The sequence below is a fragment of the Curtobacterium sp. MCSS17_006 genome, assembly GCF_003234215.1.
Lineage (GTDB): Bacteria > Actinomycetota > Actinomycetes > Actinomycetales > Microbacteriaceae > Curtobacterium > Curtobacterium flaccumfaciens.
Window position 1 is genome coordinate 1 of the sequence record NZ_QKSO01000018.1, and the last position, 56,103, is coordinate 56,103.

57 protein-coding genes and 2 pseudogenes (1 of these 59 only partly in view) are annotated in these 56,103 nt (G+C 67.4%); 33 read left to right on the forward strand and 26 right to left on the reverse strand.

The genetic code is table 11. The features are described from left to right. Window positions 1-531: 531 nt before the first annotated feature. Complete coding sequence (locus DEJ21_RS15520; RefSeq protein WP_111225187.1) at window positions 532-1,122, reverse strand: DUF1992 domain-containing protein; 591 nt, start codon at window positions 1,120-1,122, stop codon at window positions 532-534. A gap of 59 nt (window positions 1,123-1,181) precedes the next feature. Then, window positions 1,182-3,002: a glycoside hydrolase family 15 protein gene (locus tag DEJ21_RS15525; protein ID WP_111225188.1), complete on the reverse strand. Its 1,821-nt coding sequence runs from the start codon at window positions 3,000-3,002 to the stop codon at window positions 1,182-1,184. A gap of 481 nt (window positions 3,003-3,483) precedes the next feature. Here DEJ21_RS15525 and DEJ21_RS15530 point away from each other — a divergent pair. The 6 genes and pseudogenes from DEJ21_RS15530 to DEJ21_RS15555 form a co-directional block, all read left to right on the forward strand. Next, window positions 3,484-3,942 (forward strand): annotated as a pseudogene (locus DEJ21_RS15530) (RtcB family protein); the annotation flags it as partial. A 51-nt stretch (window positions 3,943-3,993) separates the two neighbouring features. Then, complete coding sequence (locus DEJ21_RS15535; RefSeq protein ID WP_111234729.1) at window positions 3,994-5,424, forward strand: site-specific integrase; 1,431 nt, start codon at window positions 3,994-3,996, stop codon at window positions 5,422-5,424. Next, window positions 5,421-7,193, forward strand: coding sequence for a hypothetical protein (locus tag DEJ21_RS15540; RefSeq protein ID WP_146247813.1), 1,773 nt, complete (start codon window positions 5,421-5,423; stop codon window positions 7,191-7,193). Before DEJ21_RS15535 ends, DEJ21_RS15540 begins: the two co-directional genes overlap by 4 nt. After that, window positions 7,190-9,103, forward strand: a complete 1,914-nt coding sequence (locus tag DEJ21_RS15545) for a hypothetical protein (RefSeq protein WP_111225191.1) — start codon at window positions 7,190-7,192, stop codon at window positions 9,101-9,103. Before DEJ21_RS15540 ends, DEJ21_RS15545 begins: the two co-directional genes overlap by 4 nt. Further along, the gene (locus tag DEJ21_RS15550) at window positions 9,100-9,522 is read left to right on the forward strand and encodes a hypothetical protein (protein ID WP_111225192.1); all 423 of its coding nucleotides are present in this window, start codon (window positions 9,100-9,102) and stop codon (window positions 9,520-9,522) included. Before DEJ21_RS15545 ends, DEJ21_RS15550 begins: the two co-directional genes overlap by 4 nt. Window positions 9,523-9,623: 101 nt before the next feature. Next, window positions 9,624-10,547 carry a hypothetical protein gene (locus DEJ21_RS15555; protein ID WP_146245363.1) on the forward strand — a complete coding sequence of 308 codons (924 nt, stop codon included), beginning with the start codon at window positions 9,624-9,626 and terminating at the stop codon, window positions 10,545-10,547. Between the two features lie 344 nt (window positions 10,548-10,891). Here DEJ21_RS15555 and DEJ21_RS15560 read toward each other — a convergent pair whose 3' ends face one another. From DEJ21_RS15560 to DEJ21_RS15585, 7 genes are all read right to left on the reverse strand, one after another. After that, a complete protein-coding gene (locus DEJ21_RS15560) occupies window positions 10,892-11,107 on the reverse strand; it encodes a hypothetical protein (RefSeq protein WP_111225194.1) in 216 nt (71 codons plus the stop codon). A 786-nt stretch (window positions 11,108-11,893) separates the two neighbouring features. Continuing rightward, window positions 11,894-12,052, reverse strand: a complete 159-nt coding sequence (locus tag DEJ21_RS18375; protein ID WP_181431471.1) for a hypothetical protein — start codon at window positions 12,050-12,052, stop codon at window positions 11,894-11,896. Between the two features lie 89 nt (window positions 12,053-12,141). Continuing rightward, window positions 12,142-12,627: a hypothetical protein gene (locus DEJ21_RS15565; RefSeq protein WP_220036584.1), complete on the reverse strand. Its 486-nt coding sequence runs from the start codon at window positions 12,625-12,627 to the stop codon at window positions 12,142-12,144. Window positions 12,628-12,850: 223 nt separating this feature from the next. Next, window positions 12,851-14,827 (reverse strand): hypothetical protein, encoded by a 1,977-nt coding sequence (locus DEJ21_RS15570; RefSeq protein ID WP_146245364.1) that lies wholly within the window; start codon window positions 14,825-14,827, stop codon window positions 12,851-12,853. Next, the gene (locus tag DEJ21_RS15575; protein WP_111225196.1) at window positions 14,824-16,932 is read right to left on the reverse strand and encodes a hypothetical protein; all 2,109 of its coding nucleotides are present in this window, start codon (window positions 16,930-16,932) and stop codon (window positions 14,824-14,826) included. Before DEJ21_RS15575 ends, DEJ21_RS15570 begins: the two co-directional genes overlap by 4 nt. After that, window positions 16,929-17,543: a hypothetical protein gene (locus DEJ21_RS15580; RefSeq protein ID WP_111225197.1), complete on the reverse strand. Its 615-nt coding sequence runs from the start codon at window positions 17,541-17,543 to the stop codon at window positions 16,929-16,931. Before DEJ21_RS15580 ends, DEJ21_RS15575 begins: the two co-directional genes overlap by 4 nt. 398 nt (window positions 17,544-17,941) lie before the next feature. After that, window positions 17,942-18,331, reverse strand: a complete 390-nt coding sequence (locus tag DEJ21_RS15585; protein WP_111225198.1) for a MerR family transcriptional regulator — start codon at window positions 18,329-18,331, stop codon at window positions 17,942-17,944. 294 nt (window positions 18,332-18,625) lie between these two features. Between DEJ21_RS15585 and DEJ21_RS15590 the strand changes: the two genes are divergently transcribed. Further along, window positions 18,626-19,777 (forward strand): MFS transporter, encoded by a 1,152-nt coding sequence (locus DEJ21_RS15590; RefSeq protein WP_111225259.1) that lies wholly within the window; start codon window positions 18,626-18,628, stop codon window positions 19,775-19,777. Window positions 19,778-19,813: 36 nt separating this feature from the next. On the opposite strand, the gene DEJ21_RS15595 is transcribed toward DEJ21_RS15590, so the two are convergent. Continuing rightward, entirely contained in the window at window positions 19,814-20,215 is a 402-nt protein-coding gene (locus DEJ21_RS15595; protein ID WP_309146992.1) for a MerR family transcriptional regulator, read from the reverse strand. Between the two features lie 104 nt (window positions 20,216-20,319). On the opposite strand from DEJ21_RS15595, the gene DEJ21_RS15600 reads away from it, so the two are divergent. Together DEJ21_RS15600 and DEJ21_RS15605 are read left to right on the forward strand one after the other, a co-directional pair. Next, window positions 20,320-21,903, forward strand: coding sequence for a SulP family inorganic anion transporter (locus tag DEJ21_RS15600; protein WP_111225199.1), 1,584 nt, complete (start codon window positions 20,320-20,322; stop codon window positions 21,901-21,903). A gap of 151 nt (window positions 21,904-22,054) precedes the next feature. Then, window positions 22,055-22,258 carry a LacI family DNA-binding transcriptional regulator gene (locus DEJ21_RS15605; RefSeq protein ID WP_111225200.1) on the forward strand — a complete coding sequence of 68 codons (204 nt, stop codon included), beginning with the start codon at window positions 22,055-22,057 and terminating at the stop codon, window positions 22,256-22,258. Between the two features lie 118 nt (window positions 22,259-22,376). On the opposite strand, the gene DEJ21_RS15610 is transcribed toward DEJ21_RS15605, so the two are convergent. From DEJ21_RS15610 to DEJ21_RS15650, 9 genes are all read right to left on the reverse strand, one after another. Further along, a complete protein-coding gene (locus DEJ21_RS15610; protein ID WP_111225201.1) occupies window positions 22,377-23,030 on the reverse strand; it encodes an HAD family phosphatase in 654 nt (217 codons plus the stop codon). Window positions 23,031-23,173: 143 nt separating this feature from the next. Beyond that, window positions 23,174-23,524 (reverse strand): DUF202 domain-containing protein, encoded by a 351-nt coding sequence (locus DEJ21_RS15615; protein WP_111225202.1) that lies wholly within the window; start codon window positions 23,522-23,524, stop codon window positions 23,174-23,176. Next, window positions 23,521-23,907 (reverse strand): YidH family protein, encoded by a 387-nt coding sequence (locus DEJ21_RS15620; RefSeq protein WP_111225203.1) that lies wholly within the window; start codon window positions 23,905-23,907, stop codon window positions 23,521-23,523. The genes DEJ21_RS15615 and DEJ21_RS15620 overlap by 4 nt, the downstream gene beginning before the upstream one ends. After that, a complete protein-coding gene (locus tag DEJ21_RS15625) occupies window positions 23,904-24,959 on the reverse strand; it encodes a formylglycine-generating enzyme family protein (protein WP_111225204.1) in 1,056 nt (351 codons plus the stop codon). The genes DEJ21_RS15620 and DEJ21_RS15625 overlap by 4 nt, the downstream gene beginning before the upstream one ends. A 37-nt stretch (window positions 24,960-24,996) precedes the next feature. Further along, window positions 24,997-25,413, reverse strand: coding sequence for a TetR family transcriptional regulator (locus DEJ21_RS15630; RefSeq protein WP_181431472.1), 417 nt, complete (start codon window positions 25,411-25,413; stop codon window positions 24,997-24,999). Then, on the reverse strand, window positions 25,413-27,116 hold the full coding sequence (locus DEJ21_RS15635) for a sulfatase (RefSeq protein ID WP_111225206.1): 1,704 nt from the start codon (window positions 27,114-27,116) through the stop codon (window positions 25,413-25,415). The genes DEJ21_RS15630 and DEJ21_RS15635 overlap by 1 nt, the downstream gene beginning before the upstream one ends. After that, on the reverse strand, window positions 27,113-28,465 hold the full coding sequence (locus tag DEJ21_RS15640) for an MFS transporter (protein ID WP_111225207.1): 1,353 nt from the start codon (window positions 28,463-28,465) through the stop codon (window positions 27,113-27,115). The genes DEJ21_RS15635 and DEJ21_RS15640 overlap by 4 nt, the downstream gene beginning before the upstream one ends. 124 nt (window positions 28,466-28,589) lie before the next feature. Next, window positions 28,590-30,335 carry a sulfatase gene (locus DEJ21_RS15645; RefSeq protein ID WP_258375101.1) on the reverse strand — a complete coding sequence of 582 codons (1,746 nt, stop codon included), beginning with the start codon at window positions 30,333-30,335 and terminating at the stop codon, window positions 28,590-28,592. Between the two features lie 14 nt (window positions 30,336-30,349). Next, window positions 30,350-30,964, reverse strand: coding sequence for a PadR family transcriptional regulator (locus DEJ21_RS15650; RefSeq protein ID WP_111225261.1), 615 nt, complete (start codon window positions 30,962-30,964; stop codon window positions 30,350-30,352). Between the two features lie 519 nt (window positions 30,965-31,483). Here DEJ21_RS15650 and DEJ21_RS15655 point away from each other — a divergent pair. The 14 genes from DEJ21_RS15655 (at window position 31,484) to DEJ21_RS15710 (ending at window position 44,339) form a co-directional block, all read left to right on the forward strand. Then, on the forward strand, window positions 31,484-33,961 hold the full coding sequence (locus DEJ21_RS15655; RefSeq protein WP_111225209.1) for a molybdopterin oxidoreductase family protein: 2,478 nt from the start codon (window positions 31,484-31,486) through the stop codon (window positions 33,959-33,961). After that, window positions 33,958-34,422, forward strand: coding sequence for a hypothetical protein (locus DEJ21_RS15660; protein WP_258375102.1), 465 nt, complete (start codon window positions 33,958-33,960; stop codon window positions 34,420-34,422). Before DEJ21_RS15655 ends, DEJ21_RS15660 begins: the two co-directional genes overlap by 4 nt. Then, a complete protein-coding gene (locus tag DEJ21_RS15665) occupies window positions 34,419-34,943 on the forward strand; it encodes an HPP family protein (RefSeq protein WP_220034970.1) in 525 nt (174 codons plus the stop codon). The genes DEJ21_RS15660 and DEJ21_RS15665 overlap by 4 nt, the downstream gene beginning before the upstream one ends. Next, entirely contained in the window at window positions 34,907-35,623 is a 717-nt protein-coding gene (locus tag DEJ21_RS15670; RefSeq protein WP_111225210.1) for a molybdenum cofactor guanylyltransferase, read from the forward strand. The genes DEJ21_RS15665 and DEJ21_RS15670 overlap by 37 nt, the downstream gene beginning before the upstream one ends. Continuing rightward, entirely contained in the window at window positions 35,620-35,856 is a 237-nt protein-coding gene (locus tag DEJ21_RS18380; protein ID WP_181431473.1) for a DUF6457 domain-containing protein, read from the forward strand. The genes DEJ21_RS15670 and DEJ21_RS18380 overlap by 4 nt, the downstream gene beginning before the upstream one ends. 2 nt (window positions 35,857-35,858) lie before the next feature. Further along, complete coding sequence (locus DEJ21_RS15675; RefSeq protein WP_181435929.1) at window positions 35,859-37,019, forward strand: molybdopterin molybdotransferase MoeA; 1,161 nt, start codon at window positions 35,859-35,861, stop codon at window positions 37,017-37,019. 3 nt (window positions 37,020-37,022) lie between these two features. Continuing rightward, on the forward strand, window positions 37,023-38,216 hold the full coding sequence (locus DEJ21_RS15680; protein ID WP_111225212.1) for a sodium:proton antiporter: 1,194 nt from the start codon (window positions 37,023-37,025) through the stop codon (window positions 38,214-38,216). A gap of 35 nt (window positions 38,217-38,251) precedes the next feature. Continuing rightward, entirely contained in the window at window positions 38,252-38,983 is a 732-nt protein-coding gene (locus tag DEJ21_RS15685) for a DUF4396 domain-containing protein (protein WP_111225213.1), read from the forward strand. Between the two features lie 165 nt (window positions 38,984-39,148). After that, the gene (locus tag DEJ21_RS15690; RefSeq protein WP_111225214.1) at window positions 39,149-39,433 is read left to right on the forward strand and encodes a YrhK family protein; all 285 of its coding nucleotides are present in this window, start codon (window positions 39,149-39,151) and stop codon (window positions 39,431-39,433) included. Window positions 39,434-39,446: 13 nt separating this feature from the next. Beyond that, window positions 39,447-39,935 (forward strand): CBS domain-containing protein, encoded by a 489-nt coding sequence (locus tag DEJ21_RS18490; protein WP_181431508.1) that lies wholly within the window; start codon window positions 39,447-39,449, stop codon window positions 39,933-39,935. Next, window positions 39,932-41,218, forward strand: a complete 1,287-nt coding sequence (locus DEJ21_RS15695) for an SLC13 family permease (RefSeq protein ID WP_220034971.1) — start codon at window positions 39,932-39,934, stop codon at window positions 41,216-41,218. Before DEJ21_RS18490 ends, DEJ21_RS15695 begins: the two co-directional genes overlap by 4 nt. A gap of 64 nt (window positions 41,219-41,282) precedes the next feature. Next, window positions 41,283-43,124: a BCCT family transporter gene (locus tag DEJ21_RS15700; protein WP_258375104.1), complete on the forward strand. Its 1,842-nt coding sequence runs from the start codon at window positions 41,283-41,285 to the stop codon at window positions 43,122-43,124. A 141-nt stretch (window positions 43,125-43,265) separates the two neighbouring features. Next, window positions 43,266-43,979: a hypothetical protein gene (locus DEJ21_RS18040; protein ID WP_146247814.1), complete on the forward strand. Its 714-nt coding sequence runs from the start codon at window positions 43,266-43,268 to the stop codon at window positions 43,977-43,979. Between the two features lie 78 nt (window positions 43,980-44,057). Next, the gene (locus tag DEJ21_RS15710; RefSeq protein WP_111225217.1) at window positions 44,058-44,339 is read left to right on the forward strand and encodes a hypothetical protein; all 282 of its coding nucleotides are present in this window, start codon (window positions 44,058-44,060) and stop codon (window positions 44,337-44,339) included. Between the two features lie 59 nt (window positions 44,340-44,398). On the opposite strand, the gene DEJ21_RS18725 is transcribed toward DEJ21_RS15710, so the two are convergent. Beyond that, the gene (locus tag DEJ21_RS18725) at window positions 44,399-44,566 is read right to left on the reverse strand and encodes a DUF4396 domain-containing protein (protein WP_349814995.1); all 168 of its coding nucleotides are present in this window, start codon (window positions 44,564-44,566) and stop codon (window positions 44,399-44,401) included. Between DEJ21_RS18725 and DEJ21_RS15720 the strand changes: the two are divergent. Continuing rightward, window positions 44,526-44,771, forward strand: a pseudogene (locus tag DEJ21_RS15720) (integrase core domain-containing protein); the annotation flags it as partial. The gene DEJ21_RS18725 and the pseudogene DEJ21_RS15720 overlap by 41 nt on opposite strands. 698 nt (window positions 44,772-45,469) lie before the next feature. Further along, window positions 45,470-45,748: a YrhK family protein gene (locus DEJ21_RS15725; RefSeq protein WP_111225218.1), complete on the forward strand. Its 279-nt coding sequence runs from the start codon at window positions 45,470-45,472 to the stop codon at window positions 45,746-45,748. Window positions 45,749-45,790: 42 nt separating this feature from the next. Here the strand turns inward: DEJ21_RS15725 and DEJ21_RS15730 are convergent, their stop codons facing one another. Beyond that, window positions 45,791-46,294: a DUF421 domain-containing protein gene (locus tag DEJ21_RS15730; protein WP_111225219.1), complete on the reverse strand. Its 504-nt coding sequence runs from the start codon at window positions 46,292-46,294 to the stop codon at window positions 45,791-45,793. Window positions 46,295-46,329: 35 nt separating this feature from the next. After that, the gene (locus DEJ21_RS18385; RefSeq protein ID WP_181431475.1) at window positions 46,330-46,533 is read right to left on the reverse strand and encodes a hypothetical protein; all 204 of its coding nucleotides are present in this window, start codon (window positions 46,531-46,533) and stop codon (window positions 46,330-46,332) included. A gap of 229 nt (window positions 46,534-46,762) precedes the next feature. On the opposite strand from DEJ21_RS18385, the gene DEJ21_RS15735 reads away from it, so the two are divergent. The 3 genes from DEJ21_RS15735 (at window position 46,763) to DEJ21_RS15745 (ending at window position 50,159) form a co-directional block, all read left to right on the forward strand. Beyond that, complete coding sequence (locus DEJ21_RS15735) at window positions 46,763-47,671, forward strand: bacteriorhodopsin (RefSeq protein WP_181431476.1); 909 nt, start codon at window positions 46,763-46,765, stop codon at window positions 47,669-47,671. Window positions 47,672-47,802: 131 nt separating this feature from the next. Then, the gene (locus tag DEJ21_RS15740; RefSeq protein WP_181435930.1) at window positions 47,803-48,975 is read left to right on the forward strand and encodes a lycopene cyclase family protein; all 1,173 of its coding nucleotides are present in this window, start codon (window positions 47,803-47,805) and stop codon (window positions 48,973-48,975) included. After that, window positions 48,972-50,159: a Brp/Blh family beta-carotene 15,15'-dioxygenase gene (locus DEJ21_RS15745; protein ID WP_111225222.1), complete on the forward strand. Its 1,188-nt coding sequence runs from the start codon at window positions 48,972-48,974 to the stop codon at window positions 50,157-50,159. Before DEJ21_RS15740 ends, DEJ21_RS15745 begins: the two co-directional genes overlap by 4 nt. On the opposite strand, the gene DEJ21_RS15750 is transcribed toward DEJ21_RS15745, so the two are convergent. Next, window positions 50,108-50,650: a DUF421 domain-containing protein gene (locus DEJ21_RS15750; RefSeq protein WP_111225223.1), complete on the reverse strand. Its 543-nt coding sequence runs from the start codon at window positions 50,648-50,650 to the stop codon at window positions 50,108-50,110. The genes DEJ21_RS15745 and DEJ21_RS15750 overlap by 52 nt on opposite strands. A gap of 56 nt (window positions 50,651-50,706) precedes the next feature. Between DEJ21_RS15750 and DEJ21_RS15755 the strand changes: the two genes are divergently transcribed. From DEJ21_RS15755 to DEJ21_RS15775, 5 genes are all read left to right on the forward strand, one after another. Further along, window positions 50,707-51,090 carry a DUF1622 domain-containing protein gene (locus tag DEJ21_RS15755; RefSeq protein ID WP_111225224.1) on the forward strand — a complete coding sequence of 128 codons (384 nt, stop codon included), beginning with the start codon at window positions 50,707-50,709 and terminating at the stop codon, window positions 51,088-51,090. Window positions 51,091-51,150: 60 nt separating this feature from the next. Continuing rightward, window positions 51,151-51,537 carry a four-helix bundle copper-binding protein gene (locus DEJ21_RS15760; RefSeq protein WP_258375107.1) on the forward strand — a complete coding sequence of 129 codons (387 nt, stop codon included), beginning with the start codon at window positions 51,151-51,153 and terminating at the stop codon, window positions 51,535-51,537. A 302-nt stretch (window positions 51,538-51,839) separates the two neighbouring features. Then, window positions 51,840-53,063 (forward strand): cation:proton antiporter, encoded by a 1,224-nt coding sequence (locus tag DEJ21_RS15765; RefSeq protein WP_181431478.1) that lies wholly within the window; start codon window positions 51,840-51,842, stop codon window positions 53,061-53,063. A gap of 66 nt (window positions 53,064-53,129) precedes the next feature. After that, entirely contained in the window at window positions 53,130-53,996 is an 867-nt protein-coding gene (locus tag DEJ21_RS15770) for a potassium channel family protein (RefSeq protein WP_111225227.1), read from the forward strand. A gap of 339 nt (window positions 53,997-54,335) precedes the next feature. Beyond that, on the forward strand, window positions 54,336-55,091 hold the full coding sequence (locus DEJ21_RS15775; protein ID WP_181431479.1) for a sulfite exporter TauE/SafE family protein: 756 nt from the start codon (window positions 54,336-54,338) through the stop codon (window positions 55,089-55,091). Window positions 55,092-55,314: 223 nt separating this feature from the next. On the opposite strand, the gene DEJ21_RS15780 is transcribed toward DEJ21_RS15775, so the two are convergent. The 3 genes in view from DEJ21_RS15780 to DEJ21_RS15790 are tightly spaced (at most 25 nt apart) and all read right to left on the reverse strand, a layout consistent with a single transcriptional unit that may run on beyond the window. Further along, window positions 55,315-55,665, reverse strand: coding sequence for a hypothetical protein (locus tag DEJ21_RS15780; RefSeq protein WP_111225229.1), 351 nt, complete (start codon window positions 55,663-55,665; stop codon window positions 55,315-55,317). A gap of 25 nt (window positions 55,666-55,690) precedes the next feature. Next, entirely contained in the window at window positions 55,691-55,957 is a 267-nt protein-coding gene (locus DEJ21_RS15785) for a hypothetical protein (RefSeq protein WP_111225230.1), read from the reverse strand. Next, window positions 55,954-56,103, reverse strand: the 3' end of a protein-coding gene (locus tag DEJ21_RS15790) for an ATP-dependent DNA ligase (RefSeq protein WP_111225231.1). 165 nt of this gene lie beyond the right edge of the window; 150 of the gene's 315 nt are visible here — the last part of the coding sequence; the start codon falls outside the window, past its right edge; the stop codon is at window positions 55,954-55,956. The genes DEJ21_RS15785 and DEJ21_RS15790 overlap by 4 nt, the downstream gene beginning before the upstream one ends.

The following is a 56,103-nucleotide window of genomic DNA, read 5'->3' on the forward strand; positions in this document are numbered from 1 at the left end:
AGACGCCGCCGGCCTGCTGAACAAGACCTTCGGCACCGACGCCGTCAAGCGCGGCCTCCTCGTCGGCACCGCCACCATCACCGCACAGATCAAGTAACACCCCGCACCACCACAGTCGGCCCGGACCACGCAGCAGCGTGGCCCGGGCCGACTTGCGTCGCGGCTCGTGCGTCGAGCGGTACCGGGCGTACCTGACGGAACCGGGCGTACCTGACGGAAACGGACGTACTTGCTGGAACCGGGTGTACCTGGCGGAAACGGGCGTACCTGGTGGGTTCTTTCGACCAGGTACGCCCGTTCTTGCGAACCAACACGCGCGCGATGGGAAAGAACGGGCGCACACGACGGACGGGAGGCCCAGTGCCAGCTGGCACCGGGCCTCCCGTCCGTCATGTGGGTACGCCGGGTCGGCGGCCGGCGTCGTCACGGGCTGGGCGACACCTCACGTGCTCACGTCCGCGTGGTCTGTCGCTCAGCGCGAAACAGCGCCCGGACCGCACCGCACCGCACCGCACCGCACGGCGGCACCGCTCAGCGGCGCCGCCACCACCGCCGCGGCTTCGCCTCGAGCCGCGCCTGCTCCGCAGCCCGCGCGGCCGAAGCCATGCGCACCTCGCGGCGCTCCCGCCAGGCGAGCACCTCGGCCTCGACGTCGCGCATCGGCGTCACCACCGGCGGCCCGCCGAGCAGTTGCCGTCGGGCCTCCTTCACCCGCGCGTTGAAGTCCACCAGGACGTCCCGCACGTCGGACTCCAGCGACAGCGCGTCGAGTGCGTCGTCGAGTTCGGCGTCCTCGGTCCGGAGTGCCAGGGCCGGCGGCGCGATGCCCCGGATGTCCTCACGCTCGATCTTCGACTTGATCCACCAGTCCGGGTCGTGCTGCCCGTCGAGTCCCGGCAGTGGTTTGCCGTGGTACGGGTTGCCCTCGAAGACCCCGCGCCGCTCAGCCTCAGCGATCTGGGCCCGGGCGTGCGCGGCGACGTCGGCGGCCTTGAGCAGCCGACGTTCCTCACGTTCCGACCGCACCTCGTCGGGGTCGAGCGATCCCCGCTCGATCTCCTGGTCGACGAGCTGCTGGTAGCGGTAGCGCGCGGGCCCTGCGGAGCCGGTCCATCCGTGCATCGACGTCGTTCATCGTCAACCCATGATGCCCCGCGCCCCCGACGGTTCGTCCAGCCCCGTCAGGACTTCTCTGAGACTTCTTCGATGGTCAGCGCGGCCTGGATGAGGGCCAGGTGCGACAGCCCCTGGGGGATGTTGCCCATGAAGTCTCCGTCGACGGCGCTGAGCATCTCGCTGAACAGACCGACGTCGTTCGCCTGCGCGACCATGTCGTCCATCAGCTGCGTCGCGTCGTCGACGTGACCGACGCAGGCCAGGGCCGCAGCGAGCCAGAACGAGCACGCCACGAAGGGGGACTCCTCGTCCTGGATGCCGGAGTACCGGTACACGAGCGGACCGTGCTGCAGCTGCTCCTCGATGGCCCGGATCGTGGACTCCATGCGCGGTCCACGGTCGAACGCCGACATCGCGTGCAGCAGGATCGAGCAGTCGAGCGCGTCGGTGCCCGGGTACATGACGTAGTGGCCGAGCTCCTCGTTCCACCCGTTCTCGGCGACCCAGTCCTCGATGAGCTCGCGGTTCTCGATCCACTTCTCGCGCGGGCCGTCGATCATCCCCGCGTCGTGCAGCTCGACCGCGGCGTCGAGCGCCTGCCAGCAGCCGATCTTGCTCGTCGTGTAGTGCTGCGCCTCCTGCAGCTCCCACATGCCCGAGTCGGGCTCCACCCAGCGGTGGCACGCGTCGTCGGCCAGGTCCTGCAGCACCGCCGCCGTCTTGCGGTCGAGCACGTTGCCGGCCCGGACGTACTGCCGCATGATCTCGAACACGTCGCCCCAGACCCCGAGCTGCAGCTGGTCACCGGCGCGGTTGCCGATCGTGACCGGCCCGATGCCGTTCCAGCCCGGGACGTCGCGCTCCTCGACGGAGTCGCTCTTCGACCCGTCGAGCCCGTAGAAGATCGGCATCGTCTCGTCGTGCTCGGCGATCGTGCGCATCACCCACGACACGGCGGCGTGCGTCTCCTCGCGCAGGCCGAAGCGGGTGAGCGCGTGCACCGTGTACGCCAGGTCGCGCACCCAGGCGAACCGGTAGTCCCAGTTCTTCCCGCCGGTGCGGTCCTCGGGCAGGCTCGTCGTCGGGGCCGCGGCGATGGCGCCGGTGGGGGCGAAGATCAGGAGCTTCAGGGCGAGGGCGCTGCGCTGGACGGCGTCCGACCAGGGGCCGTCGTAGCTGAACTCCTTCGACCAGGTCGACCAGTTCTCGATCGTGCGGTCGACCCCCTCGAGCGTGCGCTCCGGCTCGGGCAGGAAGATCGGCTCGTCGTACGTGCCGACGATGGTCAGGATCGACTTCGACCCCTCGGCCGTCGCGAACCGCCCGGAGAACCGCGGGCCCTCGTCGTGGACGGGCTCGAACCCCTGCTCGACGATCGCGATCGTCACGCCGTCGATGCCGATGACAGTGCCGTTGGCGGTGTCGAGCCGTCGGGGCTCCGCGGTGTTCAGGATCGTGCCCGGCACGACGGCCCACTCCATCTCGACCGTTCCCTCGACCCCCTGCACGCAGCGGCCGATCTCGGCCCAGGGAAGGCGGCCGGCGACCCCGGTGACCATGGCGTCGGTCACGGTGGCGGTGCCGGTCGGGGTCGTCCACGTCGTCACGAGCACGTTCGTGCCCGGCAGGTACGCACGGGACACCTGCGCCTGGTCGTCCACCGGCCGCAGCGCGACGTGTCCGCCGTGCTCGGCGTCGACGATGCTCGCGAACACCGGCGGTGAGTCCATCGACGGGATCGGCAGCCAGTCGATCCGGCCGTCGAGCGCGATGAGGGCGACCGTCCGCCCGTCACCGATCGCGCCGTACGAACGGAGCGGGACGTACCCGTTGGTCCGCTCTTCGTTCTCGGTCGCGTCGGGGGTGTCTCGCGTGCGCTCGGTCATGCGTCCAGCCTGCCCCGGCGCTGGCGCCGACCATCAGGCGGACGTACCCCTCGTGGAGAACGCACGCCGGGCCTCCCGCCTGTGGAGAACCGCCGGCAAACCGCGGGCGGATCCCCGGAGCACCGCCGACACGCCCACGTGACTTGCGCATCCCGGGCGTGTCGCACTAGCGTCGTCCTCCTGCCGATCGGCAGACCGCCCGCCCCGGGCACACCGGAAGGACCGCGCATGCGCGCCGTGCAGCACAACGAGGAACGCGTCGAGCTCCAGCTCGCCGCGGCCGCCGTGCTGCCCGAGCAGCAGTGGTCCCTCCGCTATCCCGCGTAGGCACGCGACGTCCCACGACGCCCCGTGCCCACCCGGCCCGGGGCGTTCGTCAGCACCGCTTCCTTCCGTCCGCCACGTCCGGCGACGACCAGGAGGCCCGGCGTACGACCGTCTCGGACCGTCACCTCGACCGTCACGAAAGCGAGACGACTCCATGAAGAAGATCAACGACCGGCTGCTCAGCTGGGCCTCGATGCTCGAGGACAACACCGAGCAGCAGGCCCGCACGACCGCGCGCATGCCGTTCGTGTTCCCGCACCTGGCCCTCATGCCCGACGCACACCTCGGCCTCGGGGCCACCGTCGGGTCCGTCATCCCGACCCTCGGCGCGATCATGCCGGCGGCCGTCGGCGTGGACATCGGCTGCGGCATGATCGCGGTCCGCACGCAGTTCACCGCCACCGACCTGCCCGCCGACCTGCAGGGGCTGCGCGAGCAGATCGAGCGCGCGATCCCGCTGTCGGCCGGTGCGTCGAACCGGAAGATCGTGGCGACCGCCGCACCCCGGATCGCCGAGCTCGAGGCGATGGCCGAGACCGCCGGGTTCGACCCGGACGGCGTGCACGGCGGCTGGCGGAACCAGCTCGGCACGCTCGGGTCCGGCAACCACTTCTAGCGGGGAAGAGGGCGCTGTCAACTAGAATCCTAGCCTAGGAGGCAGACGATGGCCCTGAGATCGATGACCTGGCGCCCTGCGCTCGCGGCGGATGCCGTAACTCTTCCCAGCGGCGGCTCTTCGGAGTACCCGCCCGGCCTTCTTCTGTGGTTCGACGAGGAGTTGCGCCCGCACCGTCCTCTGCAGCAGTACGTATCCTTCTGTCTCGGTCAGTACACCGTGACCACGCTCAATGACTACAGTCGCGAGATCGCCCGGTTCGAAAGCTTCCTCCAAAAGCGCTACGGCCAGCATTTGTTCGGTTCGTTCGTCATTGAGGACGGAGACGAAGCGCTTCGGAGGTACGCGAGATCGAGGACTGATCCCGACGATGAAGATGACACCGTGGTCGTTGGTGCCACCCGCGAGGCGATCGGAAAAACTCGTGCGGCAGTCTTCAGCTTCTACCAGTTCGCTGTGGCAACGGGATGGTTGCGAGATTTCCCGTTCACGTTAATCAAGAAGAGCACTCGAAAGGGCACGATCGAGACGCTCGCGTTTCTGCAAGGCGGACGCTTGACGGAAGGCGGAGGGCGCCCGATCCTCGCCACACAACTTGATCGATTCCTGCAAGTTGGCCTCCTTGGACAAGTCCCGAGTGGAGCACCGGATCCTGACTTCCAGGGGTACAGCACGATTCAGCGCAACGCGGCGGCCATGGGGCTCGGCGTCGGCATAGGGCTTCGTCACAAGGAGCTCCTGCTCACCACTATCTTCGAGGTGCCGAGTCCGCATCCTGACGGTTTCACCCCGGTTCGAGTTGCGGGGACGATCGCGAAGCGGGGGCGAAGCCGAAGGGTTGTCGCCCTTTCTGACTGGATGGTGTCGATCCAGCGATACATCAAAGGTGATCGGCGCCTTATTCAGAGGCGGGCAACCTGGCAGCCGTCTAGGCCCCTCGAGCTCGACCTTCAGGCCACCGACTCGACCGCCGCAGGTGTCGTTGGAGGCCTCGGAAAAGTCATGCTTGTCCCCTGGAACAAGCTTGAGCGCGAAGATCGGACGCGGCTGGTGATGCCAGGAGGAGGATCAGCGCTCGTGCTGCTTGATCACAAGACTAGGTCTGGGGCGCCGTTGCTCAGCAAAGATGTGATCGGCGACGCAACGCGCAACGCTCGGGAGCGCTGTCGCAGGTTCTGGCCGGAGGAGGGGTGGGATTACACAGTGCACTCGTACCGGCACACCTTCGGCCACACGCTCCTGAACCGGCTCGAGAATCGGGAAAGTCTTTCTCGCAAGTTTGAAGAGGAACACGGGCGAAAGCCGGCCTGGCATCTCCTTGTCGAGCGCAGCGACCCGCTCAGGATAGTGCAGGACTCGATGGGCCATAAGAGCTTTGAAACGACTCTGAAGTACACAGAGGACGCCTTCTGGAGTCTACTCGCATCCGTATCCGCCAACCCGGAACACAATCCGGCTCTTCGAGGTGGCCCCGAATGAGGGATCACCGCAGCGCTATCCGATCAGAACCCGTCGATGTGCCGCTCGGGATTGAGATCCTCCAGGACGGACGTACGTATTTCCTGAACTTCCACAAGATCGGAGAGGCTCCGATCGCAAGGCAGCTCCGGGACGCTGCGCTCGGCGTGATCGGAGATCGTGGAGGGGGCGTAAGAGCAGCCGGAAGCGCCGCCGCCTATCAGGACGCAGCCGATTACGCAGTGAGGCTGCTGCGGCCGCGCCTGTTACCGGAAGAACAGCCGCTGGACATCAAAACTGTGACTCCAGCCACTTTGCACACTGCTTTGTTCGAGGGAAGGAGCTCTCCTGCATCCGTGCGGACCACTTTAGCGCGGCGTCTCCTACTGGATGCGGCGAAGGCCGCGAACGCTGATGCAAGCGTCGCTTATCTCAACCGCCTGACGCTCCATGGCTTCTCGGAACCATCGCGACCCTACACGTCCGAGGAGCTGGAAGCGATCATCGACTGGTGCAAGGGTCGCCTGAATGATCTGTTCCTTCGACGACTGTCCGCCTTCCGGATGCTTGATGAGGACGCGTCCGAGAACTCGACACAACGTGCATTTGAAATCGCACGGCAGATCGTAGCTCTGCGTGATCATGCGGCGACGGTGCATGATTGGGTGGCATGGCTGCTTGTCGTTGGGCTCGAGCCGGATAGGCCTTTGACTGGCCAGTACGGCGAGGCTGTGCGGCTCTTGAGCCCATCGGTTCTGGATGCGCAGGCGGCGGCGCTGCTCATCGTCAATGAATTCGGCGCAGAGACATCCGTGCTGATCAGCATGGACACCGCAGATGTCGAGCGCGCTTCGGACAACTCCTCGCTGACGCGGATCAGGGGCCTCAAATCGCGAGCCGACAAGGCCGTTAGCAGGAAAGGTAATGGCGTCAGCATGTGGAGCGGCGGTCGCGTGATCGAACGATGGATTGCAGCTACGGCGCACCTGCGGCTCTTCACGGGAACCGATCATCTTCTCATTTGGGTGCAATCGGAACAATCCGACAAGACGCTCCGAGGCCCGGTCGCCACTGCCATTCCAGCGAGGCCCATCGTCCTCGAGGGCGATTCAAGCGTGGTTTCGCTGCCTTCGGGAGGGTCCGTGCGCATGAGCACGCGGCGCATGCGAAAGACGTGGGCTGCTCGGGCCGATCGCGTGGTCGGGGGTGGGGTGCGGGGGGCGATCGACCCGAATCACTCTGCACGTGTGAGTTGGACCTTCTATCGAGGTGCCGGTCTCTCCAAGGAGGAGCGACTCGAGATCATTGCAGAGGGGCAAGATGAGTATTACGCGAGCATTCTTGCCACCGGATATGTCATCGCGGACTCAGAGAGCCCTGAAGAGATTCGACATCGCCTACGAGAGGAGGGGCTCTCGAATGCCACGATCGACAAAGTCTTGACTGAGGCGCTGGACGATACCGGTACCGCGGGTTGTGTCGACCCGCGTGCCGCGCCCGGTCAGAAGCGCGGCACTCTGTGCCGCAAGACCCCTTTCGCGTGCCTGCTTTGCCCGAACGCCGTCTTCACCAAAATCCACTTGCCGATCATCCTCGCGCTCGCTGATCGGATCGACCATGATCGCGAGGAACAAGTCGCCGAGGTTTTCATCTCGACCTGGGCGGGAGTCGCCGCACGGGTTGACCAAATCCTCGGGGTCTTTTCGCAAGACGCTATTGATGAGGCCATTCGCGACCTCGAAATCGCGCGAGAACGTCTTCGATCCCTTGAGGAGGCTTACGGCCGATGAGCATGCCGCTGACACTCTCTCCCCCGAGTAGGAGCCGATTCCGAGGGAAGACGCTGTCCGATCTCTTCGGCTACGAGCAGATCCCTGGCCGGTACGAGGACAATCGCTGGGACGTACGGCGGCACCCGGATTCGGCTAGTCCGAATAGCAAAAGCAGCTTCGACTTCACTGACGTGCCGACGTGGCTACGAGACGCCATCAAGGAGTTTGTCCTGGTCGCGTCGCGACCCGCGCTCGGAACCGACGTTGATCCGTCCTTCCTTGGGCTGCGGCGTAAAAATCTCAGTACGCTGCACCGCGCGCTCCCGAACCTCATCGTCGACCTGATCACAGTCACGAGCCTGAGTGCGGGCTTGGGGCTGTCGTCAGTTGACGAGGAAGCGTTCGACACGTTCCGACGGGACCACAAGCCGGACTATCGTAGAGCAGGAGCCCTCAAGCTCTTTGCCACGTACCGGACGGCGATGTCACCCGAGGTTGACAAGCTGTCGATCGAGCCGTGGGAAGGTATGTCAGGCCTCGCGGTCGGCGGAGGGTTGCCGGACAACGACGGCGTAAACACGACCGATCTATTCCTAATCGAGGACCTCGCGCCATGGATATCGGCATGCTCAGCCCTCGTCCGTTCGGGGCGGGAAATCGTTCGTGTGGCGACGCTCGATGAGCCGCCAGAGGCGTTAGCTGATTCGAAGGGGAGGTGGCGCAACGCTCGGACCCGCATCGTCCCTCCTCGTGAGGTAGCGACCCTTTCGACATCTTCCGGGCCCATGGACTTCATCGCTACTGACGATCTGAAGCTTGACCGCCAGCGCGCGATTGGGGACGTCGCCGCAGCATGTGCGTTCATCACGGTTGCGATGAGTGGGATGCGGACCTCTGAATTCGAGGTGATTCCGCGACGTCAGCCTCTTGATGAAATCGCCCTGCGTGGTGCACGGCGCGCGCTTCTGCGGAGCTTTCTCATCAAGAAACGGGAACAGCCGCGACGGGAGAACTGGCTGATCCCACCGATCGTCGCCGAGGCGGTGGGCGTCATGGAGTTCATGCTGCAGCAGACGAACCTCTCCGACGATGCTGTGGACCTGCGCACCGGACAGAGTCCGTTGTTCGACCGGCGGCTCCTCGCGCATCTTCGCCGCCAGAACGGGCCCAGTGCGATGCGATTCGATCGAGTGGTCGACCGTATCGGAGCACACATTGACCGCCTCAGTCGGGCAGGCGTGGGTCCGACACGGGGGGAGGTGGAGCCCAACGACCGCGCCCTGCGACGGAACCTCGCGGTCGTCATCTCGGGCCGTGCGAACGGCGCGATCTCTGCGATGGACCAGTTCAAGTGGATGGACGCCAAGACAGCTGCCGGCTACTTCCGTGTCGACCCAGATGCCGTCGCGACTGGCCAACGAGAACTGTACGCAGAAGTCCGAGGTCTACAAACAGAGGTCGTCATTGACGCCCTTCGAAACGAATACGCAGTCTGGGAACGGGCAATCGAGGCTCACCAGGTGCCGTCACTACCCGCGGGCAACGATGCACGCCGGAAGATAGATGTTTTCGCATCGGTGCGCGCGGAGACTCTCGCGGATCCGCGCATCGAGGAAGATTCCCGACGGCTGCGGGAACTTTTCCGTCCGCATGCAGAGTCCATGTTCATGACCGTCTTCGGCTTCTGTGACTTCGACGAAGACCAGGCCCGCTGCGGGGGCATCGGTGCGCCGAACGTCGAGCAGTGTGACCCGTTGGAGTGCCTGAACCACACAACCACTATCTTTGGTATTCAAGGATTCCAAGTCAGTCATGACCGCCTCATCGAGGGCGCTCGAGACCGAAAGCTACCTGATTTGGGACGAGAGAAGATGCGCGCGCAAGCAGCAGAGATTCGCGAGGCTCTGCCCGGATTGGTCACCGCGTGAGTACCCCACTGCCCAACTTCGACGCCGAGGCCCTCCTCGAGCATCCAACAAGTCTCCGCGCGGCGGCTGCCGCGTTCGCCATGATGTTGAGCGGGCAGCGCCCAAGCGTCGAACGAGTCGCTGAGATCGCAGGCACCACTCGCCAAAACCTCTACGCGCACCACAAGCCGGTCATTGAGCTAGTGCGTCTGCTTCGTGCGTCGTGGGAGCCACCCAAGTCGGGCGAACTCGCCGAAATGACGCGCCAGCGTGACGACGCAAAGCGGAAGTTGGAGAAGGAGCGAGAAAAGAGGAAGCTCGCCGAGAGAGAACGAGACAAGGCGATGCACCATCTAGCGCTCAGCGACGCCGCCGTGAGCGAGCTCAGCCGGGACCGCTCGACTGTGGTGCCGCTGTTCGGGCGGACGTCCAAGTCCTAACGGCCTCGCAAGTGCCCGCGTCTTCACGGAAGGGCGCGCTGAGCTCGACAGGCGGTTCGACCGGGCGCCGCAATGACAGAGTGAGGTGTCAGGCTGTCTCCATGGACCGAAGCCACTCAGCTGGACCGGCGTCACCACCCTTGCAACTGCAGGCCGGCCTGCGGGTTGACGTCCCGACCGCGGCCGACATCCAAGCCATCAGCCAGGCATTACTCCTACTTGTGCGGGCCTCGGAGACGATCACCAACGAGACTGCGGATCGTCAGCCGCCAGCCGGGTCCATTGCGAGCGAGCTTTGGCAGGGCGCTGAACCACAATTCGCCATCGATGGCTTCCTGCTCATGCAGTACGCAAACATGTCCGCCTTCGATCATGTGCGAGGGTTCGTGGCGCTGCTTCGAACCCCGACTGTGCGGTCAACCGCTTTGGCGACCGTGGCTCGCGGCGCCCTGGAGTCACTCGCTCGTACGTGGCATCTTCTCCAGCGCCCGGAGTCGGAACAGTTCCTTCACACAGTGCTGTCTTTTCTACGTTCTGACCTGCGCTACTCGGAGTTGCTCGAGGAACCGATCTGGAACCGCAACGGCGATCCTGTCGATGCCGCCGAGCAGCGACGGTTTTACTTGGCGGAACTCACGAGACTTGGGTTACCAGCGCCGAGCAAGATCGATCTCAGCGACCTGGTCGCCGGCCTCCTCGACGCTGCGACCGGCGAGGATGACGGAAGATTGCGATACTCAGCGCTGTCATCGATCGCGCATGGCCAACGGATCGGCATCAACACGTTCGTTGCGACGAACGAGACCGGCTTGATCGTCGGCCTTCGGGCACCCCGCAACGTCGTCGCTGACATGGTCGGACAGCTTGTCGCTACCCTCCACGAGACGACGGCGGATCTTTGTCGGTTCTTTGGCGATCAACCACGTCACATTGATCTGCTCCGAGCGTCATCCCAGCGAGCGGCGGCCGCGCTCGATCCGCTCAGCGAGGCGATCTGGCCTTCAAAAGACAAAGCAACCCAGTAGCCGACTGTTCGTTGACACTCATGCTCGGGCCCGCCGGTTATCGCGTGACCAGTCAGAGGCGCAGGGCTGGCCGTGGACCGTAGGATTCGTGCCACTTCCTATGGACGCGGAGGAAGCGGAAGTGCGCGGCGGCGTATGTATTGCGAACGTCGTTACGTGACGACCAGCTGAGCGAAAGGCCCATTGAGCAAGGCGCTCGGGTTCGTGGTCAACGTCCAACCGTGAAGGTCGGCGGCGCGAGCAGCGTTTGCAGCACTAGTGCGCCCCGCCCACAGCAGCCGCGTGTGACACCTGGCTCGAAATCCGGACCCGTACCGCATGGCGATCGCGGGTCGGCACGCGGTTCATCCGAGCAGTAGTCCGAATCCGAGCAGGAAGGCGAACGGCGACAGTACGAAGAGGAACACGACGAGGGCGATGATGGCAGCCGTGACCGCGGCAACACTCGTCGTGACGACGGACAGCAGGCTCACGAGGCCGACCGCTTGCCTCAAGGCGCCGCCGGTTGCGATGGTGGTAGTCGGCTCCTCAAGGAGGCCATGCAACGGGTCGTCTGCCATCGCACGAGGGTACGAAGAAGATGACGCAGGGACCACGTCGTGCGGGGGCGAATGTGTCGGAAGGCGTGGTGAGCTCTTGGGGCCGGACGAGTGACCCATCCGCACGCCTTCAGCCACTCCGAACCCTGACCTGCGCGCCCAAGCTTGGCATGAGAGCAGCTCTTGGAATCGTCTCGATAGCCGATCGGCTATAGGGACGTCGAGCGCTTTGGGGGCGCCGAGAACTCCCGCACGTTCTACCGCTTAGCTAGCGTGCTTCCGTGGGCCAGGGATGTGAGAAACGCCTCGCGGCCTTCGCGCTTTTTTGCGGGACTTGTCACAAGCCGGTTGAGCTCCGCGACGGGGTGTACGACGATCACGCACTCGCCGCGGGTGAAGGGAAGTGTCCGGCGTCCGGCAGGAAAGCAGTCGTGCCGCGAGGCAACGACCAGCCAAGGGTGTGTTGCGCCGAATGTCGCGCGGAGACTCAGTTCAGCCTTCGGACAGGACGGCTTCACGCCCACAAGGAACCCGGGCGGACGGAGTGGTGTGCCGGGTCTGCTCGACAAGTAAGTGCCGGAGGCGGCTACTTGCTTCTCGGCGCGCAGGAACCTGCTGCGCGACGTTCGAAACTCAAGCCTCGCATTGCCGGTCCGTATTTGGAGGCACGTCGGCGCAGCGTCCGTGCTCTTCGAGGTGGTCTTCCGGGCCTCGACCGACGTCGCTAATGGTGAACCAACCGGTGGCGATGACGTTCACCGCGTGAGCGCCGACCGACCGTACTGACGGCGCACAGCGTCCGGCCAGTCATTCGTCGTCGTCGTCCCAGCCCACGGCGTTCGCTTCGAATTGCCGCGCCGCCTCGTCGACCTGGACCTTGTGCTTGTCGTCAAGCTTGTCGTAGGTGGCCTCGAACGCTTCCTCGTCGTAGTCGCCGTCCATCGACACGGTGAGGTCGACGACCATGTTGTCCTGCTCTGCCTTACTGAGTCGCGCCACCCTCGGTGTCCCTTCAATGATTTTGGCTCAGCCTACGGTTGCGGGGACTGGCTTCGCTAGCGGTTCCAAATCCCGTACGGCCGTAGCAAGTTGACGACCTGGTCCTCGAGGGTTCTGGCTGTGTCGGCGTCCGAGCAGATCGTCCATCGGAGTTCGACTCTGTGCCATCTGATCGCTTCCTTCGCCCACTCGGTCGTCCGGCGGGGTTCTCCGCCTACGAGAGTGGCGAGCTGCTGCTTGACGAACGCAACGTCAGCGAGAGCGTGATCCAGGGCCGCTTCACCGAACCCCGATGCGGCGGCTTTGCCGCTCGTGTATCTGGCAAGCCGGCCGCGCAACCCGCTGGGCTTGCTCTTGCCACTCCCGGCGCGCTCACCGGCCATGCCCACATAGATGATGCGGTCGCCGCTGCGCATGGAGTACACGCCGGGAAGTCGATCGATCGACCTCGCTCCGTCGAAGAACGGCACCCAATCCGTCCACTGTGCGAGCATGTCGACCTCGGTATAGACCTCTTTCCGCCCGGCTCGGCGTTCCATCATTGCGAGAGCATCTCACGCAGACTGCGGAGATGGGCAACCTAGGGCAAGGGTGTGAGCAGCTTCGCCCGGTGTCGTCCTTTTCGCGGTGCTCTGTGTCGTGGGCGCGTCCCGCAGGGCGATGCATTTCCGGGCGGGTTAGCAGCGCCAGCGGTCTCTACGGCGCTGCTCAGCGTCTCCGCAACCAGTCCTCGTCAGGTTCCCAACCTTCGGCCTCGTGAGGGTGTTACCGGCTGGACTCGCTCGGGGTAGCGACGTTGCCAAGCACTTGGAGAGTGACAAGCGCGTAAGTCCGGGCAGCTCGCGGCAGAGTCCAGGGTCGGACATCGAAGCTGCCAGCCAGATCAGTGCGAATCGTTCTGTGGCCGTAGTCGACGACGGCGAGGAACGCGATCGGCGCATGAGTCGCCTGATACTGCACGGCTTGCGTGCCGTACTTTTTGGTGAGCTGGTCGAACGTTCGCGGCTGCTGCACGCGTTTGGACTCGATGACGAATTGGTGTCCGTCGACCAGGAGAAGTACGTCCGAGCGACCCCCGGCAGTGTCTGGGACCTCCCGCAACGCATTGATTCCTCCGGCGCGGAACCAGTCTCGAAGCGCGTTCGAGAAGCTCGCTTCCGGTTGCGCTTTGCCGTTCTCGCCGAGCCACTGCGGACGGGTCTCACCGGACTGGCTCACGTTGATGTGCGTTGACGCGAAGCGAACCAGGGCCGCGCAGATGGTATACAGCGCGAGGCGACACGGTTCCAGTTGCTCGATGATCGCCTCGATGGCATCCAGCAGCTTCTGCACCTGCTGTTCCTCCGTGACGGTGAGGCCAGCATTTCGTGCTGCGATCTTGTCGAACACGTCGATGAGGTCGGCGTGTCCGGCGGCGGCGGCTTGCATGCGAGCGAAGGTTGGCTCGTCGAGGTTGAGGACGTCCCGCACGTGAGGGGAGATGGGGGCCGTCGAGCCGACTCGCGGGCGGTCAAGCCCGCGTGACGCTTTTGGGTCGCCACCGCCTCGTAGCTCTTCGCGGAGCGCAGCGATCTCCTCGATGAGGGCGGCATCAGTTGCGTCTTGAATCCATCGGTCGAGCTGCCGAGAGACATCTGCAGCTGCTGAGAAACCTGCAACCAGGTGAGGCCGCACCAACTCGACCAGTCCGCGATTCCCGGTCGCAGAGGCGTTCGAGTCTGCGCGTGCAACGATCCGCATCGTGCGGCTCGCCTGCATCACGCGTCCTACGGACGAGATGACGGCACCGGCGTTGAGCCATACGTCGTCGAGGTCGCGCAACCCTTCGAGCTCCTCGATCAGGGAGAGCCATCTGAGGGCGGTGTCCGCGCGCGGCTGGCGCCATGTCGGAACTGTGCCGACGAACCCGGTCAGGTAATCGCCCACCGCCGAGCGCAGAGATGAAGCATCCGATGAGTTAATCGTTCGGCCTCGGGAGAACTCTTGCACGAGCATGCTTGCATGCCGGAAGGCACGCGCATCGGGTCGCTCTTCATCCGCGAGTGCGGTATCGAACCACTCGATGGCGGTCTGCAACGCGCTCGTGGCCGTCTCAGGTTCGGCCGCCTCGACTGCGTTGCGAACACTGCGGAACGCCAACTCAACTGCAGCGTCGGGGGCCTCGCCGGTATCGGCGAGACGTCGCATCGACGACTCGAGGTCGACGTCGTCCCAGACGTCCAATGCCGCACCCAACGCGCGGATCAAATACGGCGATGGTTCGCCGCCGGCTTGCAGCAGATTGCTGACATGAGTGTCGAGGGCTGCACGGACGGCCAACGGTCGGCCCCATCCTCCGATACAGAGTCGAACCCATCCCTCTAGGGCGATTTCGGCTCGGATACCGGGTTCGTTTACGACCGTCTTGAAACGGGCCTCCAACGTGGAGGACACCGCGGGGAGAACGGCAAGCGAACTCAGGGCGATGTCGATGGCGTCGTTCATCAGGAACGGGTCTGTTGTGGTCGCCGCGTTGACGATGAACGTGGATGCGTCACCGCGTACATCGTCAGCAAGCGAGTCCCACTCATCGCAGATGGCGCCGACGACGAGGCGAGCGCGGTCATCGTTGAGGAGATCCTGGTCGCCGACGATCGCGGCGACCCCGCCCAGCTCCGCAACGGTGAGCCCGGCGGAGTTGCCTAACAACTCAGTGACAGCGCCCATGTGAACCTCCCGAATTGCTTCAGATGCGGCGATCACCACATGGCGTCGTCTGCCGCGGTCGCCATCCTGACCGCTCCCGCCGGGAGCACCGTCTGCAGCAGCAACCCATTCGCCGACGACGTGACAACCTGAATGTCAAACTCCTTGGCGACGCTCTGCAGCGCTTGCAGCACGGAGACGGCGTTGTCCGCGCTCATCTCCTCCCTGGCGAACGAGTCGATGAACAGCACTCCAGGATGGCGGCTCACCCCAGCCCGTCCGCCGATACGCATCAGCGCGATGACGACGGCGATTTTGAACCGTAGCTGCTCGCCGGCGTTGACCGCACTGAACGTCGTTCGTTCACCACCCTTGCGGATGACGAGGGTCGCGTTTGAGCGCAGCTCCACCGACTCCAGCTGCAGCACGCCGAGACGACGCGCGATGTCGGTCACCTGCGTACTGACCTGCACGAGCAGCTCCCGCTGGTCATCGAGCTTCCACTCGTTGATGACCTTCTGAGCGGCCTCAAGGACGGCGAAGTCGGTGCGAAGCGCGGTAACTTGCTCGTCCTCAACTGCGTTCGCGTGCCGCTCCGATAGCTGCCCGCGGAGGGTGGCGATCTCCAGTTCAAGGTCCCGGCGGCGCCGTACCGTCTCCGTAGGTATCGGTAGCGCCTGCGCGGCGGCTGAGTAATCCTGTTGCGCTGCATCGCGGCGTTCTTCAGCAACGGTGAGCGCAACTCGCGCGGTCGCCAATTCCAACTCGAGGGTGCGAACCCGGTCCGACGTCGCGGTGAGGCTGTCCGGCTCCTCGTCCTCGTCATCAACGCCCGCCCCGTTTCCAGCATCGTAGGCAGACGTCCCTTCGTCGTCGAGTTCGGAGTTGCAGAGGGAGCAGTGACCCTCCGCTTCGCGAAGCAGCTGCTGCTGGTCGACCTTCGCATCGCACCGAGGGCAGCAGGTTGGGGTGAGGGAGTTCCAAAATCGGCTTGTCTGCGCCGCTTCACGGAGTGCAGCAAGTTCAGCGCCAGCTGCGACAAGTTGCACCTCGTACTCGTCCCGTGAAGCGGCCGCCTCCGCTACGCTCTGCTCCGCCGCGGCAAGCGTCGCACCGAGTGCACGGGTCCGATCAAGGTCCCGTTGGATCTGCTCGATCGAGTCCGCTTCTGGTAGTGCAGCTAAACGATCGGTCAGCACCGTCAACAGCTGTTCCAGTTCAGCGGTGCTGCCAGAGGATGACTCCTCCTGACGGGTACTACGTCGGTTGAAGGGCGCAAGTTGCCCGCGCACGACGCGCATCTGCGCTGCCGCAGCCGAAGCTGACGCACCCCAACCGGTGCCGAGGTACATCGACAGCACAGCCGTCGCTGCAACTGCCGTCTCGCCCAGCACGACGGCTTTCTCTGCGTCGGAGATCACCAGCGCCTGGGACCACAGCGGCCACCCCTGCGACGCGAGGCCACCGTCATCCTCGTCGCGGCCCTTCGGGAAGCGCTGCCAGATCGTCCGCTCGTCAAACCCAACCCGTGGGCCCATGATCTCGCCCATGACTGCCTGAAACTCGTCAGCGCCATCAAAGTGGCTGAGCAGCTCCGCTCCATGAGCAAGAAGCTCCGCCACTTCCGCCGCAACGAAGGTGTCGTCGCCGGCTACGACCGGCAGGGCACGCTCGTCAGCTGTGCCCCAGTCGAAACCATGGTCGTCCGTGACACGTACGACCGCTCCGGACGGTGCACCGCCCCTGACGTTCCAAGCAACTAGAAGCCGTTCGTCGGCGATCCGGAAGCCGACGACCGCCTGACGAATCCAGCCGCGGACGTCCGCCTGCAGACCGCCGCTGTTGCCTCTGAGCCCCCATTCCGTGACGTTCACGACGGACGTCTTCCCTGCATCGTTCCTGCTCGCAGTCGCGAACGCGGTCAGTAGCTGATCAAAGCGGTGCGTGAACGTGAACGGCACGAGCGCCCGATCCAGCGTCTCCTTGGACACGGCGATGTCCTTCACGCCGGCGAAGTGCACTCCTTCCAGCCGGAGTTGCCGCCTCGAAACCGTCGGGCGCCGTCCGGAGATTCCGTACCGGGACAGGGTGTGGCGCACAGTATCGTCGTCGACCGCCGTCTTCGCAGCAATCTCGGCTACCCAGTCATCTTCCGAGGTCATACGGTCTCTCCAATGTCGAAGCCGAGATCTGTTGCACGACGGCGGACCCGTTCTACGATCGATGGGATCGCAGCGCCGAGTGTCGTGGCTTTGTACTCCGGTTGCTGGTATTGCCGCCGCCTCGCGTCTGCCCCAGTTTGCACACCCGTGAGCAGCCCGATCGCGTCACATTGCGCGTCATACCAGGACACGCTTGGGACCGCGGCTCGGAGCGCGGTCACGGCCGCCAATCCGGCCGGGAGCAGGAAGTAATCTCGCCGCGACTTCGAATTCGTCGGATCGACTCGACGATGAGCGAGATGACCATAAGACTTCAAAATCGCCAACGGGTTGTCGACCACCTCATACGCTCCATACAGGTAACGCGACATGGGGTAGGAGTGGAACTCTGGCGCGGTGCCGCCGAGCATACGGTGCAGGTCCGGGGCGACCTCATCGAAACTGCGATCCCCTGCTTCGTATTCAGAAAGCAACTCGTCTGCGAGGTAGTCCGGGTTGCGCACCCAGAAGTCAAGCTTCTCGAGCTTCGTCAACGAGGGAAGCCATCGGACGGTGTCGGGAACGGCGACATGGCCCTGTACGACCTTCCCGAGCCGCTCAACGATGATCAAGAGGCGAGCAGCGCTCTGGCTCGTCGAACCCCCATCGAGCCGCGCACTCAAGCCAAACCTCCCAAGTCAATCCCCCTGCACGAGTTGTAGAACGGTTCCTCAGGATTTCATGTGGACGACTCGCACGCGACCACGGGTTGCCCCCACAACGGGTGACGTGCTCGAATGTCGTTGCGGGATCGGGTCGGTCCCGGCCCCCGGATCAGGCGGCTGCCGCCTTCGGCCTCCCATGCTGCCTCCGCGGGGGACCTGACGGGTGTCAAAACCGAGGCACTACAGACGCCCGTAAACTGACCGCTCCGCGGTCGGCAAGCGGACGTCGGAGAGGGCAGCGGCGAGGGCCGTCCGTGAGTAGCGAATCGTCTCATTGACCGATGGTCTACCGGACTATTGAGCTCCTATCGGTCGCGGAGGATGCCGAGGAACTCGTCGGCCATGCCGAGGTGCTGTTCGAGCTTTGCGCGGCGTTCCTCGGTGTCGCGGATGTATTCGTCCAGCTGCCCGCGGAGCCGCGCGCGGTCTGCGTCGTCGTCGGCAGCTTCGAGGGCGTCGACGACGGCGAGGAGTTCGGCCATCTGCTCGAGCGTGAACCCGAGAGGCTTCATACGTCGGATGATGAGCAGCCGGGTGAGGTCAGTGTCGGTGTAGAGGCGGAAACCGCCCTCGGTCCGGCCTGACGGGTGCAGCAGGCCGACCTCGTCGTAGTGACGGATCGTGCGGTTCGACAGTCCGGTGCGGTCGGCGAGCTCACCGATGTGCATCGTCGTCGGTACCGCGTCGTCCGTCATCCCGAGTGCCCTCCCTGTAGTGCTGCTGCGTCGTGGCGAGCGTAGCGCCGTCCGATCAGCGCTCCCTGCACCTGAACCGCTCAACCTTTCCGCGACGGTAGGGTTCGGTGGGTTCCTAGTGAAAGCGAGCGTGGCATCACGTCCTCCCCGAATACCTCCGAGATCACCCTCCCAACCACCGACGCCGCCCCGCCGGCGGACCTGACACCCACTCCGACCGGGTCGAGTTCGACCCGGGTGCGTGGCTGGCTGCCGTGGGTAGTGGTCGTCTCTGCTGGTGGCGTCCTGTCGGTGATGAGCGCACCAGGGCAGACCGCTGGGCTGTCGGTGTTCACGGACCCGCTGATCCAGGAACTCGGGATCTCACGGACGGAGGTGTCGACGAGCTACCTCATCGGCACGCTGCTCGGTGCGTGCGTTCTGCCGCTGACGGGTCGGGCGCTGGACCGGTGGGGCGTCCGACGGATGACGATCATCATCGGGATCGCGTTCGCCGTGTTCCTCGCCGCGTTGAGCTTCGTCGCCGGGATCGTCGGCCTGACCGCCGGGTTCGTCGGCGTGCGGATGGCCGGGCAGGGCGCGCTCTCGCTCGCCGCGACGACGCTCGTCGCCCGCAGCATCACCAACCGGCGAGGGTTGGCGCTCGGTATCGCGTCCGGGATCGGTTCCGGCGGGATCTCCCTGGTGCCGGTGTTCGTGGAAAGCCTGATCGCCGGTTCGGACATTCATGTCGCGTGGCGGGTCGAGGCGATCGTCGTCGCTGCCGTCGTGGTCCCGATCGGATTCCTCCTGCCCCGCCGAACCGCCACGACCGCGCAGAGCGGAACCTTCGCGAGTGCGGCCGGTGACGGGCCGGTGTGGACCCTCCGAGAAGCGGCGTCGACCGGCATGTTCTGGACCATCGCCGCGGGACTTGCGGTGTCGGGGATGCTCAGCACCGCACTGGCGTTCCACCAGGTCGCCGTCCTTGGCGAGCAAAGCCTCACCCCGGCGGAAGCGGCCGCGAACTTCCTCCCGCAGACCGTCACCGGGATCGCCGCGACCCTCATCACCGGGGCGCTGTCGGACCGGATCCCGCCGAAGTTCGGGGTCACGATCGCGATGACGACCCTCGCCGGTGCGCTCCTGCTCCTGCCGGTCGTGCACCCAGGGTGGACCGCCATCCTCTACGGACTCGTCCTCGGCGCCGCCGGCGGAGCCCTCCGCGGCATCGAAGCCGCCGCATACGTCCGCTACTACGGAACGGCGAACATCGGCGTCATCCGTGGCGTCGCGACCGGCACAAACCTCGCCTCCACCGCGTTCGGCCCCCTGCTCCTCGCGCTCGGCCACGACGTCGCCGGCAACTACACGGCCCCGGTACTGCTCTTCGCAGTCCTGCCGGCCGTCGTCGCGGTGGTGTCCGTGTTCGCCCGGGCACCACGGCACCCATCGCTCCGGCACTGAGCCCGGCAGGGCCTGTCACTGCCGTGATGCAACGGGTCAGTGGGCGCGGAGTTCCTCAAGGAACTCGTCGACCATCCCGAGCTGCTCCCCGAGGACGTCCCGGCGGGTCTCGGCGTCGCGGATGAACGCCGCCACCCGGGACCGGACCGCCGTCAGATCGACGTCGGGCTGGGCTTCGTCGAGCATCTTCACCGCATCAACGAGGATGCCCGCCTCACCGAGGCTGAACCCGAGCGGCTTCATCCGCCGCACCATCAGCAGCCGGGCGACGTCGTCCTCGGAGTACAGCCGGAACCCGCCATCGGTCCGACCCGATGGGTGCAGGACCTCCGCGGCGTCGTAGTCCCGGATCGTCTTCACGCTCAATCCGGTCCGCTCGGCGACCTCGCCGATCTGCATCAGGTACTCCGTCGACGTCGACCGTTCATCCTTGCCCACTTGCGCACCAACCCTTCCGTTGCGTTAGAGTCGAACCATACCAACCCTCCCGCAGCGGAAAGGTTGGAATGTGCCGGTCGCTCTGACGCCGCCGGCCGTGCGCGATGACGCGCCCCACGACAGCTCTCGCGGGCGCAGCGCCCGCACCCGTCCACCGAAGGAGAACCGTGACGACCGTCACGCAGTCCGTGCCCGTCCAGGCGCACCACAGTCCCACCGTCCTGTCCGCAGTGCGGAACCCGAAGATCCTGCTCCGCGAGGTCCTCGCCGGGCTCGTCGTCGCCCTCGCCCTCATCCCCGAGGCGATCTCGTTCTCGATCATCGCCGGTGTCGACCCTCGCGTCGGCCTGTTCTCGGCGTTCGTGATGGCTGTCGTCATCTCGTTCGTCGGCGGCCGCGCGGCGATGATCACCGGCGCCACCGGCGCGATCGCGCTCGTCGTCGCCCCGGTGGTCAAGGAACACGGCCTCGACTACCTCATCGCGACCGTCCTCCTCGGTGGGATCTTCCAGCTCATCCTCGGCGGGCTGGGCGCGGCGAAGCTCATGCGGTTCGTGCCCCGGTCCGTGATGGTCGGGTTCGTGAACGCGCTCGCGATCCTGATCTTCACCGCGCAGCTGCCGAACATCATCGGCGTCGACTGGCTCGTCTGGCCGATCGCTGCCGCCGGCATCGCGATCATCGTCCTGCTGCCCCGCCTCACCAAGGCGATCCCCGCACCGCTGGTCGCGATCGTCGTCTTGACCCTGGTGACCGTGTTCGCGTCGATCGCAATCCCGACCGTCGGCGACGAGGGCAAGCTGCCCGACAGCCTCCCCACCTTGTTCATCCCGAACGTTCCGGTGAACCTCGAGACCCTCACGATCATCGCCCCCTACGCGCTCGCGATGGCCCTCGTCGGGCTGCTCGAGTCGCTGATGACGGCGAAGCTCGTCGACGAGGTCACCGACACCGGCTCCCCGAAGACCCGCGAAGCCCTCGGCCAGGGCGTCGCGAACGTCGCCTCCGGCCTGTTCGGTGGGATGGGTGGCTGCGCGATGATCGGCCAGACGATGATCAACGTCAAGGCCTCCGGTGCCCGCACCCGCATCTCGACGTTCCTGTCCGGCGTGTTCCTGCTGGTCCTCGTGGTCGGGCTCGGCGACATCGTCGCGATCATCCCGATGGCAGCCCTGGTCGCCGTGATGGTGATGGTCTCCGTCGGCACCTTCGACTGGCACAGCATCACGCCCTCCACGCTGAAGCGGATGCCCGTCGGGGAGACGATCGTCATGGTCCTCACCGTCGTGATCGTCGTCGCCACCGACAACCTCGCCATCGGCGTCATCATCGGTGTCATCGCCGCGATGATCGTCTTCGCCCGCCGCGTCTCCCACTTCACCAACGTCGAGCGGTCCATCGAGACGCTGCCGGACGGTGAACAGCACGCGCTCTACACCGTCGAGGGTGAACTGTTCTTCGCCTCGAGCAACGACCTCACTACCCAGTTCGACTACTCCGGCGACCCGGAACTCGTGGTCATCGACATGACGAAGTCGCACGTGTGGGACGCCTCCACCGTCGCAGCGCTCGACGGCATCGAGACGAAGTACCACCAGCACGGCAAGCGCGTCGAGATCCGCGGCATGAACGACGCCAGCCAGGCCTTCCACGGCCGCCTCGCCGGCAACCTCGGCTCCGGTCACTGAGCCCATCCCACCTCCGCCCGGCCCCAACCCGGGGCACCGAGTGAACGGGCGGAGCACCGGGGCCGGCGTCCCCCTTTCCGCCGGCCCTCGCGGGCACCGTCATGTCGTCCATGGACGGTGCCCGCACCTCAGCACCCATGAGGAGCCAGCCGTGACCAAAGCACCCACCATCCACGACGTCGCCGCCGCCGCGCACGTCTCCCACCAGGCCGTCTCCCGCGTCCTCAACGGCGCCACCAACGTCCGCCCCACCACAAGGGCCCGCGTCGAACACGCCATCCACGCACTCGACTACGTCCGCGACGACCAAGCAGCAGCCCTCGCCCGCCGCCCACGGAAACAGAGCATCGATTGACGACGGTCACCTCTGACGCCCGCACGGCCCCGGACAGCAACTCACTGCCCGGGGCCGTGCGCGTTTGTGTCCGATAGCCGGTCCGCTACCGGGCGCCTGTGCCGGTGAGGGCCCGGGGTCAGTGCAGGGTGGCCTTCCATGCCTCGAGCCAGGGGATGACATCTCGCAGGTCATCTGTGTCGATGGCGGCGGACGCGGCCGCCCGAGCCGGGCCGCTGGCGTTCAGAGCGAGCGATGCCGGCAGGGCGTCGAACAGGGGAAGGTCTGACCGACTGTCTCCGATGGCACAGCAGTGATCGATCGAGACACCGCGCTCCGCGGCGAGCTGGAGGGCGCGGTCTCGCTTGTCGTACTCGTTGAAGTGCTCCGCCACGGTGCCGTCGTAGTCAGTCCCGACGACCTGAACTCGCGGGCCGCCATTTGCGGTGAGTCCGTGACGTTTTGCGATCGCTTCCGCGACGGGCTGCCAGGCGAGTGACGCGAGGATCGGCTCGACGTCGTGCTCGACGCACCAGGCAACGACAGCGTCGATTCCGGCGATGAGCGGAAGCTCCTCAAGCCATGCGGCAACGGTTCGCGTCGGGATTTCGCGCCATCCCTCAGCGTCGATGACGCTGACTTCCTCGTTCGTCAGCTCGCCCTCGGCGTACCGCTGCTCAGCTGCATCGAGCGCAGGTGCATGTCCGAAGCGCTTGGCGAGAAAGCTGCTGCTCGACATGGATGGGACCAACGTGCCATCGATATCGAAGAAGACGATCCCCCGCGTACTCATGCTCGGATCGTAGCCACGGACACACCGCTTCCGCTGTGCCGATAGCCGATCCGCTCTCGGACACCCGCGTCAGGGGGCGGATCACCTGCCGACCATATCCACCGCGGCACCACATCACGTCAAGCGGGTCTCTCGACCAGGACTTACCGGCCACTCGCCTTCACAGTGACCACCACTGCGGCTGCCACCCCGCTGGCGACAACGCCAGCGGCGACGGCGAGCGGTAGCCATCCAGATGGCAGCGGGACTCGGTCGGTGTCAGAGCGGGTCAGGGTGCGGTGCACGATGCGGTATCGGCGGTGCGCGGCGACGAGGACCGCGACCGATGCGATCAAGCCGAGCCCGGCGAGCAGGATCGCCCAGGTTCCGAGGAGCTCGGGCAGGATCCGCACCGCGACGAGCGACGCGACCACGAGCGCCAACGCGGTTCGCCGCCACGCCAACGCTGTCCGCTCGGGCTGCAGTCCCGCATCGAACAGCCGCCGTTCCGTCACCGGTACAGCACTCCGAGGAACACGAGCACCCCGACAGCGATCACCGCGATGCCGATCGGCAGCGCGAGCACCGCAGACGGCAACGGATCCCCGTTCCGCAGTGATCGCTCCGACCCGGCCCACCCGAACCACGCCTGGAGCGGCGTGAGGATCCCGGTCGCGATCAGCACCAGCGACGCTGCGAGCCGGAACCCGGGATGGATGCCCAGGCCGAGCGCCTCCAGGGCAACCCCGCCGGCGAGCAGCGCCAGCGCCGTCCGGATCCACGCCAGGAACGTCCGCTCGTTCGCAAGGCTGAACCGGGCATCCGGTTCCGAGCCGTGTCGGTAGACGTGCCGCGGGAAGCGGCGGTCCGCCGGACGCGTGCCGTCGGTGTTCGTCACCCCGCGCCTCCAGATCGGACCGCCGCCATGTCGGCAGCCGCGCCGCTGGCAGGACGCGACACCGTGCGGAAGCCGGCGTTGCCCATCGACGAGTCCGGCGTGTTCTGCGACCGCGCCGCGTTGCGGTACCGGTTGCAGTACGAGTCGTGGCAGAGGTAAGAGCCGCCGCGCATGACCCGGGGCGCGTCAGGGGTGACCACGTTCGGGCCCGTCGGGTCGGTGACGGTGCCCGCCGCGGCGTCGCGGGCGTACGTCCGCACGTCGAACACGTCGGCGCACCACTCCCACACGTTGCCGACGGTCTGCCACACCCCGTACCCGTTCGGCTCGAAGGTGCGCACCGGCGCCGTGGTGAGGAAGCCGTCCTCCGTGGTGTTCTCCGTCGGGAACGTGCCCTGGAAGATGTTCACCCGCCAGGGCCGGCCGTCGCCGTCGGCAGCGCCGAGGTCGTCGCCCCACGGGTACCGGGCCTGCTCGAGCCCACCACGGGACGCTGCCTCCCACTGGGCCTCGGTCGGGAGCGCTCGGCCCGCCCAGTCGCAGTACGCCTGCGCGTCGTTCCACGACACGTGCACGACGGGATGGTCCCCCATGCCCTCGATCGAGGACCGCGGCCCGCCCGGGTGCCGCCAGTCGGCGCCACGGACGCCGAACCACCACGGTGTCTGCGGTGGTTGCCCCACGACGTCCGCCTCGTCCGCGTCCAGCGCCAGGTGGAACACCGCCGAGTCACCGAACACCTCGGCCTCGGTCCGGTACCCCGTCGCGGCCACGAACCGCGCGAAGTCGTCGTTCGTGACGCTCGTGGCGTCGATCTCGAACGCGGACACCGTGACCGGGTGCACCGGAGTCTCGCCGTCGCCCCAGGTCCCGTCACCGAGCCCGTCCCCCATCAGGAACGTCTGACCCGGCACACGGGCCTGCTCGACCACGTGTCCGGGCACGAGCACCGCCTCGGTGGCGGCGACCGGGACGGCGGTCGCACGCGTGTCCTCCCCGGACCGTGTGCGACCTGTCGGCGCGCAGCAATCGTGCGCGGTGTGATCCGTCATCGTCGTCTTCCTTCCTCGTTGTCCGTCGTCGATGGTCTCACCGGGTCCCCGCGCCCATCGCGGCGTCGAGGACGAGCCCGAGCCTCCCGAGACCGCCTGCGGCTCGTTGGCGGTCGAGTTCCATCAACGCTTCCGCTCGCGCTGGGCTGCGTCGGTCGCAGGCGATCCGCACCACTTCGCGGGTGAGCGCCGCGAGCTCGGTCCTGCGTCCGCGTCCGGTCTGCACGAGGTCCACGGCTGCGGCGAGGAGCAGGCCGTCCCGGCTCCCGTAGTGGTGCAGGAGGCCGGCGTCGGTCAGGCCCGCGGCTTCGGCGAGTGCGCGGAGCGTCGTCTGTCCGTCGGGTGCCGTTGCCGCCGCGATGGCTGCTCTGATCGCTCTGGCTCGCGTAGCGGTGCTCTTGGCGTACCTTCCACGTGCCGCGTTCTCCGCCGAGACAGCTCGTGTCTCCGTCATCACATGCGATGTGTCCGCGCGCGAGCGACGTCGGGCATGTGGACCACGTCCGCGCTCGGCAGGTGTCCCAACCGTACGGCGCGGACCCAGACCGCGACATCGGACGGCACCGGCGTCGCCGCACAGACCAGCCGCCATCGACGACCGTCCTGCGGTGGGGCGCCGATGGCGGGCCCCGGCGAACCCATCGCCGCCACACCCGCGCCGTCCCGTTCCAGTGCCGGCGGGTCGGTCGTCCAGACCAAGCTCGCGCCCGGCGGCCCGTCGACGAGCACCTCGCCGTCTGGGGAGACCGAGACCGTCGGCGACGGGGTGGTCTGCCACACGCCACCCGGCCGCCACTGCTCGACGAGGTCGTCTTCGTCGAGCAGACCGAGGTCGCCGTACCGTTCCTGCCACCGGTCGATGGCGCCCGACATCCGTTCGACGACGTCGGCGTACGCGGGGTCAGCCGCGAGGTTCCGCTCCTCGTACGGGTCCTCCTGCATGTCGTAGAGCTCGGCGGCGGGTTTCGTCGGCGCCACGACCTGTCGTTGGAGGGGCGTGAGGAGGGAACGGCGGTGCCCGAGCGCACGCTGCCCGGTCTCCTGCGTGACGAGACGCCGGAACGCGCTCCACGTCGGCAGGTGGTCGGGGTAGTCCGAGTGCTGCATCGGAGAGCGGTCCGGGTGGTGATGGCGAATGTAACGGTAGCGGCGGTCCCGGACGGAACGGCTGGTGTCCTCGACCTCGCCCTGCCGGTCCCGTCCCGCGAAGAGGTACTCGTTCGTGTCCTCGACGACGGTGCCGTCGGCGGTGAGGAACGGCACCGCGTCCATCTGCGCCGGGACCGGCACGCCGGCCGCGGCGAGCATGCTCGGCGCGAGGTCCATCAGGTGCACGAGCGTGTCCGTCGTCGACCCCGGTGCGATCCTCCCCGGCCAGCGGATGATGAGCGGCTCGTGCAGGCCGGAGTCGTTCGTCCAACGCTTCGCACGCGGCATGCCGAGTCCGTGGTCGCTCCAGAACACGACGATGGTGTCCTCGGCGAGACCGTCCTCTTCGAGTTGCGCCAGGAGATCGCCCACCCAGTGGTCCATCTCCGTGATCAGGTCGTTGTACCGAGCCCACGCGGTGCGGAACACGTCGGTGTCCGGGTAGTAGGGCGGCAACGGAGCCGCCGCCGGGTCGTGCCGCTGCTCGGGCGTCACGTGGGCGGTGCGCTCGGCGAAGGCGTCGCCATCGAGCGCGATCTGCGACTCGTGCGTGGTCATCCCGTGGAACGTGGCGAAGAACGGCTGGTCGGGGTCGTCCCGGTTCCGCCAGTGCGCGGTGTCGCTGCAGTCGTCGAACGCACTCACCGGGGTCGGCATCTGGAAGTCCGTGAACACGTTGTTCGTCACGTAGTACCCCGCCTCGCGGAGGTACTCCGTGAACATGCGCACGTCGGCCGGCGGAACCGCCTTCGTCCGCATGTGCATGGTCCCGATGGAGGTCGGGAATCGGCCGGTGATGATCGCCGAGCGCGACGGCGCGCAGATCGGGGCAGCGGCGAACGCGTTGTCGAAGCGGATCCCCTCGGCAGCGAGCCGGTCGAGATTCGGAGTGACCGCGTACTCGGCTCCCGCGTAGACGCCCGCGTAGGCGCCGAGGTGCGGGTTGATGTCGTGCGTCGTGATCCAGAGGATGTTCGGCCGCCGCGGTGCGGACTCCGCCGGGCTCATGCGCGGCCCTTGGCGACCGCGCGACGAGCGTTGAGCTCGTCCGTGACGCGACGCACGTCCTTCGGGTACGTGAAGTAGAGGGTCGCGAGCACGAGGCCGTTGACCATCATGAGGACGAAGAGCACCCAGAAGAACACGCCCTGGATCCCGAGCTGGTCGGCGAGGTATCCGGCGGTCAGCGAGAAGACCGCCCAGCCGATCGTCTGGAAGAACGTCAGGAAGATCGCGAAGGCCTGGCCGCGGAGTTCGGGCAGCACCACGGACATGATGATCGGGCGGTTCACCGGCGGGTTCATGCCCTGGAAGGCGCCGAAGAGTGCCCAAAACACCATGTAGATGCCGATGTTGCCGTAGTCGAACTGCGTTCCGAAGAACGCTGCGAGCCCGAAGAGCAGCTGGGCCGCCATGTTGAACGTGACGCGGCCGCGGAACGGCCACACCTTGTCCAACCACGCGACAGCGAGCCCGCTGGCGAAGGTGACGATGACGTAGCCGAGGCCGAAGGGGATGAGCACCGTCGCGGCGACCGCGTTGTCGAAGCCGCGCTCGGTGACGAGGAACTGGATGCCGAAGACGGTGATGAGCAGGTGCCCCGAGAGCAGGCGCGACAGCATCATGATCGAGAACGTTGGGACCTTGAACAGCGAGACGACACCGGCGACGGTGACGCGGTTCGACCGCTTCTCCTGGTCGAGGTCGGCGAGCTGGCGCTCCGACGCGCCGACGCCCGGGTCGACGTAGAAGGCGGTGATCAGGAACGACGACAGGAAGCAGATCCCGCCGATGACCCACATGCCGTACCGCCAGCCGTCCTCCGTGCCAGTGAAGAGCGCGAGGAGCGGGCCGATGAAGGACGACACCGCGGTGAGGATGCCGTAGTAGACGCCCGTCGCCTTGGCACGGCTCCGGTCGTCGAACGAGTCGGCGATCACCGAGTTGGTGATCGGCTGCCCGCAGGCGACCACACCGGCGAGCAGCGTGTTCCAGATGAGCAGCTGCACGAAGTCCTGCGACGTGCCCGCCATGATGCCGAGGATCGCGCCGACGAGGTTGTTCGCGACGAGGGCCTGCTTGCGGCCGAATCGGTCGGCGATCCACACCCAGAACGGGCCGAGCGGGATCGTCGCGAACTTGCCGAGTGCGGAGAGCAGGCCGAGGTGCCCGTTGTCGAGCTTCAGCGCCGCTGCGATCGACGGGAAGAGCGTCGAGAGCAGGCCCGCCTCGGTGTTGTCGACGACCTCCGCTCCGGTGATGGTGACGAGGTTGCGCCAACGGTGCGGGACGCGGCCCGCTTTCTGCGTGGCGACGGCCTCCGTCGCCGTCGGCGGTGTGGTCCGGGTGCTGCTCATGGTGGGTTCCTGTCGTCGTTGCCAGGTGGCAGTGGGGTCGGGTGAGGAGACGGACGGGAGGCGCGGTGCGGGTCGGTGCCGCGCCTCCCGTCCGGTGAGGGTGTGGGTGGGTGTCGTGCGCCGGTCAGGCGACCGGCTGACCGGCCAGCTCCGTCGCGAGTGCGCGGAGCTGCTCCGCGGTCACGACGGCGAGCGAGGCGAGGCCGAGGAGCGTGGCCTGCGATGGGACGGAGACGAGCTCGGTCGACACCAGCCCGGGCAGGTGCCGCTCGACGACGGCGCGGACGCCGTCGACCTGCAGCAGCTCCAGGAGCGGCATCGTGAGGAGGTCCTGGGCGGGCAGGTCCTCGAGGCGCGGCAGGGCCTCGCCGACCTCGGCAGCCCGGCCGGCCTGCTCCGCGACGAGCAGGTGGGCCGTGGTGGGTTCGCCGTCGAACGGGATGCCGAGGCGGTCGAACTGGCTCCGGGGCGCGTCGGACTCGTGCATCCGCTTCGCCAGCAGACGCAGCATCCGCAGTTCGACGTCGTCGTCACGGAGCGGGTGCTCCTGCTCGGGGTCGGTCTCGAGGTCGAACAGCAGCGTGCCGTGCTGCCAGGGGTTCATCCAGGTCGGCGTCGCCGGCATGCGCATCGTGCGGATGCCCTTGGTGAAGGGCAGCGGCTCGGACGGCTCCCACTCGGTGAGCTCGGACACCGCGAAGCGCGACCGCATGTGGGTCGGCATGAGCGTGTACTCCTCGAGCGGGGCGTTCGACCCGTCGACGGCGCCGCGCATGTACACGTACCGGCCGTCGGTGACGTTGACGTGGCCGCCGTGGATGCCGAACAGCGCCCCGTCGTGCCCGGCGTGCGTCGCATCGGCCGTCGGCAGCGCGAGGTCGTGACCCTGCATATCGGCCGTCGGCTCCTGCCCGAACCAGCGCAGCAGGGTCGGCGCGATGTCGATCGTCTGTGCGAGGTCGCCGCGACGGGTGTCGCGGGCGGCGTTCCGCGGGTCCCACATGAACATCGGCAGGTGCACGAGCTCGTTGAACCAGGGCTGCACCGACTTCGCCCACCAGCCGTGCTCGCCGAGCAGGAAGCCGTGGTCGGTGTTCACGATGAGCATCGTGTCCTCCCACAGGCCGTGCTCGTCCATCGCGTCGAGGACCCGGCCGAGCGACGTGTCGCACATCGACACCAGCGCCGCGTACTCCAGGCGTGCGTGCTCGACCTGCTGTTCCGGCTCGGTGACCTTCTGGTAGCCGGGCCAGTCGAACTCGGGACCGTCGTAGTCGTGCGGGTACTTGTCCTTGTAGAGCTGGTGCGTGAAGAACGGCTCGTGCGGGTCGAAGAGCTCGAGCTGCAGGAACCAGTCGTCCGCCGCGGCGTTCGTGTCGATGAACTCGATCCCGGCGTCGACGGTGCGGGTCTGGGTGTGCTCGGCCTCGGTCGGCATGTAGGACCGGTTGACCTGGTCCTGCCGTTTCATGCCGGCCGCTCCCCCGACGGCGCTCCCCGGTGCGACGACGCCCTTCCAGGGGTCGCCCTCCTGCCCGCGGAAGAACTCCCAGGTCGTGTAGCGCGTGTGGTAGGTCGCGCCGCCGTCCTCCCAGTAGTGCGGGTGGTCCGACGCCAGGTGCGTGTGGACACCCGCGTCCCGCAGCATCTGCGGCATCGAGTCGTCGAACGGCTCGAGCGGGCCCCACGAGCGGTGCAGGAAGTTGTGCCGGCCGGTGTGGAGTTCGCGGCGAGCTGGCATGCACGGCATCGAACCGGCGTAGAACGCGTCGAACGTGACCGCGCGCTTCGCGAGCCGCGCGAAGTTCGGCGCGTCGACGACGGTGTCCTTGTACGTCGACAGCATGTGGCGGTTGAGGCTGTCGAACATGACCATGATCGCCTTCACCGGGTCGCCTCCCCGGTGCCGAGGTGTGCGCGGAGGCCCGCCGCATCGGCACCCTCCGGGGCGTCGAGGACCGCGGCGCGCAGACGCTCGAGCGAGGCGATGTGCGCGTCCATGGCGGCGGCACCGGTGTCGTGCGCCCACTCGCCCACGAAGTCGGCGAGCTCGACGTCGAAGGGGGCAGAGGTCTCGATGGACTCGCGGCGGTCGCGGTAGCGGTACCGGGCCACCTCGTCGCGACGGGTCTCCAGCTCGACGTCGACCAGGCGGAGCAGCTCCTCGCGGCGCATGAAACCGGCGAACGCGAGCCGGGCCGCGAAGTCCGGGTCCTGGAAGCGGGTCGGTGGTTGGTACGGGCTGGTCAACCAGTCGAGGAAGACCGTGATGCCCTCGTCCGTGACCCGGTAGGTCTTCGCGTCGGTGGCCCCGGGACGGACCTCGACCGCGTGGGTGACCCAGCCGCGGTCCTCCATGGCGGAGAGCGACCGGTAGACCTGGCTCATCTGGGTGTTCGAGCGGACGAACCGTCCGTGGGTGTCGAGGTACTTCTTCAGGTCGTACCCGGTCATGGGGTGCCGAGCCAGGACACCCAGCAGGATGCTCTCGAGCTTCATCGCGTCGCCTTCCTCGGACGCAACGGCCGTCGTCACGCCCACCGACCGGATGACACAAGTCACATGGTCGGGCGTGGAGAGGATGACACAATGCGAATGCTCGTGTCAACGCTCGTGTCGATGCGCCTATACCTGGCGCATGCGACAGGGAGCAATCGATCAGGTCGGCGTCACAGCGACCTGGCGCCGGTGCTTCACTGAGCTGCGTCAAAGCCAAGCAGCCAGCTTGGTCTCACCGCGACCGGCTTCTACCCAGACGGCGTCTCGGGTGAGGCGGTAGGCGTGGGTGTCACTTCGCCGGATCAGACGGTCGGGCAGCTGGAACCACGCGTGCACCGGAAGCGGTTCGGCTAGATCGAGCACCTCTGTTCCGCGAACATCCTCCTCGAGTGAGAACGGGTGCCCGGGCACCGAGCGATCCGGACGACGACAACCCATGATCGCGACATCCGTTCCCTGGGGGTGCGTGCACAGGTGGCGAGGTAGCTTCCGGCGGTAACGAGGCACGGAGGCCCACGTATGCCCGACAGGATCGCAGACATCTGGGGGACCAGGACCCCGTTCCGGCGTGACGAGCTGTGGCCGGTCCGCCTCGACCAGAAGCTCGCGGACGGCGTCACGGAAGCCGACGTCGACCGGTGGGTGCAGTCGGCGTGCACCCTCTGCAGCAACGGCTGCGCGTGCGACATCGCCGTGCTGGGGGACCGGATGGTCGGCGTCCGCGGGCGAACCGCGGACGTGGTGAACCACGGGCGGCTCGGGCCGAAGGGCCTGTTCGGCTCGTGGCAGGGCATGCAGGGGCAGGACCGCCTCACCCGTCCCCTGATCCGGGTCGACGGTGAACTCGTCGAGACGGACTGGGACACCGCTATGGACACGGTCGTCACGCGGAGTCGTGAGCTCCTGGACGAGAAGGGGCCCCTGTCGCACGGGTTCTACACGAGCGGGCAGCTGTACCTCGAGGAGTACTACGCGCTTGGCATCATCGGCAAGGCGGGGCTCGGCACCCCGCACATGGACGGCAACACCCGTCTGTGCACGGCGACGGCCGCCGCCGCCATGAAGGAGAGCTTCGGGTCGGACGGGCAGCCGGGCAGCTACGAGGACATCGACTCCTGCGACGCGATCGTGCTCTACGGGCACAACATGGCCGAGACCCAGACGGTGCTCTGGACGCGGGTCCTCGACCGGATCGCCGGCCCCGATCGCCCGCTCGTCATCTGCGTCGACCCGCGTGAGACCGAGGTCGCGCGGCACGCCGACGTCCACCTGCCCGTCCGTCCCGGCACGAACCTGGCGCTGATGAACGGGCTCGTCCGCGAGCTGTTCCGCAACGGTTGGGTCGACGAGGACTACGTCGTTGCCCACACGGTCGGCGTCGACGAGCTCCGGCAGACCGTCGAGCAGTGGACACCTGAGGCGGTCGCGGAGACGTGCGGGGTGGACGCCGACGACGTCCGCCGCGCCGCGCAGATCATCGGCACCAGTGAGCGCGTGCTGTCCACGGTGTTGCAGGGCTTCTACCAGGCGTCGCAGGCGACGGCAGCGGCCTGTCAGGTGAACAACCTGCACCTGTTGCGGGGCATGCTCGGCAGGCCCGGCTGCGGGATCCTGCAGATGAACGGGCAGCCGACGGCACAGAACACCCGCGAGACCGGCGCCGACGGCGACCTGCCCGGGTTCCGGAACTGGGAGAACCCGGACCACGTCGCCGAGCTCGCCGAGCTGTGGGGCGTCGACGTCGACCGGATCCCGCACTGGTCGCCGCCCACCCACGCCATGCAGATCTTCCGGTACGTGGAGCAGGGGAGCATCGAGTTCCTCTGGGTGTCGGCGACGAACCCGGCCGTCTCGATGCCACAGTCGGCCAGGATCCGCGAGGTCCTGGCGAAGGAGGGCCTGTTCCTCGTGGTGCAGGACCTCTACCTGACCGAGACGGCGATGCTGGCCGACGTCGTGCTGCCCGCTGCCGGGTGGGGTGAGAAGCAGGGCGCGTTCACGAACGTCAACCGCACCGTGCACCTGGCGGACAAGGCGGTCGACCCGCCGGGGGAGGCGCGCGGCGACCTCGACATCTTCCTGGACTACGCCCGGAGGATGGACTTCCGCCGGAACGACGGCTCGCCGTTGCTGGACTGGGAGGGTCCGGAGGACGGGTTCCGCGCGTGGCAGGAGTGCACTCGCGGGAAGCTCTGCGACTACACCGGGATCACCTACGAGCGCCTGCGCGGGGGCAGCGGGATCCCCTGGCCGTGCAACGACGAGCACCCGGACGGCACCTCGCGACTGTACGCCGATGGCGTGTTCCGCACCGGCATGGCGGACGCCGAGACGTACGGCCACGACCTGCTCACCGGGGCCACCGTCGGACCGACGGCTTACTCCGCGATGCGCGTCGACGGAAGAGCGATCCTCAAGCCGGCTGCGTACCAGCCGCCGCACGAGGAGCCGAGCGACGAGTACCCGTTCCGGTACACGACCGGCCGTACGGTGTACCAGTTCCACACGCGCACGCGCACCGGTCGCGCGCGGCAGCTCCGCGGAGCGGCGCCGAGCGCGTGGGTCGAACTGTCCGTCCCGGACGCCGCCCGACTCGGCATCGAGGAGGGGGACGTCGTCCGCGTGCGGTCCCCGCGCGGTGAGATCGTCGTCGCTGCACGGGTCGGGGACGTCCGCGAGGGGACCGTGTTCGCCCCGTTCCACTACGGCTACTGGGATCGAGGCGACGTCGGACCGGACGGCCGCCCGACCGCGGCGAACGAGCTGACCGCGACGGAGTGGGACCCGGTGTCCAAGCAACCCCTCTTCAAGGTCGCGGCCGTGCACGTCGAGAAGGTCGCGGACGGTGACGGGCCGTCCGCGGCCCCCACGACCGCGGCCTCCCGGCCGGCCCGGCCGGACCGTGTCCCCGCGACCGTCGGCGGACCCGATGCCGAGGTCGAGGAACGCGTCCGCGCCGCCGCGCCTCCCCGCGCCGAGGACCAAGGAGGACGATGATGCTGCTCCCCGTGTACCTGGGACTCCTGCGTCGGTCGGAACAGCTGCTCGCCGAGTCGTTCCGACAGGTCGCCGAGGGACACGCAGCCGAGCCGGACGTGTTCCACCTGTGCCACACGCTCGCGGCGCAGTGCGACGGCCACGCTGAGCGGCTGGACCCCGTCATCGAGCGGTACGGGGAGGCGGACACGGAGGACGAGCCCGAGCGTCTCCACGCCGAGGCGCTCCCGACCACCCGGTCGGGTCCGGTGGGGCTCCTCCGCGACCTCCAGGACGTGTACGTGCTGGCCTCCCTCGTGGACATCACGTGGACGGTCGTCCGACAGGCGGGTCAGGGGCTCCGTGACGAGGAGCTCCTCGCCGTCGTCGCCGGGTGCGCGCAGGAGACGGAGCTGCAGCTGTCATGGCTCCGCACCCGGATGAAGCAGGCGGCGCCACAGGCGCTCGTCGTGGCGTCGTGACCGCCTCCCGGCCCGCCGCGGGAGCGCCCGACCGTGGTCGCTCGACCTCCGGAGCGATCCGGGCCGGACTGCTGTGCCTGGTCGTGCTCGTCCTGGCCGGCGCCGTGGGCCTCGCCACACGCCAACCATGGCTGTTCCCGAGCCTCGGCCCGACCGTGATGCTGTTCTTCACCGCGCCCCGGCAGCCGTCGTCCCGCCCGCTCAACACCCTCGTCGGTCACCTGGTGGCCATCACCGTCGGCTACGGGTGTCTCCTCGTGTTCGGGCTCTCCGGTGCAGCGCCGGCGCCGACCGGCGGCCTCACCGTGCCCTACGTCGCCGCCGGTGCACTGTCCGTCGCGGTGACCACCGTCGTGCTGCAACTCGTCCGTCTCCCGCACCCGCCGGCCGGAGCGTCGACGCTGATCGTGAGCCTGGGCATCCTGAGCGCCCCGGTGCAGCTGCTCGACATGGTCGGAGCCGTCCTCCTCGTGACCGCCGCCGGATGGGCACTGCAGCGGCTCGTGCCCGGGCGCTCGTGAGCGACGTGGACGCCGTCCTCCTCGCCGGAGGACGTGCCAGACGGTTGCACGGCACCGACAAGGCGATGCTGGTGCTCGACGGCCGGCCGCTGCTCGCACACGCCCTCGGTGCCGTCGCGACCGCCCGCCGCCGGGTCGTCGTCGGACCGGTCCGCGACGGTCTGCCCGCCGACGTCCTGTGGACACAGGAGCACCCGCCGTTCGGCGGACCGGTCGCAGCCCTCGCCGCCGGCCTGGAGGCGCTGTCCTCGTCCGGCGCACCGGCTCCGCTCGTCGTCGTGGTCGCCACCGACCTGCCCGCGGTCGGGGCCGCCGTGGACGCTATCCGGGCGGCGCTCCGTCCCCCCGACGATCCCTGCGGAAGCGGTCCGAGCGACACGGCGGCCATCGACGGGTGGGTGGCCGTCGACCCAGACGGCCGCCGGCAGCCACTGCTCGCCGTGTACCGCACGGCAGCGCTGGCGGCAGTGGTCGCGGTGCTGCACGGCAGCCGGCACGGTCTGGACGGCGCGTCGATGCGGGAACTGCTGGCGGGGTTGCGGCTCGTGGACGTGCCCCTGCCGGGCGCGCTGACGGCGGACATCGACACCCCGGCGCAGCGTGACGCCGCTGTCGGCACCGGGGGACGGCGCGCGGGCGGTCCGATCGCTCGGGCGGAACGGACGGGGGACACGAGATGACGGAACCGGCAGCACTCGACGGTTGGGCCGGTCGGGTGGCCGAAGCACTCGAGCTCCCCGCGAGCGTCGTCGACATCGGCGCCGTGCTGGACCTGGCGCGCGACACCGCGCACGGGGTGACCCGCGCCGCAGCACCCCTCACCGCCTACCTCGTCGGCGTCGCCGTCGGCCGTGGCATGGCGCTCCCGGACGCGATCGCCGTCGTGCAGCGCTGCATCGAGGAGCACGGGTGACGGTGAACCTCGATGAGGCCCTGCGTCTCGTGCACACCGTCGGGGCCGCCGTGTCCCTGCCGGCGGAGACCGTCGGACTCGGCGCCGCGGACGGGAGAGTCCTTGCAGCGAACGTCATCGCCGCGACCCACCTGCCCGTCACCGACACGTCCGCGATGGACGGATGGGCGGTGGCTGGCGACGGTCCGTGGTGTATCAAGGGGTTCGTCCACATGGGCGCACCACCCGGGGTGCTCTCGGCGGGGGAAGCTCGCGTCGTCCCCACCGGTGGTGCCGTCCCGACGGGCACGAGCGCGGTGCTCCGCTCGGAACGCGGTCGGGAACGTGACGGCGTCCTCACCGCGGACCCCTCGACGGCACTGGCGCCATGGACCGACGTCCGCCGTGCCGGTGAAACGGTGAGGGTCGGCGCCGTCGTCGCCTCGAAGGGAGCGCGTGTGACGCCGGCGGTGATCGCAGCATCGGCCGCCACCGGGGTGGACTCGCTCGAGGTCGTCGCCCAGCCACGCGTGGCCGTCGTGCTCGTCGGGGACGAGATCGTCCAGCGAGGTGTCCCCGGCCCCGGGCAGGTGCGCGACGCCCTCGGGATCGCCGTGCCGGACCTGCTCCGGGCTGGTGGCGCCCTTGTCGAGAGCGTCGAACACGTCACCGACGACCCGGACGCGCTCCGGCAGGCGATCGACCGCAGGGGTGTCCACCTGGTCGTCACCGCCGCTGCCACGGGACACGGAGCCGGAGACCACCTCACCCGCGCGCTCGATGCGGCGTCTGCTCACGTCGAGTTCCGCGGCGTCGCGATGAGACCCGGGCACCCCACGCTCCTCGCCTGCCGACCGGACGGCGTCCCGGTCCTCGGCTTACCGGGCAACCCGTTCGCCGCCATCGTGGCGCTGACCGTACTCGGACTCCCACTCCTCGCCGGGGCGCTGGGCACCGCCGCTCCGCAGCGACGGCGCCGGATCGCGGCAGAACCGTTCACTCCCGGCGCTGACGGTGCGCGCGTCGTACCGGTATGCGAGGCGGACGACGGCATGCGGGCGCTCGAGCAGGGGCCGTCAGTCGTCTCGGGAGCTGTTCACGCCGATCACCTGGCTTTCGTGCCGGCGGGCGGCGTGGCAGCTGGTGGTCCACTCGACGTCGTCGACCTCCCCTGGCGGCGGTGACGTATGGGCCTCCTCGTCGCGTTCGCGGTGGTGTTGGTCCTCGCCGTCGGGATCTCGGCGATCGCGAAGCGGACGATCGTGTCGACGACCGTGCTGTTCCTCGTCGCCGGGTTCGTCCTGGGTGACGGCGTGACGGACCTGGTCCACCTGACGCCCGACGACGCGCTGGTGAACACGGTCTCCGAGATCGCCCTGTTCACCGTGCTGTTCACCGACGGGCAACAGATCGGGATCAGGCAGCTGCGGCACGCCTGGCGGCTGCCGGGCCGTGCGCTCCTGCTGGGGTTGCCGTTGACGCTCGTGATCAGCGCGGTGCTCGGGGTCTGGCTGCTCGGCCTCGACTGGGCGAGCGCGCTGCTCGTCGCGGCCGTCCTGGCGCCGACGGACCCGGTCTTCGCGTCGGCGATCGTGGGGCGGGAGGAGATCCCGCAGCGCACGCGCGGTCTGCTGAACGTCGAGTCGGGCCTGAACGACGGCCTGGCGCTGCCGCTCGTGCTCGTGTTCCTGGCGGTGGCGTCGGGGGAGCACGCCGAGGTGGGGGTGCTCGCCGTCGAGCTCCTGCTCGGCGTCGTGCTCGGCGTCGCGGTGCCCGTCGCCGTGCGTCTGCTGTTCGCGCTGCCGTTCTTCCGCGCCACCCCGCTCTACGCGACCCTGACGCCCGTCGCCGTCGGACTGCTCACCTTCGGGCTGGCGCAGGTGCTGGACGCGAACCTGTACCTGGCGGCGTTCGCGTGCGGCATCACGATCGCGAGCATCGCGCCGCAGACGCGCGATGCGTTCCGGGAGTTCGGCGAGCTCGTCAGCGAGGTCGTGAAGCTCCTCGCGATCCTGGTGTTCGGGACGCTGATCAGCCCGTCCCTGCTCGCCGACGTGGGCGTGCTCGGCTACGTGTTCGCCGTGCTGCTGCTCCTGCTGGCGCGGCCGCTCGCGGTCGAGGTCGCGCTCGCACGCAGCGGTCTGGACCGGTGGGAGCGGTTGACGGCGGCGTGGTTCGGCCCGAAGGGGTTCGCGAGCGTGCTGTACGGGCTGCTCGTGCTCGGCAGCGCGGTACCCGACGCCGATCGGCTCTTCCACGTGATCGTCGTCGCCGTCGTGCTCTCGATCATCGCGCACTCCTCGACCGACGTCCCCATCGCGGACGCCTTCGCCCGACGTGCCGCCCGCGACGCGCAGCGGACAGCCGCTTCCGGGCATTGAAAAACCTGGACGGCGCGGGCTGGTTATCTGGACGGATGGACGCGAAGGAACTCACGACCGGCGACTTCCCGCCGCTGCTCACCGCGGTGTGCGTCGTCCTGCTGGCAGTCGCGATCGCGTGCACCTTGATCGTCGCCGCGGACCTGTTTCGGCGGCCGCAGCACATGGCCGTCATGAACGCGGTCTGGCCGCTGACGATGCTGTTCGGCAGCGTGGTGTGGCTCGTGTTCTACCTGCGCGTCGGACGGGCACCCCGCCGCGGTGCAGACACCTCCGCCCCGAATCATGGGCGGTGGGCGAGCGTCGCCACGGGGACGAGCCATTGTGGTGCCGGCTGCGCGGTCGGTGACCTCGTCGGCGAGTTCACGCTCGTCGCGGTCCCGACGCTCGGAGCAGTCGTCGGCCTCGGCACGCTCTACCAGGAGCGGATGTTCGCGGCGTGGATCATCGACTTCGTGATCGCCTTCGCTGTCGGGATCCTCTTCCAGTACTTCTCGATCGCGCCGATGCGCGGCCTGTCTCTGCGCGAGGGGCTCATGGCTGCGTTGAAGGCGGACACGCTGTCGATCATCGCGTGGCAGGTCGGCATGTACGGTCTGATGGCGATCGGCCAGTTCGCTGTGCTTCCCGCTTTGCTCGGCGGTCGTGCATCGGTCCTCACCCCCGAGTTCTGGGTCCTCATGCAGCTCGCGATGGCGGCCGGATTCGTCTGCTCCTACCCCGTCAACTGGTGGCTCATCCGCCGCGGTGTCAAGGAAGCCATGTAGCTGGCAGGGCGCACTGTTCCGTCGTGCAGACCGTACGACACCGATGGGCTCGTGGGCTGACGTCAGACCGCCGGACCGCCACCATCACGGCACTGCACCAGCCCCGAATCTCCGCGCTCTACTCGCCCGACACCATCCCCTGCGGCCCGCTGGTTGGATGCACTGATGAGCGGCGATCAACACGACCTGACCATCCACCTCGGGTCGGACGAGCTCCGAATCCGAGGCGTCTACGAGACGGTCAGCATCATCAACGACATCATGGTCGCGCTCTGGTTCGTCGTCGGCAGCGTCCTGTTCTTCTCCGAGGCAACCACCACCGTCGGAACCTGGTTCTTCCTCATCGGCAGCGTGCAGCTACTGATCCGCCCCGTGATCCGGCTGACCCGACGGATCCACCTCGGACGCATCGCGCCGGGCCGGACGAACGAATCCGCCCGCGACTTCTGAATGGAGACCCACCGTGCACGCACGAGACATCGCGACACCCCTGACGATCGTCAGCCGGTCGACGCCGGCACTCGACGCGATCCGACTCATCGCGGAGCGCGACCTCGTCGGACTCGTCGTCGCCGAGACCGACGGACATCCCTCCTCGGTCGTGTCGAGTGTCGACGTCGTCCGGTACCTGCTGCCCGGGTACCTGCTCGACGACCTCTCGCTGACCAACACCGTCGGCGACGTCGGCCTCGAGGACCTCCGGCTTGGGATCAAGCACCGCACCATCGGCGACCTGGTCAACGACGCCGAGATCACCGTCCGGTCCGTGCTCGTCGTCCCCGACGTTGCCGGACCGGTCGAGATCGCGGCCCGCATGGTCGATGCGCGAACCCAGGTGGCACTCGTCGAGGTCGCCGACGCGACGGAGCCGGTCTTCGTCACCCTACCGGGCCTGCTCGACGCGATCGTCGCGCACTGGAACTCGAACGGCTCGGACGGTGCGACCGCGTGAGCGTCCAGATCGTCCTCGCGATCGCGGTCTTCGTCGTCGCGTACGTCTTCATCGCCACCGAGAAACTGCCCCGAGTGCTCGTCGCACTCGGCGGTGCGGCGCTGATGGTGCTCATCGGCGCCACCGACGACGCGGCGGCCTTCTTCTCGGAGGAAACCGGAATCGACTGGAACGTCGTCTTCCTCCTCCTCGGCATGATGATCATCGTCGGGATCCTGCGTCAGACCGGGGTGTTCGAATACCTGGCGATCTGGGCGGCGAAGCTCGCGAAGGGCAGACCCTTCCGGATCATGGTGATGCTGGTCGTCATCACCGCGGTGCTCTCGGCGTTCCTCGACAACGTCACGACGATCTTGCTCATCGCGCCCGTGTCGCTCCTCGTCGCACAGCGCCTTGGGAAGTCGCCGGTCCCCTACCTGCTCGCCGAGGTCTTCGCGTCGAACATCGGCGGAACCGCCACCCTTATCGGGGATCCGCCGAACCTCATCATCGCCAGTCGCGGCGGTCTCGGGTTCAACGACTTCATCGTCGAGCTCGCACCGATCATCGTGGTCCTCATCGCAGTCCTCATTGGTCTCTGCCGGCTGCTCTTCCGATCGACGTTCACGTACGACGCGGAGCGCGCGGAACGGGTGTTGGCGCTCGACGAGCGCGAGGCCATCCGCGATCCTCGCTTGCTCGTCAAGTCGCTCGTCGTGGTGGGTCTGGTCCTCGCGGGCTTCGTGACGTCGACCTTCACCGGGCTCGAACCGGCCATCGTGGCGCTGCTCGGAGCGGGACTGCTGGTCCTGCTGGCACGACTGGAACCGAAGCGTGTCTTCGGCGATGTCGAGTGGGAGACCCTGTTGTTCTTCGCCGGGCTCTTCGTCATGGTCGGGTCGCTGGTGAACCTGGGGGTGATCGAGGCGATCGGGCAGGCGGCGAAGGGTGCGGTCGGTGACCACTACTTCGCAGCGAGCGGCGTTCTGCTGTTCGGGTCGGCACTGTTTTCCGGCATTGTCGACAACATCCCGTTCGTGGCGACGATGGCACCGCTGACCTCCGACATCGTCCAATCCGGCGGCACCGACGCGCAGCCACTCTGGTGGGCCCTCGCACTCGGCGCCGACCTCGGTGGGAACCTCACCGCGGTCGGTGCGAGCGCCAACGTCGTCATGACCGGCATCGCCAAGCGCAACGGGCACGCGGTGTCGTTCTGGGAGTTCACGAAGTACGGCATCGTCGTGACCGTCGTCACCGTCGGGCTCTGCTTCCCCTACCTGTGGCTCCGCTACTACGCCTAACCGCAAGCATGTGACGCCTGACCCGGATTGGTCACGCTGTAGCGCTCCCGGGCACCATGGATGAATGGCTACACCCGACACCACCACCCCGCGCACCGCGGACGGCGAACCCCTCGGCGTCCCCGTCACCACCACACCACGGCTGAAAACCTGGGTGTTCTGGCCCGCAGCGGTCATCGTGCTCGGCTTCGTCGTCTGGACCCTGATCGCACCCGGATCCGCCGAATCAGCGTTCAACGCCCTGCAGAGCGGCATCGTCAGCAACTTCAGCTGGTACTACGTGCTCATCGCCGCGTTCTTCGTCGCCTTCTCGATCTTCGTCGGCTTCAGCAAGTTCGGCGACATCAAGCTCGGCAAGGACCAAGACGAACCCGAGTTCTCCACCGGCTCCTGGTTCGCGCTCCTCTTCGCCGCAGGCATGGGCATCGGCCTGGTGTTCTACGGCGTCTCCGAACCGCTTAGCCACTTTGCCGATCCTCGTCCGGGCGTCACCGGCAACGAGGCGTCCCTCGCGCAGCAGGCGATGACCCAGACCTTCCTGCACTGGGGCCTGCACGCCTGGGCGATCTACGTCGTCCTCGGACTCGCACTCGCCTACGCAATCCACCGCCGCGGCCGCCCCGTCTCCATCCGGTGGGCGCTGGAGCCTCTCCTCGGCAAGCGTGTCGAGGGTGGCTGGGGCAACACCATCGACGTCATCGCCCTCATCGGCACCCTGTTCGGTGTCGCCACGTCCCTCGGCCTCGGCGTCATCCAGATCGGCGCGGGACTGGAGAGCGCCGGCATCGCAGACAGCAGCACGGTCAGCCAGATCGCGATCATCGCCGTCATCACCGCGCTCACCATCGTGTCGCTCGTCACCGGTGTGACGAAGGGCATGAAGATCCTGTCGAACTTCAACCTGATCCTCGCCGCGGCGTTGCTGCTGTTCATCCTCGTCGTCGGTCCCACGCAGTACCTCCTCCGCGACTTCGTCCAATCGATCGGCGCGTACCTGCAGAACCTCGTCGGGCTCTCCTTCACCGTCAGCGCCCAGCAGGGCGCCGCCGGTGAAGCGTGGCAGGCCGCGTGGACGACGTTCTACTGGGGCTGGTGGATGTCCTGGGCGCCATTCGTCGGCATCTTCATCGCCCGCATCTCCAAGGGCCGCACCGTCCGCCAGTTCGTGTTCGGTGTGCTCCTGGTCCCGACCGCCCTCACCATGCTGTGGTTCGCCGTCCTCGGCGGCGCCGCAATCCACCGGCAGATCGGTGGTGGCGGCGGACTGATCGGCGCGGACGGAACCGTCGACGTCGAAGGCTCGCTCTTCACTCTCCTCAGTGACCTGCCGGCAGGGACCGTGCTGACCTTCGGCGCGATCCTGCTCATCGGGGTCTTCTTCGTTACCTCGTCCGACTCCGGGTCGCTGGTGATGGCGATGATCGCCTCCGGCGGTGATATCGAGCCAAAGAACTGGCTCCGCGTGTTCTTCGCCGGCGTCTCCGCGCTCCTGGCCGTGGCGCTGCTGCTCACCGGTGGCCTCAACGCGTTGAAGACCGCAGCGATCACCACGGCGCTGCCGTTCAGCCTTGTGCTGCTGCTGACCTGTTGGTCCACGGTGATCGCCTTCACCCGAGAACGCCGCGCCTACGACCGTGCCGAACGGGCACTGCTGCTCGAGCGGGTCGGTGAGTACTACGGCCTCGAAGTCGACGGGCCCGCCGATCGCGGCGTCGGCACCGGCCTCGGGAAGCCCTGGTATGCCCTCAAACACCGACTCAGCAGCCACCGCACCGCGGCTGGGAGCACCGACGTCGCGCTCGAGCCTGACCCGGCGGCGCACACCGAACAGGTGTCACCGGATCCCGCACTCGACCCACGACTCGACGTCGCCGTCGCCCGCGACGACGACCCCACCAGCGACTGACCCCACCGGGACCGTCGACGAGGAGGCACGCCGCATCTGATGCGGGGTGCCTCTTCGTCCACCGGATCAGGCAGTGCCGGGTTCGTATCGATCCAGCAACGACAGCGGGTAGAGCCGCATCTCACCGGCCACACTCGACGGATGCGTACATTCCGTGTCGTCCAAGCCGGCAAGAGCGTCGACATTGCTGCGCAGACGGTGATGGAAGCGCGCGCCCGAGCGGTACTGAGCGGTGATTTCACCGCCGGGGACTCACTCATCGCCTACCCCGAGGGCGAGGCCCCACCAGCTGCCACAGCAACAACTGCAGCGGCGGTGGCAGAGCCTGCTTTCGAAGCGGAGCGCGTGCAGCCCTCTTTCCGTCGGCAGGGCCCACTCGGTCCCGGTGCCCGGTTCCGGCAAGTACCGATCGGTCGGCAACTGCTCTCGCTGCTTCTGCTGGTCGTGCTGCTGTTCGCAGTCCTCATCGGCGGCGGGTGGTGGATCACCGTCACGGCCACGACGCCCGGACCGCTCGGAGAGTGCGCACAGATCGGGTTGTGCACGAACACGCCGCTCACCACCGTCACCGTCCGAACCGGAGTTCAGTTTCCCGACGGCACGCAGCGGCTGCGCTCCACAGCATCCCGCGATGGCAGCTGGATCTCCGCCCTGGTGCAGCTGTCCGCAGGAGCGGCAGCGCCGACGCTCGACGGTGGGACCTCGGCCGCGGTCACTGATCGGGCCGCAGCCGCCCTAGAGAGCGCTGGCGCGACGGAGCGCACCGGGATGATCGCTGGCCCGGTCGGCGTCTTCAGCGGTACCGCCGACGGACGCACCGTGGTCTACGTCCGCTTTGATGACCCGGACCGGTAACTCGCCGCACCCATCCGCGTCCGATGATGATTCAGCGCCGGCATCGTCGCATCGGCCAGCGCCGCTACGATCGCTGGCATGTGGCTGCCCGTCACCTCAGAACGCACCGATGAGTCGCGCACCCGGCAACGCGCTCGCTCGCCCCGGCGGACTGATCGCGGCAGCGATCGCCGCCGCAGTCCTCGCCAGCACCCTGCTCGTCTCACCCCCGCCGCAAAAGCCGCCGGCACCCGGGCGCCGCTGATCGACGCGCTGTTCACCGCCACCAGCGCCCTCTGCGTCACCGGCCACGTCATCGTCGGCACTGGCACCTTGGTCACCGTTCGGGAACTCCTCGAGTTCGAGACCGTCACCCTCTGACGCCGGAGGGCAGGAGGCACCGCCGAGCTGATGATTCCCGGCGGCGTTTCCTGCCGCAATCAATGGTGGCCGTGGACGACGGCGTGGCCAAGTCCGCGACTGATCATCCACCGGTTCACCGGAGTGGTGACCACGAACGCGAGCGCGAGGGAGAGTGCGAGGGACCCCCAAAACAGCCACTGGTGGCTCCTCGGATCGATGGGTGGCGTCGGTGCGTGCGCCGACAACGCTGCAATGGAATCGTTCTTCGCGCTCCTGCAGAAGAACGTCCCGAACCGGAGACGGTGGGCGACCGGGCAAGAGCTCCGGCTCGCGATCATCACCTGGATCGAGGCAACCTATTACCGGAAACGACGCCAACGGGGCCTCGGAAAGTTGACCCCGATTGAGTACGAGACGACCATCAACCCAACAGTCGCTCTCGCGGTCTGAACGGATGAGTCAACGAAACCTGCAGCAGTCCCAACGGAGGGCCAGGCGAAGACCGTGTAGACGATCGGCCATCAAGACGCGGACTGTGGCGTCGGTACCGTTGCTGGATGACTGACGAAGATTCTCGTGCCCAGCGTTTGGCTACGCTTGACGCGCTGGTTCAAGCGAGCAGGGATATGCCACGTCTGGTTGAGGTAGTCACTCAGGCTCCAGCGCACGATGCGCTTGCGCAACTGGCCGAGCTGTTGCAGTGCGGCGAGGCCGAGGCGCGCGTCGTCTACTCGACACCCCTTCGATCGTTCTCCCCGGAGAGTCGTGCTCGCATCGAGCGTGAGTCGGCGGAGCTTCACGCCGCTAATGACCCACCCGCGGCTCGCTAGCCGGTAGAACAACGGGCGAAATAAGCCAGCGTCTGGGCACCTGAAGCAGACGCGGGCTCGCGACAGCTTGGACGGCGAGCTGTCAGCTCGTGACCATCTGACGCTCCGCTTTCGAAAGCCTGTTTCCATCTGATCCGTTGGCCGCGGAGTTACGGTTTCAGTTCCGACATCGCGGCGACGTCCTACGGGATGGAGATGCTGACGGCTATGGCCGGGGACCCGCGCTGGATGTCGGCTCGATGTGGTTGAGGGCGTCGTGCAGGGCGCGTCCTGCGAAACTGGTCGATCCAGCACGACGAAGGTGATTGCCTTCAGTGCATGAGCAGGAACGACCTGACCCTCAGCATCGGGCGCGAGGAACTCGTCATCCGTGGCCGGTACGAGACGCTCAGCATCGTCAACGACATCATGGTCGCACTGTGGTTCATCGTCGGCAGCGTGCTGTTCTTCTCGGAGAGCACGACGGTGGCGGGTACCTGGCTCTTCCTCGCAGGCAGCGTGCAGTTGCTGATCCGACCCGTCATCAGGCTGACGCGCCGGATCCACCTCGGGAAGGTCGGGGGACGCGACGGACGCGAGACCGCGCGCGATTTCTGAAGCGGGACGGCGACGATGCGCCCGCATCGTTCACCCCCACGCTCAAGAGAAGTCACTGAGGGCCGATGCGTCCCCGAGGGAGTCTTCGGTGATCACACTGAGCGTGCCGTTGGTCTCGAGGACCACCGCCGCGGCAGCGGTCATGTCACCAATACCGGCACTGCGAACAGCTTGTCGAACCTCGGAGGGAGCAATTCGGTTGGCACGGAGGGCTTCCGGTTGCAGCTCACCGTGCCACAGCACGACTGCTGGGCGAGCGGTCACGACAGCTCGGAACGCCGGCAACCGGGACGAGGCCCAGGCCAAGACCAGCTGCAGCGCCGCCAGCAATGTGAGCGCGACGGCCCCCTCGGCCCACGACACGTCCCTGCTGAGCAGGATCGTCGCCAACGTAGAGCCGAGCGCAACCGTGACGATGAAGTCGAACGCATTGAGCTGACTCAACGTCCTCTTCCCAGACACCCGGACCAACACGACGACGAACACGTAGGCGGCCGCCCCGACGAGCAGCACCCGTCCGAGGTCGGACCAGGTTTGAAACCACATCGCTGACTCCGTTCCGGTGCAGGACGGCACCCTCCTCAGCAACTGTGCCATCGAGCCCGGGGAAGGCATCCCGGAACGCTGGCCCGGCCGGTGGTGCGGCGCAAAGCGAAGCCGTCGCGGAGGGCAGCCGCGAGCCATTTGACCGGAGTCGCACTGACACCGATCGAGGTGAGGATGGCCGCCAGCGGCGCGGTGTCGGACAGGGTCCCGTTGACGTCGAAGAACACGGTGCGGGGCATCCATCACCGTACGTACACGGCGGTTCCGTTCGCATGCTGCTGTGTGGCAGGACACGCTGCGCCCCAGGAAGACCTCTTCCGCGGGCGCGTCGATCTCGACCGCCTGTCCAAACTCCGCGGTCTCGTGATGGCTCGCATCGACACGAGGGCACCGTGTGAGCGGGCACGGGCCGTGCCTGGGTGCGTTCCGCCGGTTCGCTCTCCTGCACCGTCGACCGGAAGGTCCAGCATGGACACCGTTTCTCCGTGGAAAGCGACGCTCACCTCGGCCGAGCATTCGATCATCTTCTACGCGCTCGCAGTTGCCGGGCTGGCGCTGCTGGCGTACTTCATCAAGTCGTGGACCTCACGCAACGAGGTGTCCCCGCGGTACCGGACGTCGGTGTACGCGAGCATGGGCATCACCGCGGTCGCGTTCCTGTCCTACGTCCTGCTCATGCTCAAGTTCGACCTCGGCTACGACCCGAAGGGTGACAGCTGGGTGCCGAACAGTGACGCACTGCTCAGTTGGGCGCCGCGGTACATGGACTGGTCGGTCACCGTGCCGATGCTCATGATCGAGCTCATCGGCGTCTCCATGCTCGTTGGTGCCGCCGCACGCCGGATCCGGTCCATCGGCGTCGCCGCAGCCTTCCTGATGATCGCGACCGGCTACATCGGCGGCGTCGTGGTGGACGACGGCGAGTCGATCGGCGCGCTCTGGCTTTGGGGCGTCATCTCTGGCGTGTTCATGGTCGTGCTGTACCTGGTGATCGTCTACGTGATGGTCGGAGCCCGCAGGCAGTTCACCGACCCCGAAGCCGTCCGGTCGTACTCGTCGGCGTGCATCCTCCTGCTGGTGACGTTCTTCGTCTACCCGATCGTGTTCGGCCTGCAGGGCTGGGGGCACGGTGGTGCGGTGACGACGTGGATGCAGGTGCTCCTGTCGGCGGCGGACATCGTCGCGAAGGTCGGCTTCGGTGTGCTGATCCACAAGGTCGCCAAGCTCCGGACCGCAGCCGACGTGCGCGACCACGAAGACACCCACCCCGAATCGGTGTGGTGGTCCTCAGTGAAGGCCTCCGACGCCGTCCTGCCGCCGCTCGAGGCGTCCGACCGTACTGCAGCGCACGCCACCCACTCGCGCCCGACTCCGTGACTAGCCACGCAACGGGCCCTGTCGCACGAACCGGTGTGGCAGGGCCCGTCCGTGTTCCCTCGGCGCTGACAGCACCGCTCAACGCAGCGCCCAGCCCAGCAGAGGACGATCCGGCTGCCGACGGCAGTGTGGTGGACTGCGTGATCCTCGGCGCCGGCTGCTCAGGACTCGCAACGGCGCTGGCCCTCGCCGAGCGCGACGAGATCGGACCGATCGTGCTCGTCGACGGCCGGGAAGAGTACGCAGACGATCACACATGGTCCTTCTGGCAGGTCGAGCCGACCCCCTTCGACGCCTGCATCACCAGTCACTGGGACACGTGGGCGGTCCGCACCGCCGACGGCACCACGACCGTCACGGCCGACCCGACGCCGTACGTGTCGATCCGCGCGGCCGACTACTACCGGGAGGCACTCCATCGGTTGTCGGCACACTCGCTCGTCCGCCTGCAGCTCCGCAGGTCGGTGATCGCCACCGAACCTCGAGGACCGGTGACGGCGGTGCTCACGGACGTCGGAACGCTGCTTGCCCGGCGCGTCATCGACGCCCGCGGCCCGAGACCTGCCCCGCAGACCACCGGCGCGGAACCGGTGTTCGGACAGCGTTTCCTCGGGATACGGGTCCGGTCGAATCGGCCGGTGTTCGACCCCTCCACGGCGACGCTGATGGACTTCGACGTCGACCAGACACGCGGCATCCACTTCGTCTACGTGCTGCCCACCAGTCCGACGGAGGCCCTGATCGAGGACACCTACCTCACGGCCGACATCGTCGAGGAAACGGTGCTGCAGGACGGTGTGGCGGACTACCTGCACCGACGGTACGGACTCACATCCGACGACTACGAGACCGTGGGCACGGAGCGCGGCGTCATCCCGATGCGCACACCGTCACCGTCGGAACAGGCGACGGACGCCGTCGGCGCGCGAGGCCGAGCTGTGCGGCCGAGCACCGGCTACGCATTCCTCCGGATCCACCGCGCCGCGTCGACACTCGGCTCCGGCGGAGCGCGCACCGCCGCTTCCGCGGTCGGGGACGCGCTCCGCACGCGGATCCTCGACGCCGTGTTCCTCCGCTTCCTGCAGACCCGGCCAGACCTGGCGCCCACGGTGTTCCAGCGCATGTTCGCCCGAACGCCTCCGGCGACCCTCGTGCGCTTCCTGACGGAAAGGTCGAGCTGGTTGGACGAGGTCCGCCTGGTCCTGGCGCTCCCGAAACGTCCCTTCCTGATGGCGTTCCTCCACTTCATCGCCCACCGACGCGCGAACCACAACCCGTCACCGGCGGAACCGTACCGACGATGAGCACAGCAACCGGCGTCAGCGCCTCCCGATCCAGTACGGTCGTCGAGCTCGCGCAACCGCTCCGGAACATCATCCGCCACAGGATCCTGTTGCCCGCGACGATCATCCTCGGCGGTGTCCTGGTGATCTGCGTGTGCCTACGAATCGCCGGCGTCGGTGTGCCGTACGTTGTGCAACTCATCCCGTTCGCGGTGAGCCTGGTGCTCTTCGGGCTCCCTCACGGAGCGATCGACCACCTCGTACCCGCTCGACTGGGCGGTACCCGCACAGCATCCCGTTCGATCGCGCTGGTCGTCGTCGTCTACCTCCTCCTCGGTGGTGCCACGGCCGCCTTGTGGTGGCAGTGGCCCCTTGCGGCGTTCGCCTTCTTCATCCTCCTGACCTGGTTCCACTGGGGCCAGGGGGATCTCTGGGTCATCCGAGCCGTCGGCGGTCGTGTCCTCAGTCGACGCTGCGCTGCCGCGGCCGTCATGGTGCGCGGCGGGATTCCCATGCTCGTTCCCCTGATCGCACAACCCGATGCGTTCCGGAGCGTCCTCCAGAGCACTGCCGGTGTGGTTCGGAACGTCACGTCTGACGAGGTCGCGCCGGTGTTCACCGCCGAGGTACGCGCCGTGGTCGGCGTCGCGCTCGTGGTCATGATCGCTGTGGCACTGGGCATGAGCCTCCGCTCGGCCGGATCTGGGTCGCTGCCGCGAGGAGCTGTGCTCCGTGAGGCGGCAGCAACGCTGTTCCTCGTGGCGTACTTCGCGGTCGTGCCCGCAGTTCTCGCGATCGGTCTGTACTTCTGCTTCTGGCACGCGCTCCGACACATCATCCGTCTGGAACTGCTCGACCCGGCGTCCGTTGCCGACCTCGAGGGCGGCCGGGTGGGGCGCCCCTTCGCACGCTTCGCGCGCGACGCATGGCCGATCACCGCCATCGCGCTCCTCCTCCTCACCGGCCTCGGCTGGATCAGCGGAACCCGCGGGGAGGAGGCACCGCTCGGGGTGTACCTGGTGCTGATCTCCGTGTTGACGGTGCCACACGTGGTCATCGTGTCCTGGATGGACAACCGGCAGCACCTCTGGCGGAACCACCTGACGCAACCCTCGACAGCGACTCCCCGGGCGACTGCTGATCGGACGGCCGATCAGCCGAAGAGTTCCTCCGGGATACGCTCCGACCCATCCAGTCCCCGGTAGATCCTCCGCGACAGCGGTCTCCCCTTCCGCACCACACTGATCGCCCCGGTCGACTCGAGGACGACGCACGCGACCTCACCCTCGTCGCGCACACCCGCGGTACGCAATGCTTCGGCGAGCTCTGGTTCCGAGATGCGCGCGCGGCGGAGCGCATCCATCAGTACGGTCGGACCGGCCATCAACACCACCGGCCGGTCCCGGACGAGCACCCGCCCCCACCGTGTCCGCCCCAGACGTTCCGCCGCCCAACGAAGCAGGAACAGAGTGACCAGGGCGACGGCACCGGCCGTCAGCGTCACCGACATGCCAAGCACCACTCGTCCGGTGATGGACCCGAGGGCGAGCACGACCACCAGGTCCGCGGTCGAGAGCCGGGCCAGCGGTCGCTGTCCGAACACCCGGATCAACAGCAGGAACACCACGTACACACCAATCGCGGCGACCACCACAGCCACCACACCAGGCGCATCCACACCGAGCCGTTCCCACATCGTGATCCTCCAGAGCCTGGACAGCCGTCCTTGCCAGCGTGGCTACCGTCCAGGGCGTGGACTTCCAGGAATGGGTCGAACTTGCCGGGACCGTCATCGACGGAGCCGGCGTCGCGGCAGTCGTCATCGGCGTCGTCGCCGCCTCGCTGTGGGCAGCCGTCCGCGGCCTGCGGAAGACCGGGCCGGTCTACCGGCCGTACCGCCGCTTCCTCGGCCGGTCGATCCTGCTCGGTCTGGAACTCCTCGTCGCAGCCGACATCATCCGGACCGTCGCGGTCACGCCGACTCTGACGAGCATCGCAGTACTCGCCGGGATCGTGCTCATCCGCACCTTCCTCAGCTTCTCACTCGAACTCGAGATCACAGGACGCTGGCCATGGCAGAAGGACCCCGGCGCACACGACGCGGGTGATTCCGGTGCGGAAAGTGCAGGCAGCTGAGCGAGCGAAACCTCCATCACCAGCTCACCGACGAACCTGACCATGAGTAGCACTACCGACATGCTCCGCACCTACCCCAAGGACCTCGGCAGCATCGACCAGGCGGCCCTCGTGGCCTGCATTGACGCATGCTTCGCTTGCGTGCAGACCTGCACGGCCTGTGCCGACGCATGCCTCTCCGAAGACTCTGTCGCGGATCTCACCACCTGTATCCGCACGAACTTGGACTGCGCCGACATCTGCGCGGCCAACGGAACCATCCTCTCCCGGCACACCGGGTACGACGTGAACCTGACCCGTGCCGTCGTCGAGGCCTGCCGAACCGCATGCTCGACGTGCAGCGACGAATGCGGACGACACGCAGAGATGCACGAGCACTGCAAAATCTGCGCAGAGGTGTGCCAACGGTGCCGCGAGGCCTGCGACGCACTACTCGCAGTGCTCTAACGCACTTCTACTCCCTGCGCTCGTCCTGTAGGAGATCGGTGATTGAGATGCCTACAGATGGTTGGGCGAACGTGTCGCGTCGGTATGAACGGCCAGCAACGCCACCCGGAAGTCGCGCCTGCGGCAGGCTTCTCCGGTTACCTGCTCCCGGCCGGCCGAAGTCGGCGCCGTGAGGTGGCGGGGTGGTGAGGCTACGGTTGGGCGCGATCCGCCCTCGGTCTGACAGCGCACGGAACAGCCGTCAGATAGGCAGGATCAATCGTCACGGCCACCCATGCTCATGCTCGACGGATCGGAGTCCTGTGCAACTCGACGTCGTGCTCGCGGTCTTCGCCGGGATCGTCGTCGCTGTGTCGGCGGTCTCGCTCCTGCTGCAGCGGTTCAGCGTTCCCGCACCCCTCGTCGCGCTCGTCGCCGGGGTGGTCGCCGGGCCGTTCGCACTGCACCTGATCGATCTCGACGACTTCGGGGTCGATCCGAACGTGCTCCTGCGTGAGAGCGCTCGTTTGACCCTCACCGTCGGTCTGGCCGGGGTGGCGCTCCGCTTGCCGCACGGCTACTGGCGTCGCAACATCAGGTGGGTTGCGAGCGCCATCGGCGTGGGGATGCTCGTCATGTTCGCCGTGTCGGCCGGGATCCTCTGGCTCTCGCTCGGGTCCGGGCTGCTGTTCGCACTCCTGGTCGGGGCGATCATGACGCCGACCGACCCCATCGTGACGACGCCGGTCGTCACCGGCTCGCTGGCGAAGCAGAACATCCCGGATCGGGTCCGGTTCAACATCTCGTCCGAGAGCGGGATCAACGACGGGTTGGGCTACCCGTTCGTGCTCCTGCCGGTCCTGCTCCTGACCCGGCCCACGGACGATGCGTGGCGCTCGTTCCTCGTCGAGACGTTCCTGCACGAAGTGGTCGGCGCCGTCCTTGCCGGTGCCGTCCTCGGATGGTTGGGCGGGCAGCTGTACAAGCGTGCCCGGCACCGCGGCTTGATGGAGTCATCGTCCTACCTCGGGTTCGTGATCCCCTTCGCGATCACCGTCCTCGGCGCCGCTCGGGTCCTCGGTACGGACGGAGTCCTCGCCGTCTTCGTCGCTGCGGCCGTGTTCGGCCAGGTGATCCCGCAGGCGGACGAGGAACAGGAAGGGCTGATCGACGACGTCGTGAACCGTTTCCTCATCCTCCCCGTCTTCGTCCTGGTCGGGGTCGCCGCACCGCTCGCCGCCTGGGTCGGTCTGGGATGGGCAGGTGCGGCTGGCGTCCTCGGGGCGCTGCTCCTGCGACGGCTCATCGCTGTCTGGGCGATGAGGCCGTTGATCGCGCCGCTGCACGGGCGCCGGGAGACGCTCTTCATGAGTTGGTTCGGTCCGGTGGGTGTCTCGGCACTCCTGTACGCGACCACCGCGGCGGAACGCACCGGTGACCAGCGTGTCGTCCCCGTCATCCTCTTCGCCATCACGTGCTCGGTGGTCGTGCACGGTCTGACGTCGACCGTGTTTGCCCGATGGCTGGGGCGGAGCCTGTCGCCCTGATCTGCGGCGCGCGGTGCAGCCCTCGGATGAGCACGCGCCCCGAAGCCCGCGCCTACCCTCGCTGCCATGTCCTGGATCGCCACCGCCGCGGGTGTCCTGCTGATCATCGTCGGGTTCCGCGAGGTCTTCTTCACCCTGTTGCGCCCGCTCGGGCGAGGACGGCTGACGCGGGTGCTCGCCCAGTCCACGTGGCGGGCGCTCCGACGGAGAGCGGGGACGCGCGTGCACGCCGGGCCAGTCATCATGGTCGCGGTCCTGAGCCTCTGGACGGTGTTGCAGGTCCTCGGGTGGGCGTTGCTGTACCTGCCGTTCGTACCGGCCGGGTTCGCCTACAGCAGCGGCTCGCCGAAGGGCGAGTACCCACGGTTCGTCGAGGCGCTCTACATCTCGTCGGTCAACCTGTCCACTCTCGGCCTGGGGGACGTCACTCCCACGGCGCTGGTCGTCCGGGTCCTCTCCCCGCTGCAGGCCCTCGTGGGCTTCGGCCTGCTCACGGCCGGCGTCTCGTGGTTCCTGCAGACCTACCCCGCGCTCGGACGCCGTCGGGCCCTGGCCGTCCGGTTGGCCGCGCTGAGCGACGCGTCGTCGCTCGGAGAGCTCGCACGGATGAACCCGGTGACATCAGCGTCGCTGCTGCACGGCCTCGCGGCCGACCTCGCACAGGTTCGCGTCGACCTCACCCAGAACAGCGAGTCCTACTACTTCTCCGAGCAAGATCGGCGCGCATCCCTCCCGTCAATGCTCCCGTACGCCCTGGCCGTGGCGCGTTCGGGGCAACGGTCCCATCGCTCGGAAGTGCGGATCGGAGGCGCGGCACTCGAAGCCGTGGTGTCCGACCTCGCGGCACTGCTCGGCGAGCAGTTCCTCAAGTCGAAAGGGCCGACGGACGAACTCCTCCGGCAGTACGGTGCGTCGCACCGGCCTGGTGAGTAAGGAGCGGCGGGGCGCCACTGCGCGCACGATTCACCCGAGAAGGCGAGACCCACGAGGGCCCGTACTGGATGGAGCGTTCAGTGCACGGTTTCGGCAGCGGCCTCGAACAGCGCCAGCACCGACGGGTTGCGCTCGTCTCGGCGGCGAGCGATCGCGATGTGGCTGTCCGGTGCATTGGACACGGGGACGGCACGGACTCCTCCGGGATCTTCTGACGAGCGACGTCGGGAGCACGCAAATCCCTCGGTTGAGGCGAACGAGGGAGATCAGTTCCTCCAACCCCGCCACGGCGGCTCGTCGTCGAGTTGTGCAGGCCTGTTTGGCTGGAAGGGTCGTCGTGTGACGTACGTGTTGATTCTCGCCTGTCTTCTGGGTGGGACTGTTCTGCAGCGGCTCGCGGGGATCGGCTTCGGGTTGTTCGCGAGTCCGCTGCTCGTTCTCGCCCTCGGGCCGGGTCCGGGCGTCGCTGCTGTTGTCATCTGCGGTGGTGGCGCCTCGGTGCTTCTGCTCGTGCAGCAATGGCGCGCGGTCGAATGGCGGGCGAGCATCCCGCTCGCAGTGGGTGGCGCGGTGGGCGTTGTGCCAGGAGTCGCCGTTCATTCGTTGCTTCCCGGTGGGCCGTTGCAGGTGATCATCGGCGCCGTGACGCTGGTGCTCCTCGGCGTGGTCGTCTTGCTCCACCGGTTCCGGCGGTCGGAAGGTGAGAGTGATCGCTCGCACCCACTCCTGGCGAGCGGGATCACTGGCATCACGGCAGGGGCAATCAACGTGATTGCCGGGGTGGGCGGGGTGCCGTTGTCGGTGTTCGCCGTACTTACTCGCTGGCGCGCCGCTGCCTTCACGGCGAGCTCGCAGTTCGTGTTCGCAGTCATGTGCGTCGCCACTATCGCCGGCCTGGCCGCGGTCGGGGATCTCGAACTGCCGACGTTCAGCGCCGCTCAATGGGTTGGTGCCGCTGCCGCCATCTTCATCGGCGTCATGATGGGGCCATGGTTAGCGCGGCACACATCCCACAAGACCGGTCGAAGGATCATGCTCGTCACGGCGGGGGCAGGCGCCTTCGCGAGCCTCATCAAGGGCATGACCATGCTGTGACGGACGCACTACCCGGATGAGAGTGAGCAATCACCACTCTCGAAGCGAAACGCCGTGCCCCGTCTCGTACGGGGATCGTCTACCGGACGCTCGCCGAGCTGCCCTTCACCTCACACGCCGGCTTCTTCGGTGTGTGAGCAGCACCGCTTGTCGTTTTCGCCCGCTCAGGTGTCGTGGCCGATCCTGTCGCCCGTCCTTCGCCGGCCTGGTGCAATCGGCTGCGTCACGGTTCGTCGGCGAAGTCGAAGTCCCAGTCGAGGTTGGGGATGTCGGTCATTTCTTCGGGCCAGGCGGGTCTGGTGGGGTGGAGTTTGTAGGTGGCACGTTCGAGGCGCTCGATGACCTCGACGTCGAGGGGCTCGTCGGGGCTGTCGGGGACGGGGGTGGAGAAGATTTGACTGGCGGGTCCGATCAGCAGGTGCGCGTAGGCGCGGCTGCCGGCGTCGGTGACGACGGGGATCTCGACGACGTCAGCGATGTGTGCTTCGCCGAGCGCGCGGGCGTACCGGAGCAGTGCTTTGCAGGTTCGGTCCCCGGTGAGGACGCTGCCGGAGGCGTAGTGGATTCGTCGCATGGGAAGGCCTTCGCGTCGGTCGGGTTCAGTCGCTGATGTCGTCCGTGGACGAGGCGGCAGTTTCGTACCTGATGGGGTGTTCGGTGCTGTGGTCGTCGACGATCGCGATCTCGGTGGTGGCGGTGATGAGCAGCTGCGCGCGGGTGAAGCGTCCCTCTGTGGCGTTCACGGTCAACCAGAACGCCGGTTCGGCGGCGAGGCTTGTCATGATGTGGTCCCGCACGGTGTCGGGATCCTGGTCGGCGACGGTGTAGGCGTTGCCGCCGTAGATCACGACGGTGCGGCGGCTCATGCGGGCTCCTCGGGGGCCGCTGGCTCTGGCACGATGCGCAGGCCCGCGGTCGCGATCGAGGCTTGGTGCAACGCCTCCACCCAGTTGCGGTTGATGGATGGGTGGCGGCCACCGTTGTACTTGAACGCTAACGGGATCCCTGGGGC

Coding starts and splice junctions, on each gene's coding strand:
- DEJ21_RS15520 (WP_111225187.1), bottom strand. CDS start 1,122: ATGCACGGATGGACCGGCTCCGCAGGGCCCGCGCGCTACCGCTACCAG.
- DEJ21_RS15525 (WP_111225188.1), bottom strand. CDS start 3,002: ATGACCGAGCGCACGCGAGACACCCCCGACGCGACCGAGAACGAAGAG.
- DEJ21_RS15535 (WP_111234729.1), top strand. CDS start 3,994: ATGGCCCTGAGATCGATGACCTGGCGCCCTGCGCTCGCGGCGGATGCC.
- DEJ21_RS15540 (WP_146247813.1), top strand. CDS start 5,421: ATGAGGGATCACCGCAGCGCTATCCGATCAGAACCCGTCGATGTGCCG.
- DEJ21_RS15545 (WP_111225191.1), top strand. CDS start 7,190: ATGAGCATGCCGCTGACACTCTCTCCCCCGAGTAGGAGCCGATTCCGA.
- DEJ21_RS15555 (WP_146245363.1), top strand. CDS start 9,624: ATGGACCGAAGCCACTCAGCTGGACCGGCGTCACCACCCTTGCAACTG.
- DEJ21_RS15560 (WP_111225194.1), bottom strand. CDS start 11,107: ATGGCAGACGACCCGTTGCATGGCCTCCTTGAGGAGCCGACTACCACC.
- DEJ21_RS18375 (WP_181431471.1), bottom strand. CDS start 12,052: ATGGTCGTCGACCTCACCGTGTCGATGGACGGCGACTACGACGAGGAA.
- DEJ21_RS15565 (WP_220036584.1), bottom strand. CDS start 12,627: ATGATGGAACGCCGAGCCGGGCGGAAAGAGGTCTATACCGAGGTCGAC.
- DEJ21_RS15575 (WP_111225196.1), bottom strand. CDS start 16,932: ATGACCTCGGAAGATGACTGGGTAGCCGAGATTGCTGCGAAGACGGCG.
- DEJ21_RS15585 (WP_111225198.1), bottom strand. CDS start 18,331: ATGACGGACGACGCGGTACCGACGACGATGCACATCGGTGAGCTCGCC.
- DEJ21_RS15590 (WP_111225259.1), top strand. CDS start 18,626: ATGAGCGCACCAGGGCAGACCGCTGGGCTGTCGGTGTTCACGGACCCG.
- DEJ21_RS15600 (WP_111225199.1), top strand. CDS start 20,320: ATGACGCGCCCCACGACAGCTCTCGCGGGCGCAGCGCCCGCACCCGTC.
- DEJ21_RS15610 (WP_111225201.1), bottom strand. CDS start 23,030: ATGAGTACGCGGGGGATCGTCTTCTTCGATATCGATGGCACGTTGGTC.
- DEJ21_RS15625 (WP_111225204.1), bottom strand. CDS start 24,959: ATGACGGATCACACCGCGCACGATTGCTGCGCGCCGACAGGTCGCACA.
- DEJ21_RS15630 (WP_181431472.1), bottom strand. CDS start 25,413: ATGACGGAGACACGAGCTGTCTCGGCGGAGAACGCGGCACGTGGAAGG.
- DEJ21_RS15635 (WP_111225206.1), bottom strand. CDS start 27,116: ATGAGCCCGGCGGAGTCCGCACCGCGGCGGCCGAACATCCTCTGGATC.
- DEJ21_RS15640 (WP_111225207.1), bottom strand. CDS start 28,465: ATGAGCAGCACCCGGACCACACCGCCGACGGCGACGGAGGCCGTCGCC.
- DEJ21_RS15645 (WP_258375101.1), bottom strand. CDS start 30,335: ATGTTCGACAGCCTCAACCGCCACATGCTGTCGACGTACAAGGACACC.
- DEJ21_RS15650 (WP_111225261.1), bottom strand. CDS start 30,964: ATGAAGCTCGAGAGCATCCTGCTGGGTGTCCTGGCTCGGCACCCCATG.
- DEJ21_RS15655 (WP_111225209.1), top strand. CDS start 31,484: ATGCCCGACAGGATCGCAGACATCTGGGGGACCAGGACCCCGTTCCGG.
- DEJ21_RS15660 (WP_258375102.1), top strand. CDS start 33,958: ATGATGCTGCTCCCCGTGTACCTGGGACTCCTGCGTCGGTCGGAACAG.
- DEJ21_RS15670 (WP_111225210.1), top strand. CDS start 34,907: ATGGGCACTGCAGCGGCTCGTGCCCGGGCGCTCGTGAGCGACGTGGAC.
- DEJ21_RS18380 (WP_181431473.1), top strand. CDS start 35,620: ATGACGGAACCGGCAGCACTCGACGGTTGGGCCGGTCGGGTGGCCGAA.
- DEJ21_RS15680 (WP_111225212.1), top strand. CDS start 37,023: ATGGGCCTCCTCGTCGCGTTCGCGGTGGTGTTGGTCCTCGCCGTCGGG.
- DEJ21_RS15685 (WP_111225213.1), top strand. CDS start 38,252: ATGGACGCGAAGGAACTCACGACCGGCGACTTCCCGCCGCTGCTCACC.
- DEJ21_RS15690 (WP_111225214.1), top strand. CDS start 39,149: ATGAGCGGCGATCAACACGACCTGACCATCCACCTCGGGTCGGACGAG.
- DEJ21_RS15700 (WP_258375104.1), top strand. CDS start 41,283: ATGGCTACACCCGACACCACCACCCCGCGCACCGCGGACGGCGAACCC.
- DEJ21_RS18040 (WP_146247814.1), top strand. CDS start 43,266: ATGCGTACATTCCGTGTCGTCCAAGCCGGCAAGAGCGTCGACATTGCT.
- DEJ21_RS15710 (WP_111225217.1), top strand. CDS start 44,058: ATGTGGCTGCCCGTCACCTCAGAACGCACCGATGAGTCGCGCACCCGG.
- DEJ21_RS15725 (WP_111225218.1), top strand. CDS start 45,470: ATGAGCAGGAACGACCTGACCCTCAGCATCGGGCGCGAGGAACTCGTC.
- DEJ21_RS15730 (WP_111225219.1), bottom strand. CDS start 46,294: ATGTGGTTTCAAACCTGGTCCGACCTCGGACGGGTGCTGCTCGTCGGG.
- DEJ21_RS18385 (WP_181431475.1), bottom strand. CDS start 46,533: ATGCCCCGCACCGTGTTCTTCGACGTCAACGGGACCCTGTCCGACACC.
- DEJ21_RS15735 (WP_181431476.1), top strand. CDS start 46,763: ATGGACACCGTTTCTCCGTGGAAAGCGACGCTCACCTCGGCCGAGCAT.
- DEJ21_RS15745 (WP_111225222.1), top strand. CDS start 48,972: ATGAGCACAGCAACCGGCGTCAGCGCCTCCCGATCCAGTACGGTCGTC.
- DEJ21_RS15750 (WP_111225223.1), bottom strand. CDS start 50,650: ATGTGGGAACGGCTCGGTGTGGATGCGCCTGGTGTGGTGGCTGTGGTG.
- DEJ21_RS15760 (WP_258375107.1), top strand. CDS start 51,151: ATGCTCCGCACCTACCCCAAGGACCTCGGCAGCATCGACCAGGCGGCC.
- DEJ21_RS15770 (WP_111225227.1), top strand. CDS start 53,130: ATGTCCTGGATCGCCACCGCCGCGGGTGTCCTGCTGATCATCGTCGGG.
- DEJ21_RS15780 (WP_111225229.1), bottom strand. CDS start 55,665: ATGCGACGAATCCACTACGCCTCCGGCAGCGTCCTCACCGGGGACCGA.
- DEJ21_RS15785 (WP_111225230.1), bottom strand. CDS start 55,957: ATGAGCCGCCGCACCGTCGTGATCTACGGCGGCAACGCCTACACCGTC.